This is a genomic window from Streptomyces sp. NPDC045701, from assembly GCF_056432045.1.
On record NZ_JBWKJV010000006.1, the window covers coordinates 224,573 to 273,259 of the forward strand.

The 48,687-nt window shown below is 73.9% G+C and carries 37 protein-coding genes and 1 pseudogene (1 of these 38 running past the window's edge); 17 read left to right on the top strand and 21 right to left on the bottom strand.

The window, feature by feature from the left end:
* Positions 1-1,384, top strand: partial view of a hypothetical protein gene (locus AC07DW_RS10435; RefSeq protein WP_478857228.1) — the 3' portion only. It extends 1,076 nt beyond the left edge of the window; the window shows 1,384 of its 2,460 coding nt (coding positions 1,077-2,460); the start codon falls outside the window, past its left edge; the stop codon is at positions 1,382-1,384.
* Here AC07DW_RS10435 and AC07DW_RS10440 read toward each other — a convergent pair.
* The 5 genes from AC07DW_RS10440 to AC07DW_RS10460 all read right to left on the bottom strand — a co-directional run bounded on the left by AC07DW_RS10440 (position 1,354) and on the right by AC07DW_RS10460 (position 7,738).
* Positions 1,354-3,810 (bottom strand): right-handed parallel beta-helix repeat-containing protein, encoded by a 2,457-nt coding sequence (locus AC07DW_RS10440; RefSeq protein ID WP_478857229.1) that lies wholly within the window; start codon positions 3,808-3,810, stop codon positions 1,354-1,356. The two genes, AC07DW_RS10435 and AC07DW_RS10440, sit on opposite strands and share 31 nt — an antisense overlap.
* 114 nt (positions 3,811-3,924) lie before the next feature.
* Positions 3,925-4,536 (bottom strand): Rv1733c family protein, encoded by a 612-nt coding sequence (locus AC07DW_RS10445; RefSeq protein ID WP_478857230.1) that lies wholly within the window; start codon positions 4,534-4,536, stop codon positions 3,925-3,927.
* Between the two features lie 117 nt (positions 4,537-4,653).
* On the bottom strand, positions 4,654-5,478 hold the full coding sequence (locus AC07DW_RS10450; RefSeq protein ID WP_478857231.1) for an MOSC domain-containing protein: 825 nt from the start codon (positions 5,476-5,478) through the stop codon (positions 4,654-4,656).
* Between the two features lie 83 nt (positions 5,479-5,561).
* Positions 5,562-6,041 carry a DUF6643 family protein gene (locus tag AC07DW_RS10455; RefSeq protein ID WP_478857232.1) on the bottom strand — a complete coding sequence of 160 codons (480 nt, stop codon included), beginning with the start codon at positions 6,039-6,041 and terminating at the stop codon, positions 5,562-5,564.
* Positions 6,042-6,427: 386 nt separating this feature from the next.
* Positions 6,428-7,738 (bottom strand): glycosyltransferase, encoded by a 1,311-nt coding sequence (locus AC07DW_RS10460; protein ID WP_478857233.1) that lies wholly within the window; start codon positions 7,736-7,738, stop codon positions 6,428-6,430.
* Between the two features lie 57 nt (positions 7,739-7,795).
* On the opposite strand from AC07DW_RS10460, the gene AC07DW_RS10465 reads away from it, so the two are divergent.
* The 6 genes and pseudogenes from AC07DW_RS10465 (at position 7,796) to AC07DW_RS10490 (ending at position 14,493) form a co-directional block, all read left to right on the top strand.
* Positions 7,796-8,581, top strand: a complete 786-nt coding sequence (locus tag AC07DW_RS10465) for a glutamate racemase (protein ID WP_478857234.1) — start codon at positions 7,796-7,798, stop codon at positions 8,579-8,581.
* Between the two features lie 73 nt (positions 8,582-8,654).
* Positions 8,655-9,203 (top strand): annotated as a pseudogene (locus AC07DW_RS10470) (hypothetical protein); the annotation flags it as partial.
* Between the two features lie 348 nt (positions 9,204-9,551).
* Entirely contained in the window at positions 9,552-11,150 is a 1,599-nt protein-coding gene (lnt, locus tag AC07DW_RS10475) for an apolipoprotein N-acyltransferase (RefSeq protein WP_478857235.1), read from the top strand.
* 54 nt (positions 11,151-11,204) lie between these two features.
* On the top strand, positions 11,205-11,681 hold the full coding sequence (locus tag AC07DW_RS10480) for an NUDIX hydrolase (protein ID WP_478857236.1): 477 nt from the start codon (positions 11,205-11,207) through the stop codon (positions 11,679-11,681).
* A 60-nt stretch (positions 11,682-11,741) separates the two neighbouring features.
* Positions 11,742-12,527, top strand: a complete 786-nt coding sequence (locus tag AC07DW_RS10485; protein ID WP_478857237.1) for a 3-hydroxybutyrate dehydrogenase — start codon at positions 11,742-11,744, stop codon at positions 12,525-12,527.
* 61 nt (positions 12,528-12,588) lie between these two features.
* Positions 12,589-14,493: a helix-turn-helix domain-containing protein gene (locus AC07DW_RS10490; protein WP_478857238.1), complete on the top strand. Its 1,905-nt coding sequence runs from the start codon at positions 12,589-12,591 to the stop codon at positions 14,491-14,493.
* A 53-nt stretch (positions 14,494-14,546) separates the two neighbouring features.
* On the opposite strand, the gene AC07DW_RS10495 is transcribed toward AC07DW_RS10490, so the two are convergent.
* The 3 genes from AC07DW_RS10495 to AC07DW_RS10505 all read right to left on the bottom strand — a co-directional run bounded on the left by AC07DW_RS10495 (position 14,547) and on the right by AC07DW_RS10505 (position 19,238).
* Entirely contained in the window at positions 14,547-15,902 is a 1,356-nt protein-coding gene (locus AC07DW_RS10495) for an MFS transporter (protein ID WP_478857239.1), read from the bottom strand.
* Positions 15,903-16,222: 320 nt separating this feature from the next.
* Entirely contained in the window at positions 16,223-17,665 is a 1,443-nt protein-coding gene (locus tag AC07DW_RS10500; RefSeq protein ID WP_478857240.1) for an MFS transporter, read from the bottom strand.
* Positions 17,666-18,407: 742 nt separating this feature from the next.
* A complete protein-coding gene (locus AC07DW_RS10505; RefSeq protein ID WP_478857241.1) occupies positions 18,408-19,238 on the bottom strand; it encodes a GntR family transcriptional regulator in 831 nt (276 codons plus the stop codon).
* Between the two features lie 242 nt (positions 19,239-19,480).
* On the opposite strand from AC07DW_RS10505, the gene AC07DW_RS10510 reads away from it, so the two are divergent.
* From AC07DW_RS10510 to AC07DW_RS10535, 6 genes are all read left to right on the top strand, one after another.
* Positions 19,481-20,737 (top strand): extracellular solute-binding protein, encoded by a 1,257-nt coding sequence (locus AC07DW_RS10510; protein WP_478857242.1) that lies wholly within the window; start codon positions 19,481-19,483, stop codon positions 20,735-20,737.
* 167 nt (positions 20,738-20,904) lie between these two features.
* Positions 20,905-21,780, top strand: a complete 876-nt coding sequence (locus tag AC07DW_RS10515) for a carbohydrate ABC transporter permease (RefSeq protein ID WP_478857268.1) — start codon at positions 20,905-20,907, stop codon at positions 21,778-21,780.
* On the top strand, positions 21,777-22,673 hold the full coding sequence (locus tag AC07DW_RS10520; RefSeq protein WP_478857243.1) for a carbohydrate ABC transporter permease: 897 nt from the start codon (positions 21,777-21,779) through the stop codon (positions 22,671-22,673). Before AC07DW_RS10515 ends, AC07DW_RS10520 begins: the two co-directional genes overlap by 4 nt.
* 9 nt (positions 22,674-22,682) lie before the next feature.
* Positions 22,683-24,209, top strand: coding sequence for a beta-N-acetylhexosaminidase (locus AC07DW_RS10525; protein ID WP_478857244.1), 1,527 nt, complete (start codon positions 22,683-22,685; stop codon positions 24,207-24,209).
* Positions 24,210-24,274: 65 nt separating this feature from the next.
* On the top strand, positions 24,275-25,654 hold the full coding sequence (locus AC07DW_RS10530; RefSeq protein ID WP_478857269.1) for a cellulose binding domain-containing protein: 1,380 nt from the start codon (positions 24,275-24,277) through the stop codon (positions 25,652-25,654).
* A gap of 184 nt (positions 25,655-25,838) precedes the next feature.
* Positions 25,839-26,405 (top strand): GNAT family N-acetyltransferase, encoded by a 567-nt coding sequence (locus AC07DW_RS10535; protein WP_478857245.1) that lies wholly within the window; start codon positions 25,839-25,841, stop codon positions 26,403-26,405.
* On the opposite strand, the gene AC07DW_RS10540 is transcribed toward AC07DW_RS10535, so the two are convergent.
* From AC07DW_RS10540 to AC07DW_RS10555, 4 genes are read right to left on the bottom strand one after another with little or no spacing between them, the layout of a single operon-like run.
* Complete coding sequence (locus AC07DW_RS10540) at positions 26,381-27,136, bottom strand: nucleoside 2-deoxyribosyltransferase domain-containing protein (RefSeq protein ID WP_478857246.1); 756 nt, start codon at positions 27,134-27,136, stop codon at positions 26,381-26,383. The two genes, AC07DW_RS10535 and AC07DW_RS10540, sit on opposite strands and share 25 nt — an antisense overlap.
* Positions 27,126-27,917, bottom strand: coding sequence for an alpha/beta fold hydrolase (locus tag AC07DW_RS10545; RefSeq protein WP_478857247.1), 792 nt, complete (start codon positions 27,915-27,917; stop codon positions 27,126-27,128). The genes AC07DW_RS10540 and AC07DW_RS10545 overlap by 11 nt, the downstream gene beginning before the upstream one ends.
* Entirely contained in the window at positions 27,914-28,909 is a 996-nt protein-coding gene (locus AC07DW_RS10550) for a macrolide 2'-phosphotransferase (RefSeq protein ID WP_478857248.1), read from the bottom strand. The genes AC07DW_RS10545 and AC07DW_RS10550 overlap by 4 nt, the downstream gene beginning before the upstream one ends.
* On the bottom strand, positions 28,906-30,396 hold the full coding sequence (locus tag AC07DW_RS10555; RefSeq protein WP_478857249.1) for an amino acid adenylation domain-containing protein: 1,491 nt from the start codon (positions 30,394-30,396) through the stop codon (positions 28,906-28,908). The genes AC07DW_RS10550 and AC07DW_RS10555 overlap by 4 nt, the downstream gene beginning before the upstream one ends.
* A 73-nt stretch (positions 30,397-30,469) precedes the next feature.
* On the opposite strand from AC07DW_RS10555, the gene AC07DW_RS10560 reads away from it, so the two are divergent.
* The gene (locus AC07DW_RS10560; RefSeq protein ID WP_478857250.1) at positions 30,470-32,149 is read left to right on the top strand and encodes a CocE/NonD family hydrolase; all 1,680 of its coding nucleotides are present in this window, start codon (positions 30,470-30,472) and stop codon (positions 32,147-32,149) included.
* Here the strand turns inward: AC07DW_RS10560 and AC07DW_RS10565 are convergent.
* The 9 genes from AC07DW_RS10565 to AC07DW_RS10605 form a co-directional block, all read right to left on the bottom strand.
* Positions 32,114-33,283, bottom strand: coding sequence for a glycosyltransferase family 2 protein (locus AC07DW_RS10565; RefSeq protein ID WP_478857251.1), 1,170 nt, complete (start codon positions 33,281-33,283; stop codon positions 32,114-32,116). The two genes, AC07DW_RS10560 and AC07DW_RS10565, sit on opposite strands and share 36 nt — an antisense overlap.
* Positions 33,280-34,512 (bottom strand): ATP-grasp domain-containing protein, encoded by a 1,233-nt coding sequence (locus AC07DW_RS10570; protein WP_478857252.1) that lies wholly within the window; start codon positions 34,510-34,512, stop codon positions 33,280-33,282. Before AC07DW_RS10570 ends, AC07DW_RS10565 begins: the two co-directional genes overlap by 4 nt.
* A complete protein-coding gene (locus AC07DW_RS10575; protein ID WP_478857253.1) occupies positions 34,505-35,239 on the bottom strand; it encodes a PIG-L deacetylase family protein in 735 nt (244 codons plus the stop codon). The genes AC07DW_RS10570 and AC07DW_RS10575 overlap by 8 nt, the downstream gene beginning before the upstream one ends.
* Positions 35,236-37,260: an NAD-dependent epimerase/dehydratase family protein gene (locus tag AC07DW_RS10580; protein WP_478857254.1), complete on the bottom strand. Its 2,025-nt coding sequence runs from the start codon at positions 37,258-37,260 to the stop codon at positions 35,236-35,238. The genes AC07DW_RS10575 and AC07DW_RS10580 overlap by 4 nt, the downstream gene beginning before the upstream one ends.
* 117 nt (positions 37,261-37,377) lie before the next feature.
* On the bottom strand, positions 37,378-38,121 hold the full coding sequence (locus AC07DW_RS10585) for a hypothetical protein (protein WP_478857255.1): 744 nt from the start codon (positions 38,119-38,121) through the stop codon (positions 37,378-37,380).
* A 9-nt stretch (positions 38,122-38,130) separates the two neighbouring features.
* On the bottom strand, positions 38,131-39,165 hold the full coding sequence (vioC, locus tag AC07DW_RS10590) for an arginine beta-hydroxylase, Fe(II)/alpha-ketoglutarate-dependent (RefSeq protein WP_478857256.1): 1,035 nt from the start codon (positions 39,163-39,165) through the stop codon (positions 38,131-38,133).
* Positions 39,166-39,412: 247 nt separating this feature from the next.
* Positions 39,413-41,290 (bottom strand): amino acid adenylation domain-containing protein, encoded by a 1,878-nt coding sequence (locus AC07DW_RS10595; RefSeq protein WP_478857257.1) that lies wholly within the window; start codon positions 41,288-41,290, stop codon positions 39,413-39,415.
* Between the two features lie 5 nt (positions 41,291-41,295).
* A complete protein-coding gene (vioD, locus tag AC07DW_RS10600; protein WP_478857258.1) occupies positions 41,296-42,456 on the bottom strand; it encodes a capreomycidine synthase in 1,161 nt (386 codons plus the stop codon).
* A gap of 19 nt (positions 42,457-42,475) precedes the next feature.
* A complete protein-coding gene (locus AC07DW_RS10605; protein WP_478857259.1) occupies positions 42,476-43,897 on the bottom strand; it encodes a KamA family radical SAM protein in 1,422 nt (473 codons plus the stop codon).
* Positions 43,898-44,373: 476 nt separating this feature from the next.
* Here AC07DW_RS10605 and AC07DW_RS10610 point away from each other — a divergent pair, with 476 nt between their 5' ends.
* From AC07DW_RS10610 to AC07DW_RS10620, 3 genes are all read left to right on the top strand, one after another.
* Complete coding sequence (locus tag AC07DW_RS10610) at positions 44,374-45,078, top strand: XRE family transcriptional regulator (protein ID WP_478857260.1); 705 nt, start codon at positions 44,374-44,376, stop codon at positions 45,076-45,078.
* Positions 45,079-45,147: 69 nt separating this feature from the next.
* Positions 45,148-46,881, top strand: a complete 1,734-nt coding sequence (locus tag AC07DW_RS10615; protein WP_478857261.1) for a carbamoyltransferase family protein — start codon at positions 45,148-45,150, stop codon at positions 46,879-46,881.
* The gene (locus tag AC07DW_RS10620) at positions 46,878-48,596 is read left to right on the top strand and encodes a condensation domain-containing protein (RefSeq protein ID WP_478857262.1); all 1,719 of its coding nucleotides are present in this window, start codon (positions 46,878-46,880) and stop codon (positions 48,594-48,596) included. The genes AC07DW_RS10615 and AC07DW_RS10620 overlap by 4 nt, the downstream gene beginning before the upstream one ends.
* The last annotated feature ends 91 nt before the right edge of the window (positions 48,597-48,687 follow it).

Sequence of the window (48,687 nt, forward strand, 5' to 3'; positions counted from 1 at the left end):
CCAGGGGGCCCTCGTGCTGTCCCTCGCCGCCGTGTCGCTGCGGCTGTACCGGCGCGCCCCGCACACCCGTACCGTCCTGTACGGACTCGGCGGCCCCGCCGTCGCGATGCTGGCCTGCGCGCTGGGCGGCGTCATGAGCGGGGGTGTCGCGCAGCGCGTCGCCGACTGGCTCGACGGCCCGGCCACACCCGGCACCGGCGACGACCCCATCGGGCCGCCCGTGCTGCTCAGCTGGCAGGCCTCCGTCATCCCCGTCCTGCTGGCCCTGCTGCTCGCCCCGGCCGCCGTGCTCGCCGTCCGTACCGCGGTCACCGCCCGCCGCCTCGCGCCCGTCGTGGAGGCCGAGTACGAGGGCGAGCGGCCCGACGTCGTCCGTACGCGCCGCATCGCCGGCACACGCGCGCGTGCCGCCCTGACCGACGCGGCGCCCGTCGTCGTGGGCATCGTCTCCGGCGCCACGCTCCTGCTCGGTGCCGGAGCCCTCGTCGGGGCGTGGCTGAGCGGGACGGTGCCCGGCAGGGCCTTCACCGGCGGCCACCCGTTCGTGGAGAGCGCGGCCGAGGCGGCGCAGGCACTCGGGTCCTGGCTGATCGGCTTCGGTTTCATACTGTTCGTCACCTGCGGCCGCCGCGCGTACAAGGACGCCTCCGCCCGCCGCACCATCGGCATCCTCTGGGACGTCGGCACGTTCTGGCCGCGCGCCGCCCACCCCTTCGCCCCGCCCTGCTACGCCGAGCGGGCCGTGCCGGACCTCGCCTGGCGCATGGCGTCGTGGACCGGCCGTACGGGCGGGCGCCTGGTCATCTCCGGCCACTCGCAGGGCAGCGTGCTGGCCGCCGCCGCGGTCTGGCAGCTCCCGGCCGGCACCCGCCGCCGGGTCGCGCTGCTCACGTACGGCTCGCCCCTGGAGCGGCTGTACGGGCGCTGGTTCCCGGCCTACTTCGGGCCCGGGCCCCTGGGCGCCCTCCACCGGGAGCTGCACTGCTGGCGCAACCTGTGGCGCCGTACCGACCCGATAGGCGGTCCGGTGAACCTGCCGGCCGAGGGGGGCAAGCCGGAGGTCGACCACAGGGCGCTGCGCGACCCGGTGGTCTACGGCCGTACCCACGACCACCCGCTGCCCGAACCGATCCTGGGCCACGGCGACTACCAGGCCGACCCGATGTTCGCCAAGGAACGCGCCGTGCTGCTCGACCGGCTACCCCCCGCCCTGCCGCTGCCGGACCCCGCCCGGGCCGCCCCGCCGCTCCCCGGACAGCGCGACGGCTCCCCGCACGGCGACACCGGATCGCGGGACGGCGACGACGAGTCCGGGCACGGCGACGAGGGGTCCCCGGACGGCACCGAGGGGGCTCAGGGCAGTTCCGGCAGGTCCTCCGGGTAGAGCAGGGTGAGGTCGTCGGTGCTCATCTCGGTGAGTCCGGCGACCCGGCCGGCGTGCCGCTCCACCATCGACTCGAACGTCCGGCGGGCCGTCCGGCCGTTGCCGAACGCGGGGCCCTTGGGCAGCTCCGTGAAGTACTTCAGCAGTGCCTCGGCCGTCCCCTCGGCGAGCCGGTACTCGTGCTCCTCCGCCTGCTGCTCCACGATCCGCAGCAGCTCGGCGGGCACGTAGTCGCTGAAGGTGATGGTCCGTGAGAAGCGCGACGCCACACCCGGGTTGACGGTGAGGAACCGCTCCATCTCGGCCGTGTACCCGGCGACGATCACCACGACCGCGTCACGGTGGTCCTCCATCAGCTTGACCAGGGTGTCGATCGCCTCACGCCCGAAGTCCCGCCCCGAGTCCTCCGGGGACAGCGCGTACGCCTCGTCGATGAACAGCACCCCGCCGCGCGCCCGGTCGAACGCCTCCTGGGTGCGGATCGCGGTGGAGCCGATGTGCTCGCCCACCAGGTCCACGCGCGACACCTCCACGAGGTGGCCGCGCTCCAGCACGCCCAGGGACGCCAGGATCTCGCCGTAGAGGCGGGCCACGGTCGTCTTGCCGGTGCCGGGGGAGCCGGTGAAGACCAGGTGCCGCCGGACGGACGCCGCCTTGAGACCGGCCTCCTGGCGCCTCCTGCCGACCTCGATCATGTTGGTGAGGGTGCGGACCTCGCGCTTGACGCTCTCCAGGCCGACCAGGGCGTCGAGTTCGCCCAGGACGTCCTCGGGACCCCGTACCGGCGGCTCGGCGGGCGGCTCGGCCGGGGCAGCGGCCTGCGCCGGCACCGCGGCGGTGGCCCGGGCCGGGACGCCCGCCGGGACGACGGCCGGGGCGTGCGGGGCCACCGCGCCGAGCAGCCCGCCGACCGACGGGGCGGCGGCGGGAACCGGGCTCGCGGCCCCGGGGGCCAGGACGCCGCTCTCGTCACCGGTGCAGTCCTCGACGACGGGCCGCTCCTCACCGAACTCGTACCCGCCCCGCGCGCACCGCTCGGTCCGGCACCGCCTCAGCGTCGTACGGCAGCCGTCCATCACGTGGAAGCCGTATCCGCCGCTGCCGGTCACCCGGCAGCCGTGGAACGTGCCGCGGCCCTCCGCCGACACGTAGAACCCGGCCTCGGCGGGAGAGGTGACCGTGCACCGCTCGATCACCGGATCGGCGCCCTTGGTGACGATGACACCGGTCTGCACGGAGTCGATGGCGCACCCGTTGAGGGTGCCGCCGCTGCCGTGGTCCCGGAACCAGGCTCCCGTGGACGCCTCCCGGATCCGGCAGTCGTCCAGCTGCGCGGTGGCGCCGTCGCTGACCGACACGGCCGTGTTCCGCACCTGGGACAGGTCGCTGTCCACCACGTCGGCGCGCGAACCGCGGTCGAGCACGAACAGGGCGTCCGGCACGTCGTGGACGCGGCACGCGTCGAGGACGGCCGTGGCGCCGTCGCTGACCCAGACCGCCGGGTAGTCCCCCGTACTGTCGTGGATCTCGCACTGGTTGGCGTCCACGCGCGTGCCGGGGTCCCACACGGACAGGCCGTTGCGCCCGAACCGCCGTACCGTCGACCGCGTCAGCGTCAGCACGGACCGGGACCGCAGGTCGACGGCGTTCTCCGGGACGTCGTGGATGTCGCAGTCGGACAGCGTCAGCACGGCGTCCGTGTCGAGGGTGATCCCGTCGGCCGTCGTGCGGTGCACGGACGAGTCGGTGAGGTGCGCCGCGGCCCGGGAGGTGATCCGGACGCCGCTGCCCTTGATCTCGTACACCTCGCAGCCGATCGCCTCCACGCCGCTGCCCTCGCCCGTCACGGACAGGCCCGCGCCCGAGGCGTGGTGGATCCGGCACCGCTCCAGGCGGGGGTGCGCGCCACCGCGTACCGAGATGCCCGACTGCCCCGCCGCGACCACCTCGCACTCCTCGAACACCCCGCCCGCGCCGTCCAGGACGCCGATCCCGACGCCTGCGGGGTTGTCGACGGTGCAGCGCCGTACGGTGGGCCGCGCGGCGCCGCGCACCTCGATACCGGCCGCCGACCGGGTCACGATCCGCAGGTCCAGCAGCTCCGGGGTGCCGTCCTCGATCAGCAGCGCGGGCGCCGAGGTGTCCTGGCCCTCGACGTGCAGGTCCTGGACGGTCGCCGACGCGCGTACGGTGAGCGGCACCCCGTCGGCGGGGGCGATCCGCACGGGACCGACCGCGCCGTCCGAGCCGCGCAGGGTGACGGCGCGCCGGAGGACGAGGTTCTCCCGGTACGTGCCGGGGGAGATGGTCAGGACGTCGCCGTCACCGGCGGCCTCAAGGGCGGCGGCGAGGGAGGCGTACTCGCCCGTGCGGCGCCGCCACCGCGACGAGCCGGTGTGGGTCACCTGGACCGTGCCCTGTGCCATGGTGCTGCTCTGCCCCCGCCTCGTGCGCCGCGCGTCTTTCCGGACGATCGCACCACCGTAGCGCGCGCGGGGGGAGCGGGTTGACCGGTCGGCCGGTGCGGTGACGGCGACCGGTCAACTGCCCGCTCCCGTCCTGCCCCAGTCCGGCCCGGCCTGCGCCCACGCCCGGTCCAGCTCCGCGTACCGCCGGCGCACCATCCGCCATACGACGATCCGCCGGACCCCCTCGACGAGTCCGGCCGCCAGGATGGCGGTGCCGATGCCCGCGAGCACGGCGTGGTCCCGGGCGTCCCGCTCCGTCATGGGCGGGTCGACCGGCCGGCCGCGGCCGTCGGTCCAGACGCGGAAGGTGTCACCCGGGGCGATGTCGTGCCGGGCGGTGGTCAGGGAACCGGTGCGGGGTACGCCGTCGGGCCCCTTCCAGCGGGCGGGCACCGGCCTGCGCAGGCGGTGTTCGGCGGTCGCCTCCGCGTCGCGCGCCGCCCCCGGGCGCGTGCCGCCGTCGTGGTCGAGCACCCGGGCGGTGACGGAGTGGCGCTGCTCCTGCTGGAGCCGCGCGGACTGCTGGAGCGAGCCGTGGGTGAGTGTGCCGACGGCCAGGCCGGTGGCCGGGGCGGCGACGCACATCAGGAGCAGGGCGACGAGTGCCACCCATGCCTCGGCGAGATCGGTGGCCCGGCGCAGCGGATTGTGCCGCCAGCGCCGGAGTCCGACGACCGCACGCACAGGTCCGCACCCCCTTCCGTGTCCGTCGACGCGTCATCGTTGCGTCCGGGTGCCCGTGACGGCACGCCCTATGCGGCCTGTGCGGCGGGGTACGGGGGCGGGTGGCGGGAAGGCGTCCTAGCCGAGGATCTCGACGCGGTCGCCGACCCGCAGGGTGCCGGTCCGCTCGGGGATCAGGTTCTGGCCGAAGAGCATCTTCCGGTCGACGAGGCGGTGCCGGGCCAGGGTGCGCAGGGGTTCCTTGCCCCGGTGGCCGGTCCGCTGGTCGGTGGTGGTCACGACGCAGCGGGCGCACGGCTTGGCGACGCGGAAGGTGACCTCGCCGATGGCGATGCGGGTCCAGCCGTCCTCGTCCCACGGGGCGGTGCCGTCGACGACCACGGTGGGCCGGAAACGGTCCATGGGCAGCGGACCCTCGTCGGGGTGGTCGCCCTGGGCGATGAGGGAGTTGAGGGCGTCCAGCGAGGAGAGGGTCGTGGCGAGGACCGGGTAGCCGTCGGCGAAGTTGACGGTCTCTCCGGGCAGCGCGAACTCCGGGTCGATGGGACGGCGGCGGGCGGGGTCGTCGAGGTGCACCAGGCGGACGTCGTCGCCCAGGTAGGTCCCGAACCATTCGTCGGCGGCGGTCCCGGCCGGCACCGCCTCGACCCGCTTCCGGAAGATCTCCGTCGTGACGGTGGCCGACGGCTCAGGTGCGGCGACGGTCAGCGGCTCCATGCCCGGTGCGGACAACCGCACACCGCCGTCCGGCGCGGGCTCCGCGAAGGCCGACGCCAGCCGTGCCCGCTGGCGCTGGGTGACCACCGTCGCCTCGGCGTCGATCAGCATCCAGCGGCGGTCCCCGGCGAGTCCCCATGGCTCGACCGCCGCTTCGACGGGTGACGCCCCGCCGAGTGACTTGACCGGACGTACGTGCAGCGAGTGCAGGGCAGGAGTCGGCATGACCTCATCCTGCCAGCACGCATGACATCCCTCGGGCCGGGCCGGTGTTCGGTCCGCCCCGGCTCCCGGCCCTCTCGGGCCGGTCAGTACCCCCCGCCCTGGTAGGGGCGGTTGTACGGGTCGTCGTACGGCGAGGGCGCGGGCGTCGGCACGGGCCGCGGCGCCGCCGGGCGCATCGCCTCGTACCCGGCCGGAACGGGCCTGGCCTGCTGCTGGTGCTGCGGCCCCGGGTAGCCGTAGCCGCCGCGCGGGGCGGTCGGCTGCTGCGGGATGTACGGCGCCGGCATGTGCTGCAGCGGCGCGGGCTGCGGCGCCGCCTGCTGGGGGTAGCCGTACGAGCCGCCGCCGTAGGAGGGCATGGGCTGGGAGGGAGCCGCCGGGAGGGCGGGCAGAGCCGCGGGGAGGGACGGCAGGTAGGAGTTGCCGGTGTCGTACGCGGCGGGCACTCGGATCGGTGCGATCTGAGGCGTGCCCCGTTCCGCGACGAGAGAGTCGTAGATCGGGGTGTCCGGGAACGACGGCGCGTTGTAGTAAGCGCCGCCGTAGGAACGGGGGGAGGTCATGGCACATAAGTTAAGCCCACGATGTGCTGATTGGGGAGGCCGATAAGCAGGTTGTTTTACGCGGCGTGAGTGGCGGTGGATCGCCAATACGAGCGAACCTGGGAAAATCGGTCACCGTCCGTGTAAAGACCAGGCTGATGGGGGGTTACCGGCAGGTCGGTCGAGCCCGTCGCGGCCGTCGGCCAGGTGGCCCATACATAAATCCGCGCGGCGATCGGCGGCGCCGGAGTCTCTGCATGTCCATGCTTAAATTGGATCAATGTTCCGCCGCGACGCGAAGTCTTCACATCTCCGCGTCGCCGAATTGGGCGGACGTCACTCCGCGTGCCGGCAAAAGTGCGCTGCGGCGCCGACTTCGCCTTTCCCGTACCGTGCCTGACGATCCGTCACCTGTCCGCCGTCATCTCGGGACGGGGGTAGGTGCGGCCCTTCCAGGCGGCCCCTCGGCCCCGGTGGTGCCGTACGGCCGAGTCGACCGTCATGCACAGGTACAGGCACGCCGTGAACGGCAGCAGGAACGCCTGCCACAGCGACTGCCGGTAGTAGCGCAGCACCGGGACGTACGTCCCCGCCATGACCGCCCACGCCGCCGCGCCCAGCGAACCCGCCGCCGCGTCCCCCGCGAACAGCCCCGCGCCCAGCGCGGCGGGCGGCGCCACGTACACCAACGCCAGCCCCGCCACCGTGCCGACGAGCACGAACGGGTTGTGCCACAGCTGGGCGTAGGCGTTGCGGGCCACCATCCGCCACAGGTCCACCAGCCGGGGACAGGGGCGGACGCTGTCCACCCGGTCGGCGAGCCCCAGCCAGATCCGCCCGTCCGCCCGCTGGACCGCCCGCGCCAGCGTCACGTCGTCGATGACGGCCTGGCGGATCGCCTCCGGAACGCGCGCACGGACGGCCGCGTCCGTGCGCAGCAGTACGCACCCGCCCGCGGCGGCGGCCGTCCGGGCCCCCGCCCGGTTCACCCGCCTGAACGGGTACAGCTTCGCGAAGAAGTAGACGAACGCGGGCACGATGAGCCGCTCCCAGGCGGTCACCGTCCGCAGGCGGGCCATCTGCGACACCAGGTCGAGCCCGTTCGAGGTGGCCGCGCACACCAGCTCCCGCAGGCTGTCCGGCTCGTGCGCGATGTCCGCGTCCGTCAGCAGCAGGTACTCCGGACCGCCAGCTCCGGCCGCGTCCGGCCCGGCGTCCTCTTCCCCCACCGTGCCCGCGCCCCGTCCGGCACAGGCGTCCGGGCCGGCGTCCATTTTCCCTCCCGTGCCCGCCGCCCCACCCGCCTCCGCGAGAGCTTCCGCTCCACGCGCGCGTGCCCGCTCGATGCCGTGCCGCAGCGCCCACAGCTTCCCGGTCCAGCCGGGCTGCGGCGCCCCGGGCGACACCACCGTCAGCGGCGGCCCTCCGTGCCGCACGGCCAGGGCGCGCGCCACGTCCCCCGTACCGTCCCCGCTGCCGTCGTCGACCAGGAAGATCTCCAGCGGCCCCGGATAGTCCTGCGCCAGGAGGGAAGGCAGGGTCAGCGGCAGCACCTCCGCCTCGTCCCTGGCCGGCACCACCACGGCGACCGACGGCCACCGGGCCGGCGCCGACCGGCGCGGCAGGCGCTGATCCGTGCGCCAGAAGAACCCCTGCCCCAGCAGCAGCCACACCCAGGCGGCCAGCGATGCCAGGGCGATCCACGCAATGGTGCTCATTCGCCGCAGTCTGCCCCACAACGGCAGGAGTGCAAGGGCGTCGGCTAGGGTGACCGGGTGAAGATCGCGCTCATGGACTCCGGAATCGGCCTCCTGGCGGCGGCCACCGCGGTGCGCCGTCTGCGGCCGGACGCGGCTCTCGTCCTCTCCTCCGACCCCGACGGCATGCCCTGGGGACCCCGGACGCCCGACGACCTCACCACACGCGCGCTCGCCGTCGCCCGGGTCGCCGCGGCGCACCGGCCGGACGCGCTCATCGTCGCCTGCAACACCGCCTCCGTGCACACGCTCCCCGCCCTCCGCGCCGAGCTCGAACCGGAGATCCCGGTCATCGGGACCGTCCCCGCGATCAAACCGGCCGCGGCCGGCGGCGGGCCCGTCGCCATCTGGGCCACCCCCGCCACCACCGGCAGCCCGTACCAGCGCGGGCTCATCCGCGACTTCGCCGGATCGGTCGACGTCACCGAGGTCCCCTGCCCCGGCCTCGCCGACGCCGTCCAGCACGCCGACGAGGAGGCCGTCGACCGCGCCATCGCCGCCGCCGCCGCGCTCACGCCCCCCGACGTCAGGTCCGTCGTCCTGGGCTGCACCCACTACGAACTGGTCGCCGAGCGCATCCGGGAGGCCGTGCGGCCCGCCGGCCGGCCGCCCGTCCTGCTGCACGGCTCAGCCGACGCCGTCGCCGCCCAGGCGCTGCGCCGCACCGGCACCCTCGCCGACCCCACCGCGCCCCCGAGCACCGACCTCACGGTGCTGCTCAGCGGGCGTGAGGCGGACCTCCCAGCGGCGGCCCTGCGGTACGCCGAGGGCCGCCTGCTCGCCGCGACCGCGCCCACGAGCTGAGGCCGCCGGAACGTTCCTCCGCGCGGTCGCGGCCGGGAGGCCGCGGTCGCGTACCGTGAGTACGCTGCTACACATGGACCACCCCCGGGACCAGCGACCTTCCCCGGACCCGGTGCCGGACGTGTGGACCGGGCGGGCCACCAACCGCGTCCAGTGGGCGCCGGCCGCCGCCGGGGCGGCCTGCGTGGCCCTCGGCATCGAACTGGCCGTCGAGCTGTCGTGGACCTCCGGCACCGCCGCCCTGCTGATGGCGGTCATCGGCTGCGTCACGGCGGGACTGCTGGTGCTCTTCGGGACGCTGGCCTTCCTGCACGTCGAGCTCACGGTGGACCCGCACGCCCTCGAAGTGCGCTGCGGCCACATGGGCGTGCCACGCCGGCGCATCCCGCTCGACTCCGTCGTGGCCGCCGACTTCGCCCCGTCCGTCACACCGCGCCAGTGGGGCGGCTGGGGCTACCGCTGGCTGCCGGAGAAGGGCACCGCGGTCGTGGTGCGCCGGGGCGAGGCCGTGGTCCTCACCCTGGGCGACGGGCGGAGCTTCACCATCACCGTCGACGACGCGGAGACCGCAGTGCGCGTCATCCGCCACCGCCTGCGACTCCGCGGCCCGCGGCGCGCCGCGGCCCCGGGCGCGTGGGTGGGCCCCCCGGACCGGGCGGCACCCGGGGCTCCGAAACCCGGGGACCTCGGCAAGGAGGACCTCGGCCCCGGGGACCCCGGCCCGGAGGGAGCCCCCGTGCCCGGCCGCCCGGGCGGCACCGGCCCCCGCTCCTGACACTGCCCCGTCCCTCCCCGGTGTTGACCGCCTCATCCGCCTCATCCGTCTCGTACGCCTCTCCGGCCTCCCGCGCCAAACGGTTGCCGGAGCCGTCCACGAGCCGTGTCCCGGGGCCCGTCCCGGCGCCGTCGCAGTGGTCCGGCGGCCCGCCCGCGCTGGGGTTCGCACAGGTGGTCGCCGTACACTCCGCACGTGAGCGCCACCATGACCACCGCCGACGTCCCTCCGCCCGCCCCCGAAGAGCGGCGGCGGAGCCGGTTGCCGCGGTGGACGGCGCGGCCGGCCGCGGCGGTGCTGTCCGGTGTCCTCCTGTTCCTGAGCTTCCCGCCCCGCCCCCTGTGGTGGCTCGCCGTGCCGGGCTTCGCCCTCCTCGGCCGGGCGCTCCGCGGCCGGCGGCTCAGGGCCGGCTTCGGTCTCGGCTACCTCACCGGTCTCGGTTTCCTGCTGCCTCTCCTGGTGTGGACCGGCGAGGAGGTCGGAGCGGGGCCCTGGCTGGCGCTGGTCGCCGCCGAGTCGCTGTTCGTCGCGGCCGCCTGCCTCCTCGTCGCCGCCGTGTCCCGGCTCCCCGCCTGGCCGGTGTTCGCCGCCGCCGCGTGGATCGCGGGCGAGGCGGCGCGCGCCCGGGTGCCCTTCGGCGGCTTCCCCTGGGGCAAGATCGCGTTCGGGCAGGCCGACGGCCTGTTCCTGCCGCTCGCCGCCGTGGGGGGCACGCCCCTGCTCGGCTTCGCGGTCGCCCTGTGCGGCTTCGGCCTGTACGAGGCGGCACGCGTCGCCCGTACGTACAAGGCGGCCGGCGCGCTGCCGCGCGGGCCCCTCGCCGCCGCCGCGCTGTCACTCTGCGTACCGGTCACCGCCGCGGCGGCCGCTCAGCCGCTGGTCTCCGACGCCGCCGAGGACGGCACCGCGACCGTGGCCGCGATCCAGGGCAATGTGCCCCGGCTGGGCCTGGACTTCAACGACCAGCGCCGCGCGGTGCTGGACAACCACGCCCGCCGCACCGAGCAGCTCGCCGCCGACGTGGCGGCCGGCAGGGCACCGAGGCCGGACTTCGTACTGTGGCCGGAGAACTCCTCCGACCTGGACCCCTACCGCAACGACGACGCCCGGGCGGTCATCGACCAGGCGGTCAGGGCCATCGGCGTGCCCACCGTCGTGGGGGCCGTGATCACCCCGGAGACCGGCAAGCTCCGCAACACCCTGATCCAGTGGGACCCGCAGGCCGGGCCGGTCGCGACGTACGACAAGCGGCACGTCCAGCCGTTCGGCGAGTACATTCCGATGCGGTCCTTCGTGCGGATCTTCAACAAGAACGTGGACCGGGTCAGCCGGGACTTCGGCCCCGGCACGGCCGTCGGCGTGTTCGACCTCGCCGGCACCAAGGTGGGTCTCGCCACCTGCTACGAGGCGGCCTTCGACTGGGCGGTACGGGACACCGTGACGCACGGCGCCCGCCTCATCTCCGTACCCAGCAACAACGCCACCTTCGGGCGCAGCGAGATGACGTACCAGCAGCTCGCCATGTCGAGGGTCCGGGCCGTCGAGCACAGCCGCTCCGTGGTCGTGCCCGTCACCAGTGGGGTCAGCGCGATCATCCGGCCGGACGGCACCATCGTGCGGGAGTCGCGGATGTTCACCCCGGACGCCCTGGTGGCCGAGGTGCCGCTGCGTTCCTCCCGCACGCCCGCGACCCGTATGGGCACGCTTCCCGAGGCCGCCCTGGTCGCGCTCGCCGCCGTGGGGCTCGGCTGGGCGGCGTCCCGAACCGTACGCCGCCGGAAGTCCGTGGCCTAGGGGGTGTCTTGCCGATCAGGTCGGATCGGCAAGGCACCCCCTAGGGTCGGAGGCATGGCAACTCCTGACTTCATCCGGGCCGTCCGGGCCACCGCCGGGCACCAACTGCTGTTCCTGCCGGGGGTCACCGCCGTCGTCCTCGACGACGAGGGGCGGGTCCTCCTGGCCCGACGCGTCGACAACGGCCGGTGGTCGCTGATCGGCGGCATCCCGGAGCCGGGGGAGCAGCCGGCCGTGAGCGTGGTGCGCGAGGTCCTGGAGGAGACGGCGGTCGAGTGCGTCGTCGAGCGCGTGGTGCTCGTGGAGACGACGCCGCCGGTCACGTACCCCAACGGCGACCAGTGCCAGTACATGGACACCTGCTTCCGCTGCCGGGCGGTGGGCGGGGACGCGCGCGTGAACGACGACGAGTCGCTGGAGGTGGGGTGGTTCCCGCTGGACGCGCTGCCGTCGCTGCGCCCCGGAGAGCTGTTCCGGATCAAGCAGGCCCTTACCGACGGCCCCACATGGTTCTCCACCACGGCCGACTAGGCCGAAGTGTGGGCGCGGGCCACATCGGTCGAGCCCGGCCCGCTTCATAAGGTGCCAGGCATGACCGCACCCCACACCGTCACCACCCCCGACCTCGGCGGCCGCACCGCGCTCGTCACCGGCGCGGCGAGCGGCATCGGCCGCGCCTGCGCGCTGCGCCTCGCGGCCGCCGGAGCCAAGGTCAGGGCCGTCGACCGGGACGCCCCCGGCCTGGAGGCCCTGGCCGCGGCGGCGCCCGCCACGGCCGGGGCGGTCGAACCCCACGTACTGGACCTGACCGACCTCGACGCGGCGGAGGACCTGGCGGCGGGCACCGACATCCTGGTCAACAACGCCGGACTGCAACTGGTCCGCCCCATCGAGGACTTCCCCCCGGACGTCTTCCACACCGTCCTCACCGTGATGCTGGAGGCGCCCTTCCGGCTGATCCGGGGCGCGCTGCCGCACATGTACGCCCAGGGCTGGGGCCGCATCGTCAACGTCTCCTCCGTGCACGGGCTGCGCGCCTCCGCCTACAAGTCCGCCTATGTGGCCGCCAAACACGGCCTGGAGGGGCTGTCCAAGACCGCCGCCCTCGAAGGCGCCCCGCACGGCGTCACCTCCAACTGCGTCAACCCCGGCTATGTCCGCACCCCCCTGGTGGAGGCGCAGATCGCGGACCAGGCGGAGGCGCACGGCATCCCGCCCGAGCGGGTCGTGACCGACGTCCTGCTGAAGGACTCGGCGGTCAAGCGGCTCGTCGAGCCCGAGGAGGTCGCCGAGGCCGTCGCCTACCTCTGCGCGCCGCCCGCCTCGTTCATCACCGGTACCTCCCTCGTCCTCGACGGCGGCTGGACCGCGCACTGACCCGCCGCCGGTCTTCCACAGGGCTGGTGCGACCACCCGTACGGCAGGTATCCCTGTGACCATGTCCGAAGAACAGCTCCGCGACCCGGAGCCCAGCGCCGATCCGGCCGCCTACCTGGGGCTTCTCGCGCGCGGGGCGCCCGCCGACGCGTACGACCGGCCCGTGCTGCTCGCCCGCGCGAGCGGCGCGGGACCCGCCGCGCTCGCCGAGCTCGAACACGCCAAGCAGCTCGCGCTGCGCGTCCGCGCCGAGCTGGAGGGGCGCCGGCGCCGCGAGGCGGAGCTGTCCGCGCTCTTCGAGACCGCCCACGACCTCGCCGGGCTGCGCGACCTCGACGCGGTGCTGCGCGCCATCGTGCAGCGCGCGCGTTCCCTGCTGGGCACCGAGGTCGCCTACCTCAGCCTCAACGACCCGGCCGCCGGCGACACCTACATGCGGGTCACCGAGGGCTCCGTGTCGGCGCGCTTCCAGCAGCTCCGCCTGGGCATGGGGGAGGGCCTCGGCGGCCTGGTCGCCCAGACCGCCCGGCCGTACGTGACGGAGAGCTACTTCGACGACGAGCGGTTCCGGCACACCCGGACCATCGACTCCGGCGTCCGCGACGAGGGCCTGGTGGCGATCCTCGGCGTGCCGCTCACGCTCGGCAGTCAGGTGATCGGCGTGCTCTTCGCCGCCGACCGGCGCGCCCGTGTCTTCGAACGCGGGCAGGTCGCGCTGCTCGGCTCGCTGGCCGCGCACGCCGCCGTCGCCATCGACACCGCCAACCTGCTGGCCGAGACCAGGTCCGCGCTGGCCGAGCTGGAGCGGGCCAACGGCATCATCCGCGCCCACAGCGGTGTCATCGAGCGGGCGTCGGAGGTGCACGACCGGCTGACCGAGCTGGTCCTGCGGGGCGGCGGTGTGCACGACGTGGCGTCGGCCCTCTCGGAGGTCCTGGACGGTTCGGTGGAGTTCACCGAGGGGCCGCTGCCCGCCGAGTGCGCCGACGGCCACGCGACACGGCGCGGCGGCGAGTGGGTCGCGGCCGTGTCGGCCGGCGGGGAGGCCCTCGGCGCCCTGGTGCTGCGTGGCCAGCCGGACCTGGACCCGGTCGACCAGCGGACCCTGGAGCGGGCCGCGATGGTCACCTCCCTGCTGCTCCTGGCCCGGCGCTCCGCGGGGGAGGCGGAGCAGCGGGTACGGGGAGAGCTGCTGGACGACCTCCTCGACGCGCCCGAGCGCGACCGGCGGCTGCTCAGGGAGCGGGCCGCCCGCCTGCGTACCGACTTCGACGCCCCGCACGTGGTGCTGGCGGCCCGCGTCGACCGCCCGGATCCGCCCGTCGGCGACCGGGACGGCGCCGACCGGCAGCGCCTCTGGTCGGCCGCCTCGCACCTGGCGGCCACCCGCCACGGCCTCGCCTCCGCCCGCGACGGCGGCACCGTGCTGCTGCTGCCGCTGGAGCCGGGCGACACCGCGGCCGAGCTCGCCCGGCAGACCGCCAAGCACCTCGGCGGCGCCCTGCGGGAACCGGTCACCGTCGGAGCCTCCTCGCCGGTCGACGCGCCCGCCACCCGCCCGGGCGACATAGCCCCCGCCTACGGCGAGGCCCGCCGCTGTCTCGACGCCCTGCGCCTGCTCGGCCGCTCCGGCGAGGGCGCCGCCGCCCCGGACCTCGGTTTCCTGGGCCTGCTGCTCGCCGACGCCCGGGACATCGCCGGCTTCGTGGACCGCACCATCGGCGAGGTCGTCGCCTACGACCGCGGCCGCGGCACGGAACTGGTGCGCACGCTCGACGCGTACTTCGCGAGCGGGATGAGCCCGGTGCGGACGAAGGACGAACTCCACGTGCACGTCAACACGGTGGCGCAGCGCCTGGAACGCGTCGGCCGGCTGCTCGGCCCGGACTGGCAGTCCCCGCCCCGGGCGCTGGAGATCCAGCTCGCGCTGCGGTTGCACGCGATGTCCGCGGCGGTCGCGCGCTGAACGGCCGGCCGCCCCACCGGGGCGGCCGGCCGTTCGCGCGGGGCCGGCGGGTCTCAGCGCCCCGCCATGACCCGCTCGTCCTCCACGTCGTCGGCCAGGTCCCGGTTGCGGGTCTCCTTGGCGCACCCGATGGCGACCACGGTGATCAGCGCCGCGGCGATGACGTACAGGGCGATCGGCGTCGAGCTGCCGTGCTCGGCGAGCAGCGCGGTCGCGATCAGCGGCGCGGGGGCGCCGGCCGCCACGGACGAGAACTGCGCGCCGATGGAGGCGCCCGAGTAGCGCATCCGGGTCGCGAACATCTCGGAGAAGAACGCCGCCTGCGGCGCGTACATCGCCCCGTGCAGCACGAGTCCGACGGTCACGGCGAGCAGCAGGCTGCCGAAGCTCCTGGTGTCGATGAGGGCGAAGAACGGGAACATCCAGGCTCCGACACCGACCGCTCCGATCAGATAGACCGGCCGGCGGCCGATGCGGTCCGACAGCGCCCCCCAGGCCGGGATCACCGCGAAGTGCACGGCCGAGGCGAGCAGCACCGCGTTGAGCGCGGTCTGCTTGCTGAGCCCGGTCGACGTCGTGGCGTACACCAGGATGAACGCGGTGATCACGTAGTAGCTGATGTTCTCGGCCATCCGCGCGCCCATCGCGATGAGCACGTCGCGCCAGTGATGCCGCAACACGGCGACCAGCGGCATCCTCTCCACCTGCGCGCTCTCCGCCTTCCGCGCCTCGGCCCGGGCCAGCGCGGCCTTGAAGACGGGCGACTCGTCGACGGAGAGGCGGATCCACAGCCCGACGACCACCAGCACGCCCGACAGCAGGAACGGGACGCGCCACCCCCACGAGGTGAACGCCGCGTCCGACAGCAGCGCGGTGAGCGCGGACAGCACCCCGGTCGCCAGCAACTGCCCCGCGGGCGCCCCGGTCTGCGGCCACGAGGCCCAGAAGCCCCGCCGGCCCGCGTCCCCGTGCTCCGACACCAGCAGCACGGCCCCGCCCCACTCGCCGCCCAGCGCGAATCCCTGCACCAGCCGCAACACCGTGAGCAGGACGGGCGCCGCCGTCCCGATGGTCGCGTGGGTGGGCAGCAGCCCGATGGCGAAGGTCGCCCCACCCATCAGCAGCAGGCTCAGCACCAGCAGCTTCTTGCGACCCAGCCGGTCCCCGAAGTGCCCGAACACCAGCGCCCCGAGCGGCCTGGCCGCGAAGCCGACGGCGTACGTCAGGAAGGACAGCAGGGTGCCGACGAGCGGATCCGAGCCGGGGAAGAACAGCTTGTTGAAGACCAGCGCGGCGGCCGACCCGTACAGGAAGAAGTCGTACCACTCGATGGTCGTGCCGATGAGGCTCGCGGCGACGATGCGCTTGAGACTGGACGGGGCTGGTGGAGCGGTCGCGGGGGAGGACATCGGCACCACTTCCTGGCGGTTGACGGGGACGTGTTCGTGTCGCCATACCGTAGGAACGCGCAGGTCAGAGGCGTATGTGGTGGGACACCATAGTTCCGGGCCAGGGAGTGCGCGCGCCCACCATGGGGGCGATGACGGGGCCTCGTGGCCGGGCTCAATGAGGCTGCGACGGAGGCTGTCCGAGTCGCACTGGTCTCGTGGTCGACGCTCCCGCGGGCGGCGTCTCCGGGACCGCAGCCGAATGCCGAAGGGCCATCCGGCACCCATCGGTACGGGATGGCCCAGCGGTCCTCTGACGCTGCCGAGCGACAGCCCATGCGTCAGGAACCCACGGCGGTGCTCCGCTTGGCTGCCGACTCCTCGGCGGGTTCCGGGGCTCCTGGCTTCGTGCCTCGCATGAGCGCAGCGGTGAGCGCTCCGCCGGTGGCGGCGATTGCCGCGGCGCCCAGGAAAGCGGCGCTGAAGCCGTCGGTCAGCGCGGGCAGGTCGCCGAGCCGGTCGGCGCCCTGGGAGGTGGCGAGGGCGGTGAGGGCGGCCAGGCCGAGGGCGGAGCCGACCTGGTACGTGGTGTTGACGATGCCGGAGGCGAGGCCGGCCTGCTCCTGCGGAACGCCGGAGATGGCCGACATCATGGCCGGGATGTACGCGAGGGACATGCCCGTCGCCGCGACCAGCGATGCGGGCAGTACGTCGATGAGGAAGGTGCCGGTCGGCTCGACGGCCGCCAGCCACAGCAGGCCGGCGGCGAGGACCAGCAGGCCGCTCACGATCAGCGGCTTGGCGCCGAAGCGGCCCAGCAGCCGGGCGGTGATGAGCGTCATGAAGACCATCAGGAGCCCGGTCATGGGCAGCAGCGCCGCGCCGCTGGCGAAGGCCCCGTAACCGAGGACCTGCTGGAGGTAGAGGTTGAGGAAGTACCACATGGGGATCCACGCGGCTCCGAGCAGCGTCATCGCGAGGTTCGAGATGCCGAGGCCCGGGGTGCGCCAGACGCCCAGCGGCATGAGCGGGGCCTTGGCCGAGCGCTGCACCAGGAAGAACACGATCAGCAGGGCCGCCGCACCGACGAGTTCGAGCACGGTCTCGCCCGAGCCCCATCCGACCTCGGGCGCGCGGACGATCGCGAAGACGGCGAGCGCCAGGCCGGCGGTCACGGACACAGCGCCGAGGATGTCCACAGAGCCGCGTCGTCCGGCGACCGCGGGGAGCAGGCCGGTGGCCAGGAGCGTGGCGATGCCGATCGGGATGTAGATGATGAAGACCCAGGGCCAGCTCATCCACTCGGTGAACACCCCGCCCAGGAACACGCCGGCCGTGCCGCCGGCCGGAGCCGCCGCTCCGTAGAGGGCGAGGGCCTTGCCGAGTTCCTTCGGGTCGTGGCCGAAGAGCATCATCAACAGGGTCATCGACGCCGGTGCGATCAGGGCGCCACCGGCGCCCTGTACGGCGCGGCCCATGATCTCCACCCAGGCGGTGCTCGCAGCCGCTGCGACGACAGAGCCCGCGATCATGGTGACCCAGCCGGCGACGAACACCTTGCGAGCCCCGATCAGGTCGGACAGCCGGCCGCCGAGCAGCAGCAGACCGCCGAAGGCGATCACGTAGGCGTTGAACACCCACTGCAGGTCGCCGGGGGAGAAGCCCAGGTCGCGCTGCATCTCGGGAAGCGCCACGCCGATGATCGAGGTGTCCATGATGACCATGAACTGGGCGGCGGCGAGCACGAGAAGTGCCCACCAGCGCCGTGGGTTGACGGTTGACATCGTTCTGCCCTTTCGTTGCGGAGATACCCCCCGGGGGTTTCCCTGATCGCCGAGAGCATATACCCCCCCGGGGTAATGCGGGAAGACAGTGGGCTCGGGGAGTGAAAAGGGGGAGAGCGGTGCGGCTGTGGGGTTGCCGCGCGCCCTGGACCGTCGCTACGCCTTCCCCGGGTCCGTGGGCGTCGTCAGCACCCCAGTGCTGCGCCCTGGTGATCGGTCGTGCCGTGAGCACCGTCGGTCCCGGCTGCCCTGGTGCGCGGCTCCTGGGTGTGAGGACGCTTCTCTCGACCGGCATTCCGGCTGGTCCGGAGTCTCGTGTCTCGGATGCGCCCACGGCAGGCGCTTTCCAAGTGTTCGGCGTCGTCGCCAGGAGGTGCGACAGTGCCGCTTGCCGCCTGCTGACGGAGGACACCGTCCCTCGACGTGCGGTCGGTCGCATGCCGCCGTGCGAAGCCTGCCTGGACGACCGACGATCCCCGGTCGGCCGAACCGGGGATCGCCCGCATCCTGACGTGGTCCGGAGAGCCGTGCTTGTCGGCGGGGTTTACGGACGGGCGTTCCCACCGGCTCCGGAGCCCTGTGTGACCATCCTCGGCTTCCGCGTCGCACGCCGCCCCCGGCCCCTGGGGTGTGTCTCACCACGCGTCCGGACGGGGCGGCTCAGCACAGGTGCGCCCACCATGGACAGGTCGCCCATGGTGGGCGTCGCCACCCCGTCATGGCCCGCCGGCGCCCAGGGTGGTCAGTGCGCGTCCCCCGTCGTCGACGACGTGATGATGTCCCCGTGGGCGAAGTCCCCCGGAGGGATGCCCGGGTGGTGGTGTCCCTCGCCGTGCGGACGCGGAGGGGAGGCACCCAGGGCGAGCCGGGAGACGATGCGGTAGCGGTCGCCCCGGTAGACGGAGTGGACGTACTCGACCGGTCGGCCCCGCGTGTCGGTCGTGAGCCGCTCGATGAGCAGCGCGGGGGAGAGGACCGGGACCTCCAGCACGCCGGCCTCGGCCTCGTTGACGACGGTCGGCTCGATGGACTGCACCGCCTGGTCCACGTGGACCTGGTGGTGCTCGCGCAGATGGTCGTACAGATCGCCCGCCTCCAGCTCCTCCGGTGTGAGGGTGGGGACCAGCTCGGCCGGGATGTGCAGGTGCTCGATGGCCATGGGCGTCCCGTCGACCAGCCGCAGCCGGGCGATGTACACCACCTCGGCGGCGGGGGAGACGCGCAACTTGCGGCCGATCCGGGCGCCGGCGCGCAGCGTGTCGAGCCGCAACAGCCGGCTCGACCAGGCGCCCCCGGCCCGGGGGACGGCGAAGGCGGAGTCGTCGGAGACCAGTTCCTGAGTGATCTTCGCCGGCGCGACGAACATGCCGCGGCCGTGCTCGCGCACGAGTTGACCGGTGGCGACCAGCTCGTCGACGGCGGCGCGCAAGGTGGGCCGGGAGACGCCCAGTTCGACGCTGAGGGTGCGCTCGGAGGGAATGGCGTCGCCCGGCCGGCGCGCCTCGATCAGCCCGAGAAGGAACTCCCGGACGCGCTCCCGCTTCAGTACGGCACCTGAGGAGCTGTTCTCCATGACTCCGGCCTCTCCGACTCGTCATCCTCGACCGGTCCAGTGACGCACTGGTCCATTCGTCCCCGGTGGCCGCCCCATCGACTGGTCCACTGGTAAACACCAGCTTAGGTTCTGCTGCAACCGTGATCCACCGAACTACCGCTGTTTTCCCAGGGGTTGACGGTCCTATTGGTCTATGCCACCTTCTAGCCACATCGTTGTCCAGTTGACCAACTGGTCAACTCTCTGTCGAGGTGGACCCCGTGAAGATGCGCTTTGCCCCCGTCGCCGCGGCCCTCGCGGCCGGTTGTGCGCTCACCGCCTGCAGTGCCTCCTCGTCCGGCTCCGACCAGGCGGCCGGCCCCGGGACGCTCACCGTATGGATCATGAGGGACAGCGTCTCCGACGCCTACCTCCAGCGCTTCGAGAAGGACTTCGAGCGTCAGCACCGGGACACCCTCCTGGACATCCAGATACAGGAGTGGGACGGAATCGGCGAGAAGATCACCGCCGCGCTGGCGAGCAAGGACGCCCCCGACGTGATCGAGGTGGGCAACACCCAGGTCGCCCAGTACGCGCAGAGCGGGGGACTCCGCGACCTGACCGACAAGGTGGCCGAGCTGCGGGGCGACGACTGGCTGCCCGGGCTCGCCGAGCCCGGGAGGATCGACGGCAGACAGTACGGAATCCCGTGGTACGCGGCCAGTCGCGTCGTGATCTACCACAAGGACCTCTTCGCCAAGGCCGGCATCACCTCCCCGCCCAGGACCCGTGACGAGTGGCTCACCGTCACCGCGCGGCTCGACCGGGGCGACACCCAGGGCATCTACCTCCCCGGCCAGAACTGGTACACCCTCGCCGGCTTCGTCTGGGAGGAGGGGGGAGAACTGGCCGAGAAACGCGGCGACGGATGGCGGGGGGCCCTCGACAGCCCCGAGGCGCTGAGGGGCATGGACTTCTACCGGCGCCTCCAGGCGCTGGGCAGGGGACCCAAGGACTCCGACGAGGCCAAGCCGCCGCAGGCGGACGTGTTCGCCAAGGGGGACGTCGCCCAGATCATCGCGGTGCCCGGCGGAGCGAGGATCATCGAGCAGGCCAACCCCGCCCTCGCCGGCAAGCTCGGCTTCTTCCCCGTCCCGGGGAAGACCGCCGGGAAGCCAGGAGCGACCTTCACCGGCGGCTCCGACCTCATCATCCCGGCGGCCTCCGCCCACCAGGACACGGCGTACGAGGTGGTCAAGGCGCTCGCGGGGGAGAAGTGGCAGACGGACCTCGCCAAGACCATGAGCTACGTCCCCAACCGGACCTCCCTGGCCAAGGTGTCGGTGAGCGACGAGGGCGCCTCTGCCATGGCGGCGGCCGCCGCGCGGGGCCGCGCCACCCCCAACTCGCCCCGCTGGGCCGCGGTCGAGGCCACCAACCCGATCAAGCAGTACATGACCGCCGTACTGACCGGGAGCGACCCGCGCAAGGCGGCGAAGGACGCCTCGGACACGATCAGCAGGACCCTCAACCCGTGAGGAGCGGCGCCGCCCGCCGACGTGCCGGCCCGCGCACCGATCCGGCCGCCGTCCCCCGTACCGGAGCCCCGGCCGGTCCGCCCGCGGGCGCGTCCGCCGGTCCACCCGCCCGGCGGGCCGACCGCCCCGCCGCCCCACCCGCCGTCCGAAGCGCCGTCCCCGGAGCCCTGTGGCCCTACCTGCTCATCGCCCCCACCATCCTCGGCTTCGTCCTCCTGCTGGCCTACCCTCTCGGCCGCAACCTCCTGATGTCCTTCCAGCACTACGGGCTGGCCGAACTGATCCGGGGCGACGCCGACTTCGTTGGCCCGGAGAACTACCGGGAGATCCTGAGCGACAACGAGTTCTGGCAGGTGGTGCGCCGCACCCTGGGGTGGACCGCGGTCAACGTCGCACTGATCATGGTGATCGGCACGGCGGTGGCGCTGATGCTCCAGCGGCTGGGCCGCCGGATGCGGACCCTCGTACTCGGCGGGCTGGTGCTCGCTTGGGCCAGCCCCGTCATCGCGACGACCACCGTCTTCCAGTGGCTCTTCGCCTCCCGTCTGGGAGTGGTCAACTGGCTGCTGGTGCGGCTCGGGTTCGAGTCCTTCCGGGACTACTCCTGGCTGGCGCACGGTCGGGCCGCCTTCACCGTCCTGGTGCTGCTCGTCGTGTGGCAGTCCGTGCCCTTCGTCGCCATCACCCTCCACTCCGCGCTGACCACCGTCCCCGCCGAGCTCTTCGAGTCGGCCCGCATCGACGGCGCCGGCGGCTGGCGGATTTTCCGCTCCGTCACCCTGCCGCTCCTGAAACCCGTCTTCGGACTCGTCCTGAGCCTCGAAGTCATCTGGGTCTTCCGGTGCTTCGCGCAGATCTGGGCCGTCACCAAGGGCGGACCCGGCGGCGCGACCACCACCCTGCCGGTCTACGCCTACCAAGTGGCGCGCTCCCTGCACCGCTACGACCTCGGAGCGGCGGCCGCGACGCTCACCGTACTGATCCTGGTGGCCGTGCTTCTCCTGTACCTCCGTCAGATGTTCCGGCAGGAGGCCGAGCTGTGACACCCGTTCCCCTCCCCGCGCCCGACCCCGCCCCCACCCCTTCTTCCTCCGCCCCCGCCCCCGCCTCCGCGCTGCTGCGGCGACTTCCCCTGAACGCCGGCGCGCTGCTCGTCCTCGTCCTCTGCGTCTTCCCCGTCTACTGGATGGTCCTGACCGCCTTCAAGCCCACGGCGGACATCCACGCCGAGACACCGGTGTTCCTGCCCACCTCGGTCACACTGGAGCACTTCTCCGCGGCGGTGCGCACCGACGGCTTCTGGTCGTTCTGGCGCAACAGCCTCCTCATCACGGCCGGCTCCGTGCTCCTGGCCCTCGCCGTGGCCCTCGGAGCGGCCTTCGCCGTGGCACGACTGCGCTGGACCGGGCGCCGCGGCTTCGTCCTGATGGTCTTCGTCGCACAGGTCGCGCCCTGGGAAGCACTGCTGATCCCGATGTACGTCATCGCCCGCGACACGGAGATGCTCGACAGCCTCGCGACCCTCACGCTGGTCTACTTCATGATCACCCTGCCGTTCACCATCGTCACACTGCGCGGCTTCCTCACCGCCGTCCCTCGCGAGCTGGAGGAGGCCGCACAGGTCGACGGGTGCACCCGCGCCGCCGCCTTCCGCCGGGTCACGTTCCCCCTGCTGGCACCCGGGCTGCTCGCCACCTCCCTGTTCGGCTTCATCACCGCGTGGAACGAGTTCGCCTTCGCCAACACGCTGATCATCAAGAACCAGGACGACCGCACGCTCCCCGTCTGGCTCTCCTCGTTCTCCAACGTCTTCGGCACCGACTGGGGAGCCACCATGGCCGCCTCGACGCTCTTCGCCCTGCCCGTCCTCCTCCTCTTCCTGGTGCTCCAGCGCCGCGTCACCGCCGGGCTGACCGGCGGAGCGGTCAAGGGATAGGGGGACGCCGTGAAGCCACCGGACACGGGCCTCGGCCTGGTGCCCCGCCCCCTCGGGCTCGACCCCCGGCCCGGCCGTGCCGCCGACGCGTTCACCCTCGACGCGAGGACGGCGATCCGCGCCACCCCCGGCGCGGAGCCCGCGGCCGCGCTGCTCCGGACCCTGCTGGCCCCCGCGACCGGCCTGCCGCTGCCCCTCGCCCCCGACGGCCGGATCGCCCTCGTCCTCGATCCCTGCCTCGCCGGCCTCGGCGCGGAAGGGTACGACCTCAGCGTCGGCGGCGACGCGGTCCGGCTGCGCGCGGCACACGTCGCGGGGCTGCGCCACGGTGTCCAGACCGTCCGGCAGCTCCTGCCGGTCGCCGCGCTGGGAACCCGTCCCGTACGCGGGGTGCCGTGGACCCTGCCGGGCGTCGAGATCACGGACGTACCGCGGTTCGCCTGGCGGGGCGCCATGCTCGACGTGGCCCGCCACTTCCGGCCAGTCTCGTTCCTGCGGCGCTTCACCGACCTCCTCGCGCTGCACAAGCTCAACGTGCTCCACCTGCACCTGACCGACGACCAGGGCTGGCGGATGCCGGTGAGCGCCTACCCGAGGCTCACCGAGGTCGGGGGAGTGCCCCACGGCGGCGCGTACACCCGCGAGGAGCTCGGCGACCTCGTCGCCCACGCGGCCGAACGCGGGGTGACGGTCGTCCCGGAGATCGAGATGCCCGGCCACGCGCGGGCGGCCCTGGCCGCCTACCCCCATCTCGGCAACTTCCCCGACCGCCGGCTCCAGGTGTGGAAACAGTGGGGCGTGTGCGACACCGTCCTCGGTGTGACCGACGAGGTCCTCGACTTCTGCCGCACCGTCCTGGCCGAGGTCATGGACACCTTCCCCTCGCCGTACATCCACGTCGGCGGCGACGAGTGCCCGACCACCGAATGGCACCGGGCGCCCGCGGCCCTGCGGCGCGTCACCCGGGAAGGGCTGGCCGGCCCGGCGGGACTCCACGGCTGGTTCATGGAGCGGATCGGGACGTTCCTCACCGCACACGGCAGACGCCCCCTCGGGTGGACCGCGACGGGCCACGACCTGCCGGCCTCCTTCACCGTACTGGCCTGGCGCGAGGAGGAGCACGGGCTGGCGGCCGCCCGCCGCGGCCACCCGGTGGTCATGGCTCCGCACCGGTCCACCTACCTCGACTACCCGCAGTCCGACGACCCGGGAGAACCTCCCGGCCAGCCCGGTGCGACCGTCGACCTGCCGACCGTCCACGCGACCAGGCCCGCGCCGGACACCTGGGAACCGGAGGCCGCCGCCCGTGTGCTCGGCACCCAGGCGCAGTTGTGGACCGAATACGTACCCACCGCGGCGCACGCCGAGTACCTCGCCTTCCCCCGGCTGAGCGCCCTGGCCGACACCGCCTGGTCCGGCGGCCACGACTGGCCCGGGTTCCAGGCCCGGCTGCGCCACCACCGATCCCGGCTCGACGCCCTCGAGGTGCCGAACCGCCCCCCACCCACCCCCCGTCCCGAGAGGAACACCAGGTGACGACCACCGACCCCCGGACCAGAACGCGTACGTCCCGCGACCGCACCTCCCGGATACGCGCCGCCATGGCCGCCGCCGTCGTGGCCGGCCTCGCCGGCGCCACCCTGTCGGCCGCGCCCGCCGCCACCGCGGCCGGCGAGGCGCTCACGATCCAGTACCGGCAGAGCGCCACCGGCTCGGACCAGGTCGAGCCGTGGTTCAAGGCCGTCAACACCGGCGGCACCGCCGTCCCCCTCAGCCAGGTCAAGATCCGCTACTACTTCAGGGCCGACGCCGGCGCCTCGTACACGTACGCCTGTTCCTGGGCCGTCAGGGGGTGCGCCAACATCACCGGGACGTTCGGCACCCTGGCCCGGCCGACCGCGACCGCCGACCGCTACCTGGAGATCGGCTTCACCACCGGAGCCGGCACGCTCGCCCCCGGCGCGGACTCCGGTGACCTCCAACTGCGCTTCCACCGCTCCAACTGGCAGCCGCTGAACCAGAACGACGACTACTCCTTCGGCGCCACGCAGACGGCGTACGGCAACTGGACCAAGGTCACCGCGAGTGTGGCCGGAGCCCAGGTGTGGGGCACGGCGCCCGAAGGCAACACCCCGGGCCCCGGTCCCGGCCCGACCGACCCGCCGCCCGGCGGCCCCGCGCTCTTCGACGACTTCGACTACACCTCGCACACCGACCCGGCCATCGGGGCACACGGCTGGAGCGTCCGCTCCAACGCGGGAGGCCCCGGAGTGCCCGGTGCCACGTGGGCCCCGCAGAACGTCACCTTCGCCAAGGAGGGGACCAACTCGATCATGAACCTGGAGACCTCCACCGCCGGCACCGCCGGCTCCACCGAGCAGACCGAAATCCTCACGCGGGCCACCAAGTTCAAGAACGGAACCTACGCGGCCCGGGTGCGGTTCTCCGACGCGCCGAAGTCGGGTCCCGACGGCGACCGCCTCGTCCAGACGTTCTTCACCATCAACGACCTCAAGGCCCCGATGGCGGACGACTACGCCGAGTACGACTTCGAGTACCTGCCCAACGGCGGCTGGGGCGAGCCGGCCAACATCCTCTACACCACGTCGTGGGAGACCTATCGTCCCGACCCCTGGGAGGCGGTCAACCAGCACTCCGAGGTCCGCGCCAGTTACGCCGGCTGGCACGACCTCGTCCTCACCATCGACAACAGCACCCTCACGTACTACGTCGACGGGCAGGAGTTCGGTCGCCACGACTCCCGCTATCTTCCCGAGCGCCCCATGTCCATCAACTTCAACCAGTGGCTCATCGACCTGGCGGGCCAGACCAGCACCACGCCGCGCGCCTACGACCAGAAGGTCGACTACGTGCTGCACGTCAAGGACCAGGTGCTGACCCCCGCCCAGGTCGCGACGAAGGTCGCCGCGTACCGGGCCGCGGGCACCACCTTCGAGGACACGGTGCCCAGCGCCGGGTGACCCCGCTCCGGCGGGCGGGGTGACCCCGCTCCGGCCGCCGGGGCGACCCCGCTCCGGCGGGCGGGCGCCCGGGGCGGGGTTTCGGCCGGCCCCGGGCGCCCGCTTCACGTGTCAGGGTTCCCCGCGCCGGTGGGAGCGGCCGAAACCCGTCCTGCCCTGGTGGCAGTGGTCATAGCGTCATGCCATGACCACTGTTGACAACACGGTGTACCGGTACCGCACCGCCGTTCCCGGGGACATCGAGGCCATCGAGGCCCTGGACGGCTCCTTCACCACCGACACCGTCTTCCGGGTGACCACCACCGAGGACGGGTTCACGCTGCGGGAGGAGCCGGTGAACCCGCCGCTGACCAAGGTGTTCCCCGAGGACGAGACGGACGGCGACGACGGGGACGACGGCGAGGACCCCGACTCCCGCACCTTCGTCGCCCACGGCGCCGCCGGGGACCTCGCCGGGTTCGTCGCCGTCTCGTACTCCGGCTGGAACCGCCGGCTGACCGTCGAGGACATCGAGATCGCCCCGGAGCACCGGGGCCGGGGGGTCGGCCGCGCGCTGATGGGGCTCGCGGTGGAGTTCGCCCGGGAACGGGGCGCCGGACACGTCTGGCTGGAGGTCACCAACGTCAACGCGCCGGCGATCCGGGCGTACCGGCGGATGGGCTTCGCCTTCTGCGGACTGGACACCGCCCTCTACGACGGCACGCCCTCGGAGGGCGAGCAGGCGCTCTACATGAGCATGCCCTGCCCCTGAGCCGACAGCAGCCGGTACACCGAGACGGCCGACCCGTCGCCCGGCGCGACCGTGACACTCAGCAGCCAGGCCGGGGTTCCGTCGGGGGCCCCGGCCCGCTCGTACCACTCCACGCGCGCGTCCAGCAGCCGCCGGCCCTCCGCCCGCAGGGCGGCGTACCAGGACCGGAAGGGCCGCGACCGCCAGACCGTGAGAGGGACCGCCCGCTCGCCGCCGCCGCGGAGGGAGCCGTCGCCCACGAGGCGCAGCGCCGCCGCCACGGCCCCCGGGACGGTGCGTTCCACCGGTACGGCGAAGGCCTCGGCGAAGTGCAGGAGGTACGCCATGCGTTCGGCCTCCGGCGGCGCTCCGAGCACCGCCCGGCCCGAGTCGTACCAGACCCCCCACTTGATGTTCGACACCAGCCCGGGCAGCCGGTGCATGTCCCGGGGGATCCAGAACAGGACGGCGTCCGAGCGGCGCATCGCCTCCTCCTCCCAGGAGACCTGGTCCGCGTACGCCGGGTAGGACCCGCCCGCCGCGGGCTCCGGCAGGAAGACCGCCAACCGCCCCGGACCGGCCCAGGCGGTGCGCAGGGCCGCGACGGCGGCCGGGCGCCAGGAGGGTTCCGCCGGATCGGTGGGAGTGGGCCCGCACAGGTACACGGACGCGGCCCAGGACTCGGGCGGCTCCTGGCCGACGTGCACCACCTCGACGGAGCCGGCGGTCTCGGTGCGGGGATCAGAGGACACGGGAAGCTCCGGAATCGGTCGTGGGGAGGGTGGCGAGGAAGTCCAGCAGGACGGCGTTGAAGGCGTCGGGGCGTTCCAGGAAGCCGAGGTGGCCGGCGTCCGCCAGCTGCGCGTAGCGGGCGCCGGGGACCGCCGCCGCCACCTCGCGGCCCAGGTGGACGGGGGCCAGCACGTCGTCCGCGAAGCCCACCACCAGTACGGGCGTCCTGATCCGGGTGTACGCGGCCGACCGGTCGGCGACGGTCGGGCACGGGCGGTGCCCGGCGGAGGTCCCCCCGAGCGCGGCGATCTCGAACAGGTCCATCCACCGCGTGACCGCGTCCTCGTCCGCGAGGGTCCTGGGGGAGAGGTTCTGCACCAGCCGTACGAACGCCTCGTACTCCGGCGGCAGTCGGCAGCCCGCCTCGGCGTACGCGTCCTCGGCGCGGGCCAGCGCGTCGCCGACCGCGTCGGGCCGGCCCCGCGTCGCGACCAGCACCGCGCCGCTCGCCAGGTGCGGATCGGTGACGAGCAGCTCCTGCACCGCATGGGCCCCCAGCGAGTGGCCGACCAGCGGACAGGGCGGCAGGCCGAGGGCGACGAGCAGTTCCCGCACCTCACCGGCGAGTTCGCCGGCGGAGGAGACCCCACTGCCGTGGTCGAAGGTGACCACCCGGTGGCCCGCCGCCGCGAGCGCGGGCACCTGGTGGTGCTCCCAGATCCGGCCGGTGCCCCCGGCGCCGGCGACCAGCACCACCGGCCGCCCCGAACCGTGGACCGCGTACGCCGGTACGGCGCTCACCGGGCCAGCCTCCGCAACGCGGTGTCCACCCACGCCCGGTTGCCGGTGTCCAGGCCCCGCAGCGCCACGTGGACCCAGAGGAAGGACGCCCGTGCCACGATGTGCGTCCGCATGCCGCCGGGTACCGTGCCGCCCGCCGCCCGGTAGGCGTCCAGGAGCCGGTCGAGGACGTCCGCGCCGCCCGCGTACAGCATGTCGACGAAGTCGGCCGCCGGATCGCCCACGCCCGCGTTGGCCCAGTCCAGCAGACCCGTGAGCACCGGCGGACCGGACGGGAGGCGCTCCACCAGGGTGTGACCCGGGTGCACGTCCCCGTGGACCAGCACCAGGCGGTCCGGCCACAGGCGGTCGTCGTCCAGCCAGTCCTGCCAGCGCCGCACCCGGTCGGCGGGCAGCTCCAGTTCGGTCCGGGCGCGGGCCAGCTTGCCCGCGACCAGGGAACGCACGGCCTCGGGGCCCGCCGGGCGCGGACCGGGAAGGCGCCAGGTGCCGTCCAGGGGTGTGGCGTGCACCGCGACCAGGCAGCGGGCGAGCGGGTCCAGGTAGCGCTCCGGGTGAGCCAGCGGGTCCATGGACCAGCCGTACGCGAGGGTCACCGGGTCCTCGCTGCCCGCCGCCTCGCCGGGGAGGCGGGGGTAGGCGACCAGGTCCGGGGTGTCCAGCCGCCAGTCGGGCACCGGTACGGGGACCCGGTCGCGCACGGCGCCCAGCACGGCGCTCTCCACTGCCAGCCGGGCGGACGCCTCGGGGCGCCGGGGGCACCGCAGGATCCAGTGCGTGCCGTCGGTGGCGCGGATGTGGGTGACGCGGAAGTCCCAGCCGCTGTCGTCGCTCCGCGCGGACTCGGGTACGAGCTCCACGCCGAGCCTCCGCGAGGCGTACGCGGCCAGCTCCGCGACCTCCGCGGCCCCCGCGCCATCCGGGTCGGGACCGCCCGTGTTCGCGGCTTCCGCATCCGGGGCCGTGTCCGGGGTCGTGGCGGCGGCGCTCATCGGGTGGCCTCCACGGAGCCCAGGTGGCGGTCCCTCGTCGCGTCGCGGTCCACCTTGCCGGTGTGGGTCCGCTCCAGCGCGTCGACCGGCACGATCAGGCTGGGCACCAGGTGCGGCGGCGCCGTGCGCCGCAGTCGGTCGCGGACGCCGGCGAGGACCGCGTCCGGCTCGGCGTCCGGCACGGGGACGAGGAACGCGGCCAGCGCCGAGTGCCCGGCCCGGTCCACCCGGGCGGCGGCGACCGACGACACGCCCTCGCACCGCCCGATCAGCGCCTCGACGTCGAGCAGGTCCACCCGGAAGCCCCGGATCTTGACCTGGTGGTCCGAGCGCCCCCGGAACACCAGGACTCCGCCCGCCGCCTCGCCCACCAGGTCGCCCGTGCGGTACCAACGGGTGCCGGCCCGCTCCCTGAACCGGCCGGCCGTCGCCTCCGGGTCGCCGTGGTAGCCGAGGGCCAGGCCGGGCCCCGACACGTACAATTCACCCGCCTCGTCCACCCGTTGGCCGACGTGCGGCAGCGGGAACCCGATGGGCAGGTCCCCGCCGGTCTCCGGCAGTCCGGGGGCTCCCGGCCCGTCGAGCTGCACCGCGTGTGTGACCAGCGCGGTCTCCGTGGAGCCGTAGGTGTTGAGCAGCCGGACGTGCTCGGCGCCGGCCAGCCGGCGCCAGCGCTCCAGCATGTCGGCGCGCACCGCCTCCCCGCCGATCACCACGGTGCGCAGGGACGCCGGGAGTGCGGCGCCCCGGTGCAGCAGGTCGCCCGTCATCCCGTCCCAGAAGCCGGTGGGCAGCACCGCGACCGAGACCTGCTGCTCCGCCGCCACCCGCGCGAAGTCCTCCCGCGCCGCGTCGTCGATGACGAGGGTGGCGCCGCCCGTCAGCGCCGGGAGGATCTCCTCCAGGCTCGTGTCGCCGCCCGCGCCGTGGAAGTGCAGCACGGACTCGCCCTCCCCGATGCCGTACAGGGCGCGCAGCGGCGGCACCACCGCCGCCGGCGCCCGGTGCGGGACCACCACCCCCTTCGGCTCGCCGGTGGAGCCCGAGGTGAACAGCACGTACGCCGGGTCCTCGGGCCGCCCGCCGGGCAGTGGCGCGGCGGAGGCGGCGGGGGCGTGGGCCCAGCGCGGCCGGATCACCCTCCCGACGGGCGGCTGCCAGCCGGTCTCGGCGGTCGCCACCGCCTCCCGGCAGCCGACTCGCGCCAGGACGGCCGCCAGCCGCGCCTCCGGGTGGTGCGCCTCCAGCGGCACGTACGCCCGTCCGGCCGCCAGGACGCCCAGGATCGCCGCCACGTCACGGGCCGAGTGGTGCACCACGATCCCCACGGGTGGCCCGGGTTCCGCCGTGCGCGGCGCCAGGGCGCCCGCCACCTCGCGCACCCAGGCGGCGAAGGTGCCGTAGGTGAGGACGAGCCCGTTGTCGACCACGGCCGGCCGGCCCGGATCGTCGCGGGCCGTCGCGAAGAAGGGTTCCAGAAAAGGCACTGCGGAGGACTCCATTGTGAATTCCCGTGTTCTGTTGGAATATTGGCGGGTGCGTATTGTTGTGGATCACGACGTGGAAATACCCATGCGGGACGGCGTGTTATTGCGCGCCGACCTCTACCGCCCGGACACCGCCGGGGCCGTCCCGGTGCTCATCCGGCGGACGCCCTACGGGAGATCGGGGAGCCCCGGCGGGGCATCCGTCGACGGACTGCGGCTGGTCCGCTCCGGGTACGCCCTGCTGGTGCAGGACGTCCGCGGCCGGTTCGCCTCCGGCGGCACCTTCGAGCCGTACTGGCACGAGGCCGAGGACGGCGCGGACACCGTCGCCTGGGCGGTCGGACAGCCCTGGTGCGACGGCTCGGCGGGCCTGTTCGGCCGGTCCTACGAAGGTATGGCCGCCCTGCTCGCGGCGGGTGAGCGGCCGCCCGGCCTGGGCGCCGTCGCCCCGCACGCGGCCGGTTCCGGGTTCGACGAGGGGTGGACCCGCCAGGGCGGCGCCTTCCAGCTCGGCTTCGTCCTCTACTGGGTGCTGTACGACCTGCTGCTCAGCGGGGCGGGCCTGGCGGGGCCGGACCTGGCCGAGGTGGCCCGCGCGGTCGACCGGATCGACGAGCTGTACGCGGACCCGGACGCCGCCGCCGGGCTCCTCGACCGACTCGCGCCCTATTACCGGGAATGGCGGCGGAATCCCAGCGGTCATCCCTACTGGAAGCAGGCCGCGCCGCGCGACTCCTATCCGGCGATAAAGGTCCCCGTGCTCAACCTGACGGGCTGGTACGACATATTCCTCGCCGGTGCCCTGGAGAATTACCGGGGAATTCGCCGACAGGGCGTGGAAACACGGCTGGTGGTCGGCCCGTGGTCCCATTGCGTCACCGGCGGCATCTTTCCCCAGCGCCGTTACGGGCTCGCCGCCGACGAGCGGGAGCTGGACGTCACCGGTCTGCACCTCGACCACTTCGACCGCCATCTGCGCGGCCGGCCGGCCGGTGCGGCGCCCGCCGGCCCCGTACGGCTCTTCCTCACCGGGGCCGACGAGTGGCGCGACTTCCCCGACTGGCCCGTGCCCGGCACCGAGGAGTACGCGCTCCACCTCGACGGCCGGCGGCTCACCCCCGGTCCCGCGGCGCCCCGCGCCCCCGGCAGCGACGTGATCCGCCACGACCCGGCCGACCCGGTGCCGACCACCGGCGGCGCCACCGCGCTGCCCGGCCAGTTCACCGGCGGCGACTGCGGCCCGCTGGACCAGCGAGAGGTGGAGCGCCGCGACGACGTCCTGTGCTTCACCGGCGCGCCGCTCACCGCCCCGCTCACGGTGATCGGCGACACCGTCCTGACGGTGTACGTCACCCCCGACGCGGCGGGCGCCGACGTGACCGGCAAGCTCGTCGACGTCTGGCCGGACGGCCGGGCGGAGCTGCTGTGCGACGGGATCCACCGAATGGAACCGGCACCCGCACCGGGAGCCGTGCCGTCCCCCGAGCCCGCACCCGCCCCGGAACCCGTGCCGGGGGCGACGACGGCGCCGGAGGCGGGCCGCGCGCCCACCCCCGGCCGTCCCGTCGCCGTCACCGTCCGCCTCGGCGCGATCGGCCATGTGTTCCGCACCGGTCACCGCGTCCGCCTCGAAGTGGCGGCCGGCAACGCACCGCGCTTCGACGTCCACCCCCGGGTGGTCGCGCACCACACGGTGCACCACGGCGGCGACCACCCCTCACGCCTGCTGCTGCCGCGCCTCGCCGGCGGCTGACGCGGCGTCCGGGCCGGCGGCGTCCGAGCGGAAGACCGACAGGTCGGTCACCCGCTCGATCCGCCGGCCCGCCTCCCAGTGCGCCCGCCGCAGCCGCCGCAGCTGCGCCTTGGTCAGGCGGGTGCTGTGCTGCGGGATCGACCGCACCATCCGGGCCCGCTTGGCCGAGGCGGGGTAGCGGTCCCGCACCCGGTAGGGGTCGTTGAGCAGGTGGTGGGCGGTGCCGACGTGGAAGGCGGCCTTCAGCAGCGCGTAGTACGCCGCCGCCCCCGCCCCCTTGGCACGCGCGCAGTGGACCAGCGTCCTCGTCGCCTCGAACAGCCGCCACATCACCGGCACGGCCGGTGTGGTGAACACGCCCGTCTCCTGCGCGATGCCCTCGCCGACGCCGTAGCGGAAGTAGCTGCGCATGTTCCCGAAGCCGTGCTGGGCGTCGTGGAATATCCGGGCCTCCGGCAGGTACACCACCGGGATGCCGGCCAGCTGGAGCCGGAAGTCGAACTCCCGGTCCTCGCACCAGTGGATGAGCTCGTCGAAGTGGTACCCGCCGATGTGGTCGACGATCGCCCGGTTGTAGATGAGCGGCGGGGACAGCGCGCTGACGTAGTCGCCCTCGTCGAACTCCCGTACCCGGGCGGTCAACCTGCTCAGCAGCCCGTCCGACTCCCCGTACACCACCTGCCCCTTCACCACCGGGTCGGTCAGGACCGCGCGGACCATGGCCCGCACCACGCCCGGCGCGAAGGTGCAGTCGGAGTCCATGAGCAGCAGGTACTGCCGGTCGGTGGCGGCGGCCCCCGCGTTGTACGCGGCGCCCAGGTTGCCGACGTCGGCGATCTCGGTGACGGTCAGCGGCCGCGGATGATCGGCGATCAGCTTCAGCACGGCGTCGCTGGGGCCGTTGAGCGCCAGGACGATCTCGACGTCCTCGTCGATCGACGCGATGCAGTCGGCGATCCGCAGGTCGTCGCGCAGGGCGATGACCACGGCGGTGCGGGCGATCCCCTCGTCGACTGCGGCCTCGTCCACCGGGTCGGTGGTCATCCCGTTCTCCCTCGTTCCGGTTCCGTTCGTGTACGTGCGGGTGCGCGCGCCCAGCGGTCCGCGCGCGGTCGTCGCCGGTGTCGTGGTCATCGCGCCGGCTCCTTGAACCGCAGGGGCAGGGCGCGCAGCGCGCGTTCGGCGATCGCCTCTGCCTCGGCCCGGACGTCGGCGTACGCGATCACCCCCGCCAGGACGTCCGCTCCGCCGCGGTAGGGCGGCACCACGGTGCCGGGCGCCAGGACGATGCCCCAGAAGACGTCGTGCACCCCCACCCGGCGGGCGACGTCCCGGGGATTGCCGACCCACTCCACCACCCCGCCGTCCGCGGGCAGGAACCGCTGGACCGCCGCCCCGCAGCGGGTCGGGCGCAGCTCGGAGAGCTCCAGCGGCCGGCCCAGTGCCAGGCGCACCACGTTGGGCAGCGGGTCCACCCCGGTGGCCAGCCGCATCACCTCGGTGGCGATCCGGGCGCCGGTGAGCCGGCAGGTGATCTCCAGGAGCACCACCCGGCCGTCACGGGTGCGCAGGATGTCGGTGTTGATCACCGCCGGGTCCAGGCGCAGGGCGCGTGCCCCGCGCCGTACGGTGTCGGTGACCTCCTCGATCTGCTCCTCGGTGAGCCGGCTGGGGAGGGTGTCGCCGCCCTCGAAGAAGTACGGGGCGAACTCCTCCTTGCGCCCGTACTCCCGGTCGGCGAAGCCGAACCGGTGCAGCTCGCCGTCGACCATGAAGGCGGCCAGCGTGTGCTCGGTGCCCTCCAGGAACTCCTCGACGACGATCCGGCCGACGGGGCTCAGCCGCAGCGCCTCGGCCGCCCGCTCCCGTACCGCCCCCCGCGTGTCCACCTTGATCACGCCGAGCGAACCGGTCTGGTCGCTGGGTTTGATCACGGCCGGCAGGCCGACCTCGGCGACCGCCCGCAGCGCCTCCTCCACGCTCTCGGCGGTCGCGAACCGGGGCAGGTCCAGCCCCGCCTCGCGCAGGATCGCCAGCCGCCGGTCCTTGAGCGTGCAGTCGAGCGCCGTCTCCAGGGGCAGCCCGGGGCAGCCGAACCGCTCGGCCAGCACGCTGATCACCGGCGGGTTGTCGGCGCCCAGCGAGAACACCCCGTCCAGCCGGTCGATGCCGGCCGCCGAGAGTTCAGCGAGGACCGCGGTGCCGTCGTTCGGGTCGCAGACCAGCAGGACGTCCGCCGCCGCCCGCGCCCGGTCGGTGGGCGTGTCCGTGACCACCACCAGCTCCCGCCGGGGCGAGCGCAGACCGGCCAGTGAGTGGTCCATCCCCGAGCCCAGCCCGCAGACCAGGAGCCGCTCAGTCACGGCCGCCCCCCGGCCCGTCGCCGCGCGGCCCGCCACCGGCCGGTCCGCCGGCCGGGGACGGGGTGCCCAGACCCAGCACCTGGAACACCTCCGCGTGGCCCGAACCCGCGGACACCGCGCCCCGGTAGCGGGCCAGCCCCCGGATGCCCTCGTCCCAGGCGGCGTGGCGCAGCTGCGAGACGTACGCGCGCATCGCCTCGACCTTGGTCTCGATCTGGCCGTCGATGTCCTCCGCGTACTGGAAGCGGGCCATCGGCGCCCACACCTCGTACCCGAGCACCAGCCGGGGCGCCGGCATCGGCCGCTCGCCCGCCTCCTGGAAGAACTCCGACTGGGCCATCCACAGCGCCTCGGTGGTCAGCTGGTGCACCATGCGGTGCTCCACGTCGTCGTCGTTGTCGTGGGGCAGGTAGACCACCTGCGGCCGCACTTCCCGCAGCACCCGCACCAGGTCCAGGTGCACACGGCGGGAGAGCGTGAAGTCCCGTGACGGCTCGTCGAAGCGGACGCAGCGGTGGACGCCCAGCGTCTTGGCGGCGGTCTCCGTCTCGGCGGCGAACGCGGCGTCCGTGACCGCGTCGTCGAGGGCGCTGCGCTCGCGCCCGATGACGATGACCACCGTCACCCGGGCACCGTCCTGGACGTGTTTGACGATGGACCCGCCACAGCCGATGACGTCGTCGTCGGGGTGCGGCGCGACCACCAGCACATCGGTGACCCCCGTCACGAGCGCGCCTCCGGCACCAGCCGGGCCCAGCCCGCCCACTGCCCGGTCAGCTCGACGCCCTCGGCGAAGGAGGTGCGCGCGGTGAAACCGAGCAGGCGCTCGGCCTTGTCGTACCGGGCCCGCGCCGTCGAGCGGTACAGCTCCAGCTCCCAGTCCGGCACCGGGTCCCCGGTGGCCTGCGCCGCCGGCTCGCCCAGGCCGCGCAGGGAGCGCACCGCGTCGAAGAAGCGGCCCCAGTGGAGCGGTTCGCCGCTGCCGATCAGGAAGCGCTGACCGGCGGCCGCCTCCTTCGCGACGGCCGGCAGCACCGCGTCCACCAGGTCGTCGACGTACACGGCGTTGCACACGCCGGTGTCCTCACCCGTCGGCAGGGCGGCGAAGTCGCTCTCGGCGCGCCGCAGCTGGGCGGTGGTCCACTGGCCGCCCCAAGGGCCGTAGACCACGCCGGGCTGGAGCACGACGGTCTCCAGGTCGGGGCCGTGCGCGTCGAGGACCAGCCGCTCCGCGGCGAGCTTCTGCTGCTCGTACTCGCGGTCGGCGGGGTCGGCCGGACGGGCCGGCGACTCCTCGGTCAGCGCACCGGTGACGGCCGGGTCGTAGACGTCCACGGTGCTCAGGTGCACCACTCGCCGTACCCCGGCGGCGCGGGCGGCGGCCAGGACGTTGGCGGTGCCGTCGACGGAGGCCGCCCAGCGGTCCGCCTCGTCACCGGCGCTGCCGAAGGCGCAGTGCACCACGGTGTCGCAGCCCTCGAAGGCGGCCCTCAGCCCGTCGGCGTCCAGCAGGTCGGCCTGCCGGAACTCCAGCCGCTCCTGCGGCAGTACGGACAGCCGCGCGGCCCGGCCGAAGCCCCGCACCACGGGACGGACGCGGGCCTGCCCGCCCAGCACCAGCCGCTCCACGACGCGACCGCCGATGAATCCGCTCGCGCCGGTGACCGCCACGGTGCGGCCGGCGAGCTCGGGATCGCCGTCCGCCGGGGCGCCGCGAGTGGTCCAGGGCCGGGCGGCCTCCTCGCGGGCGTCGCCGTAGCACTCCTCGATCAGCTCGACGACGCGCCGGCCGTCCTCGGGGCCGGAGTGCGCGGTGGCGGTGCCGCGCACGGCGGCGGCGAAGTTGGCGAGCTGCTCGGTGAACAGCAGCTCCCACTCACCCTGGGCGGGCGCCACCGCCGCCACGTCGCCGCGGTGCAGCTCGACGCCGTCCGAGGTGACCAGGGTGCACTCGCCGGCCGGGAAGTCGGTGCCGATGGTGACGGTCGCCTTGGTGCCCGTCACCGTGCAGGAGATGCCGAGGTCCCGCAGCCGGCTGAACGCACAGTGCACGTCGACCGTGCCGAAGCGCAGGTGGGCGGTGGCGTCGGTCTCCACCCCGCCCAGCGAGTCGTCCTCGTAGCGGACGACCTCGACGTCGGGGCCGAGCCACCACAGCAGCGTGTCGAAGACGTGCGAGCCGGTGTCGGTGAGCACCCCGCCGCCCGCGAGCCGCCGGTCGAACATCGACCAGGTGACCGGCTCCCAGGCGTACGGGTGGCCCTCCGCCCAGTCGACGCGCACCACGTCGCCCAGGTCTCCGCCCTCGATGAGCCGCTTGACCCAGGCGTACGCGGGGAAGAGCCGCCGCGGATGGGCCATCGCGAGCAGCGGCGCGGAGGTGTCGTCGGAGAGGGCGGCCAGGCGCCGGGCGTCCTCGACCGAGGTGGTCATCGGCTTCTCCAGCAGCACGTGCTTGCCGCCCGCCAGCAGCGCTTCCACGGTCCGCGCGTGCACGGTGTGCGGTACGACGACCACGGCGGCGTCGAAGGCGTCGGCGGCCTCGGCCGGGTCGGTGGCGATCACCACCTCGTCGGAGCCGGTGCCGCCGAGTTCGCGGTACAGGTCCAGCGCGGCCCGCGCCTGGCGCGGGTCCCGGTCGATGAGCGCGGTCAGTTGCACGTCGCCCTTCAGCGGCGGCAGGGCGGGTACGTGGCAGCCGCGCGCGGCGGCACCGCACCCGACGATGGCGAGGCGTACGGGAGGCATGAGTTCTCCAAGGTGTAGGGAGGAAGGGGACGGCTCGGGAGGGAGCGGGCACACCGCCGTGCGGGAGCGTGCGTGGCGCGGGTCATGGCGTCCGGCCGGGTGGTGCACCGGAGTGGGTCATGACGGCCCGGCCGGGTGGTGCACCCAGACGTTGGGCTCGGCGTACGTCCCATGACCGTCGTCGGCCACTCGCAGCGGCACCAGGCCACCGGGCAGCGGGTGGTCACCGGGCCCCGGCAGGGCGTGCCCGAGGAACTCCTCCCAGCGCGCCACCGGCTGACGGATCACGAGCGACCGGTGGGCGACGCCCAGCTGCCGGGCGCCGAGCTCCAGGTGCGTGCGCAGCCACGGGTCGAAGCAGCGGCCGTCGGGCCGCCGCCAGGCGGCGTACTCCTCGATCGGGATGAGCGGGTAGCGCGGCTTGCGGGTGGGCCGGACGGGGATGATCACCCCGCGCGGGCACCGGTCCGCGGCCCTGGCGCGGACCTCGGACAGCAGCCGCTCGGCGTGGCCGGCGGCCCGGTGCGCGGGGTCGACGGACACCGACAGCATGCAGACGGCGTCCGGGTTCTCCGGGGGGCCGTGGTCGACGGCGTCCACCAGGACCTCGTCACTGCCGGCGGGCAGCGACGAGGCGGTGCCGTCCCAGCTCACCGGCAGCCCGTTGGCCGCCGCGACCAGGTGGCCGTCACCGTCCACCAGGCACAGCTGGTGGGCGGGGTGGAGTTCGTACATCTCGTGCCAGCGCCAGTTGCCGGGGGACTCCCAGCTCATGAACGCGGGCATGTTCGCGCCGATCAGGGCGTCCACCTCGGGTAGCAGCCAGGGGGCGCGGGACAGGTCCGTGAGGGTGGGTTCCACGGGGTGCGCTCAGCCCAGCAGCCGGGTCTCGGCCGTGGCCCGCATCGGGCGGGAGCGCCGCAGGTCGGCGGTGACGCAGACCCGCTTGAGCCAGCGGTCGGTGCCGTCGTAACGCGCCTGGAACGGCAGACGGCCGTGCACGGCCCGGTGGTTGTCGATGAACAGCACGTCTCCCTGGTCCGCGACCACCTCCCGCATACCGGCGTCGACCACCTTGAACAGCGCGTCGTAGGCACGCCGTGCGTCGGCGTCGTCCTCCGGCACGGAGGTGAAGTACGGGTCCAGACGCATGTACGGGTCCCGCCGTGAGCCGTACAGCAGCGGCCCGAGCGGACGCTCGTCGATCATCCGCTGGATGGTGGCGAAACGGGCGGCCTCCTCGTCGGAGGTGATGGTGTTGTTCTTCGGCAGATGCGACTCGTCCGGGGCGATGTGGAAGCGCGGCTCGAAGAGGATGTCGACGTCCTCGTCGGACAGCGAGGACAGGTCCAGCTCGCCGACCGTGGTGGGCACCCGGTCGGGGTTGCGCAGCGCGCCCAGGATCAGGTAGTCGCTGCGGTAGGGGTGGAAGGCGTCCTCGGTGTGCCAGGTCAGCAGCTCCTTGCTGCCCATGCCCAGCTGGTCGTTCTCGTGCCGGCGGATCGGGAAGATGTCGTGCACGAGGTGGCCGTCCTGCTGCGTGGCCCAGCCGAACGGCTCGCCCAGCAGCGCCGAGTACAGCATCAGCAGCAGCTCCTCGGGGAACTCCGGTCCGGGCCGGCGACGGCCTCGCCAGTGCTCGGGGGTGGGTCCGATGCGACGCTGGTCGAACTCGTGCCCGCGGACCACCACATGGCCGTGGCGGTCGCCCAGTTTGAAGTCGCGCAGGAAGTGCTGCACGCCCAGCGGCAGCCGCGCCGCCAGCCGCGGCAGGTCGCGCAGGAGGCCGGGGTCGCCGAAGGACGGGTAGAGGGCGGCCAGTTCGACGGTGAGCTCCGCGGTGGCGGCGGCCTCGTCGGGGGAGAGGGTGTAGCTGCGTGTGGACTGGTCGGTGAGGTTCGACATTGCCAACTCTCGCTGAGTGGTCGGTGATGGTTACTGCCCGCGGGGGTGACCGGAGCCGGGCCCGCGGGCCCTCGGGTGGTGCGGGTGACGCGATGGACGTGCCGCGCGGAGGAGGCGCGCGCCGGAGGAGGTACGCGGGAGAAAGGAGCGGGCGCGCCCGGTCCTGGCGGGGGAGACCCTGGTGGGCGCCGTGCCCGCCGGCGAGGTGCGCGGGCGGGGCGCGGGCCGGTCCGTGCGGCCCGGTCGCTCAGGGCCGGGTGACCTCCCGGGGACGGCCGGTCCCGCCGGTTCCGCCGGCTTCGAGCGCCCCGGCCAGGAGCCGGGGGGTCGGACAGCGCAGCAGGCCGCTCGCGCGCAGTCCGGCCGCCCGGGGGAAGGACTCGCGCAGCCGGGCGAGCAGGCGCATCGCCAGCAGGGACTGCCCGCCGTGCTCGAAGAAGTCGTCGTCGGGACCGAACTCCGGTGCTCCCAGGACCTCACGGAACAGGTCCACGACGGTGGACAGCGGTTCGTCCCGGGGCCCCGGCACGCTGACCGGGCCCGCCCCGCCCGCCGGCCCAGCCGACGTCGCGCCGGCGGAACCGGTCGCGGTCGCCCAGGCAGCCAGCCGGCGCTTGTCGATCTTGCCGTGCGGGTTCTTCGGCAGGCCGGAGACCCGGTACAGCAGCCTGGGCACCGCCCAGTCGGGCAGCGCCGCCTCCAGCGGGGCCAGCAGCGCGTCCCTCTCGGCGCCGGTCAGGCGGACCGCCTCGCCGGGCAGCGGGGCGTGCCGGGGGTCGGCCGGGACGGTGAAGCCCCACAGCACGGTTCCGGTGTCCGGGTCGGGGAACACCACGGCCTGGTCCACGGCCGGGTCCTCGCACAGCGCGCGCTCCACCCGCGCCGGCTCCAGCCGGTGGCCGCGGATCTTCACCTGGTCGTCGAGCCGCCCCAGGAAGACGAGGTTCCCCTCGGTGTCGATCCGGCCCAGGTCGCCCGTCACGTACACACGCGCACCGGGAACGGCGGCCGACGGGTCGGGTACGAACCGGCGGGCGGTGGCGGCCTCGTCGCCGAGGAAACCCCTGGCCAGCAGCGGTCCGCCGATGTGGATCTCCCCGGACTCGCCCTGCGGCACCGGCCGCCCGTCGCGGCGGACGCTGATCTCGACGTCCCGCAGCGGCGTGCCGAGCGGGACCTCCTCGGCCTCGGCCGGAAGCAGCCCGGTGTAGAAGGTGGAGCTGACGGTGCACTCGGTCAGGCCGTAGACGTGCGCCAGCCGGGCCCGCCGGCGCGCCTGCCACTCCCGGTAGGGCCGTGGGTCCATGCGCTCGCCCCCGACCACCACCAGGCGCAGGTCCGCCGGCGTGGTCAGATCGCGCGCGTCGAGCCAGCGGGCGTACTCCAGCCAGTACTGGGTGGACAGCTCCACCACGGTGGTACCGGTACGGGCGATCGTCGCGTGCAGCTCATCCGCGTCCAGCGCGTGGGTGTCGGTCCTGCACACGACCGCCGCGCCCGCCACGAGCGCGGGGAACACCTCCTCGATCAGGACGTCGAAGCCCAGGGAGGCCACCTGGAGCCAGCGGTCCCCGGTGGTGAGCTCCAGTCGTTCGGCGACCGCGACGGCGAACCTGCGCAGCGCGTCCCGCTCGATGACCGTGCCCTTGGGCTGCCCGGTGGATCCGGAGGTGAACAGGACGTAGGCCACGTCACCGGGGGCGGCCGTGCGGGCGGGCCGCCGGATCGCGGAGGCGGTGTCCGTCGCCTCGGTCCCGGTGGGTCCGGCCGGGAGGTAAGCCGCCTCGGGGGCGTGCGCGCCGTCGCCGAGCCACACCGCCGCCTCCGTGCGCCGCACCAGGGCGGCTCGCGCGGCCGCGGGCAGCCGGTCGTCCAGGACGGTGAACCCCGCGCCGGCCTTCAGCGCCGCGAGCATGCCGAGCACCGTGCGGCCGGGATCGGTGAACGCGAGGCCCACCAGCCGTCCGGGGCCCGCGCCGCGCTCGGCCAGGGAAGCGGCCCAGGCGTCGGTCAGCAGGTCCACCGACCGGTAGGTGAACACCCGATGTGGCGTCACCAGAGCCGGACGGTCGGCGCCTTCGTGTACGCGGAGGTCCCACAGCTCCAGGATGTCGGTGCGGTCCACGGCGGTCACCGGGTGCCCGCGCGGCTGTGCAGGAACTCCGACAGCCCCGCGAGTCCGGCCCGGAAGCCCTCCTCCGGGCCGCCGAAGCCGAGCCGGGCGCCGTACGGAGCGCCGAAGGCCGTACCCGGCACCAGGAGCGTGCGGTGGCGGGACAGCAGCTCCAGGCAGAACCGTTCCACCGCGGCCGGCCCGGCGGCGGCCTCCTCCAGCTCGCGGAAGACGGGCAGCGCGCACACCCCGCCCTCGGGCGGCGTCCAGCGCACCACGTCCCGGTGCCCCTCCATCCACTCGGTGAGGTACGCGAGGTTGCGCCGTGCCTCGGCGGCCCGCGTGCCGATCAGCGCGTCGGCGTGACGCATCGCCCGCTCGGCGATCAGCTCGACCAGCGGGGACAGGAAGAGCGTGGTCCGGTCGCGCAGCGGGAAGACGGCCGTGATCAGCTCCGGTGGCGCGATCGCCCAGCCGACCCGGAGCCCGGGCAGACCGAAGGTTTTGGAGAAGGTGCCGTAGGAGATCGTGTCGCCACCGTCGGCGGCGGGGTCCGGGAGGACGTCCCACCGGTGCGCGATCTCGGCGGTGGCGGCGTCCCACACCAGGGTCGCGCCGGCGGCGGCGGTCCGTTCGGTCAGCGCCTTGAGGCCCTGCGGGGACAGCGTGACCCCCGAGGGGTTGTGCGGGAAGTTGACGACGACGGCCGTGGTGCCCGGCGTGACCAGGCTCCCGAGCACGTCCTCGTCGATCTCGCCGTCGCGTACGGCCGCGGCCGGCAGCTCGGCGAGCTCGCAGCCCGCCGCCCTCGGGTAGTGCCCCAGCGAGTGGTAGATGCCCTGCTGAACGACCACGCGGTCGCCGGCCCGCAGCAGCGTGCCGAGGGTGAGCGCGATGGCCTCGCTGGAGCCGTGGGTGACCAGGACCCGGTCGGCGTCGCCGCCCGCGTACCGGTCGGCGATCGCCTGCCGGATGCCCGCGCCGCCCTGGGAGACGCTGTCGTCCATGACGACGGCGTCCAGCTCCCCGGCCGTGAGGCCGCACCGTTCGCGTATCTCGGCGAAGGTGTACGGGTGGACGCCGCTGGAGCTGATGTCGTGGATGCCGGACCCAAGGTGCCGGCGGTACCACTCCTCCAGCACCGGGGGGTCCTCACGCGGTGGACGCAGACTGCTCATGGTGGTGCGGATGTCCCTTCTACCCTTCACGGGTGGCCTCGTGGGTGCTGCCCCGGTGGGTGTCCCGCCACCACTGCTGTCCGGCGAGCGGAAGCGTGTCGATGGGGTCGTAGTAGTGGTACGAGCCGCCGCGGGCCTCCGGGTCCGCCGCCTCCAGCGGCGTGAGGTAGCTCTTGCTCCAGTGCGATATACCGAGTTCGCGGTCGTAGGAGTCGCTCTGGTCCACCCAGCGCTTGCCGGCCATCGGCACGTCGCAGACGATGCGGGGGGTGGCGAAGCCGGGCAGGTACCCCATGATCTGACGTTGCATCAACTGGGCCCGGTGCAGCGGCACGCGCCAGTGCTCGGCGTGGGGGATCATGTCGCACATGTAGAAGTAGTACGGCGTGATGCCCGCGTGGTCGGTGAGCGCGAAGCACAGGTCGAGCAGGTCGTGCGCGCTGTCGTTGACCCCGCGCATCAGCACGCCCTGGTTGCGTACGTCGTGCAGCCCGGCGCCGAGCAGCGCCCAGGACGCCTCGGCCACCGCGGGGGTGATCTGCTGGGCGGCGTTGGCGTGGGTGTGCAGCGCGATCCGCACGCCTCGCGACCGTGCGCGCGCCGCGACCCGCGCGACGCCCTCCAGTACCGGGCCGGACCGCCAGTGTTGGGGCAGGCCGACCAACCCCTTGCTCGCCAGCCGGATGTCCCGGATCGACTCGATGTCCAGCAGGCCGTTGATGAAGCGCTCCAGCCGCGGCCAGGGCATGTTGGCCAGGTCGCCGCCGGAGACCACCACGTCCCGGATGCCGGGGGAGGCGCGCAGGTGCTCCAGGATGCGGTCGGCCCGGTCGGTCGGCTTCAGCAGGAGCTTGTTCTTGGCCACCTGGGGTGTGGAGTTGCCCACGAGGTCCATCCGCGTGCAGTGCCCGCAGTACTGCGGGCAGGTCGACAGCAGTTCCGCCAGCACCTTGGTCGGGTAACGGTGCGTCAGTCCCTCCACGACCCACATGTCCTGCTCGTGCAGGGAATCGCGGCTGGCCATCGGGTGCGAGGGCCACCGCGGGTCACGGTCGGAGAAGACCGGCAGCATGTAGCGGCGTACCGGGTCGTCGTAGAACGCCTTGGTGAGTTCGCCCGGCCGGCCGCCGGCCGCCCCCGGGGCCATGGTGTTGACCATCTGGGGCGGCAGCAGCACCGACATGGTGGCGCGGTGCAGCCGGTCCTGTTCCCAGTCCTCGTAGAAACCCTCGTCCAGCAGGTCGCCCATGACCGCGCGCAGTCCCTTGGCGTCCTTCACGCAGTGGGCGCGCTGCCACTGCGGGTCGGCCCACTCGGCTGCCGTGACGTGGCGCCACCCGGGCAGGCGCCGCCAGTCCGGTTCCACGAGCGGACGGCTGCGGTACTCGTAGACGCCTTCCAGTGGTGCTGTTGATTCCGTCCGGCTGCGTGCTGTTTCCACCACCCGCCACCCAATCCCATCGGTTTCGGCCGTATCGCCTGACGTCGATCTTGCAGAGGGTGAGAGGTTGTACACGAGGGGAAGTTGTACGGGGTGCTGACCCGGAGTGCCCCTGTACAACTCGGGGCCGTCCGGCGGGAAGCGGAAGGGGCGGGCCTGGGTAGGACGGGGAGGAGCGGACAGGGCCGGCGGCCCGCGTGGACGGCCCGGCCGCTGGCCTGAATTATTGGTTGATGAGTTGATGTGTATGTCACTGGCATGTACCAATGTCCGCAGATCCGGTGCGTCGGCTTCCCTCCCGGGACGCCGACGTCCTCCGGCTGATCGTGCCGTCGGGACCGGGCGCCGCTGACCACGGTCGTCTGCCCCGCGGGGACCGCGCTTCTTCGACAACCGAGCACCAGGGGGGAAATGTGCCCAGGCCAGAGCGGTTACTGGACCCGACCGCAGGACCACTGGAGGCGTTCGCCCACGACTTGCGCACCTTACGGAAGCGGGCCGGGAACCCCTCGTACCGCACCATGGCCAAACGGGCGCACTACTCCGTGGCCACGCTCGCCGAGGCGGCGCGCGGACTGCACAAACCCTCGCTGAAGGTCACCCTCGCCTATGTGACCGCGTGCGGCGGGGACGTGGAGGTGTGGTCGCGCCGCTGGCACACCGTCAGCGGCGAACTGGAAGCGCGGGGCGCGCCTAGACCGGGCCGGCCGGGGGGTGCGGAGCGGGAACCCCCTCGCTCCGCCCGGCCCCGGCCGTTCCGCGGTGACCAGCAGCCCGCTCCGGGCCGCGACCGCGACCCCGGGCGGGGCCGCGCCCAGGGGCCGGACCGCGCACCGGGAACCGATCGCGCCCAGCGGCCCGACCGCGACCGGGTGCCGGACCACGTCCTGGGGTCGGACCGCGACCCGGGGTGGCACCGCGCCCAGGGAAGGGACCGTGACCCCGAAGGCGGCCCGGCCCACTCCGCCCGCCCGGCGTCCCCCGCCTCCGCGCACGGCCCCGGAACGGACCAGCTGACCGGTGAGGAACGGGCGGAACTGCGCAGGCTGCGCGGCGAGGTCGAGGAGCTGCGGCGCGCGAACGAGGTGCTGAAGGCGGCATCCGCGATCTTCGCCGCCGATCTCCGCACAACGTCGAAGGTCGTGTACAACCCGGCGGATCGACAAGATCGGTCGGCGTGACCGGTGCACCCCGCGCCCACGAGGCGCGGGGTGCGCCGGACGATCCCGACCGACCTTTGGGGACTGACCATGCGTGTGCTCGGAGTCAACGGCTGGCCCGGGGCCAGCCACGACGGTGCTGCCTGCCTCGTCGTGGACGGCGAAGTCATCGCCCTGGCCGAGGAGGAACGCTTCACCCGGAACAAGCACGCCTACGGGGAGGCGCCCCTCAGCGCCGCCGCCCACTGCCTCGCGGAGGGCGGCCTCACCCTGGACGACATCGACGTCGTCGCCCACGGCTGGGACATGCCCAAACTCTTCGCGGACCGGGGCCTGGACTGGTTCGCCGACGACGCCGAGACGCTGGAACACCTGCTGCCCAAGGCGCTGTTCCCGCGCACCCGCGACCCGCGGCTGACGTTCGTCAACCACCACATCGCCCACGCCGCCAGCGCCTACCACCTCTCCGGGCGGGACCGGGGGGCGATCCTCGTCCTGGACGGCCAGGGCGAGGACGTGAGCACCACGCTGGCCGTCGGCATCGACGGCGACATCAAGACCCTGCGCGGCTTCACGCCCGGCTGGTCGCTGGGCTACTTCTACGCCGCGGTGTGCGAGTACGCCGGCCTCGGCCCGGACGCGGCGGGCAAGATGATGGGCCTGGCGTCGTACGGCACTCCGCAGGACCTCACCTTCGGCGGCGCCCTCGACTTCACCGACGACGGCTTCGCCATCGGCGTCGTCCCGCCCGGCCTGCGCTCCACCGGCAGCACCGACGAGGAGACGGCCACCATACGGCTCTGGCTGGAGCACCTCGAAAAGGTCCTGCCGGACGCCCCCAACCGCTCCATCCGCCGCTTCGATCCCCGCACGGGGCGCTACACCAAGGTCACCGACCGGGACCCGTTCGAGTACCGCGACATCGCCGCCACGGCCCAGGCGGCCCTGGAGCGCGCCGTCATGGCCCTCGTACGCGGCCTGCTCAAGGAGACCGGCGAGACCACGCTGCTGGTCGCGGGCGGCGTCGGCTTCAACGCCACCCTCAACGGCAAGCTCATGCGCATGCCCGGGGTCCGGGACCTGTTCGTCCAGCCCCTCGCCGGCGACCAGGGCGTCTCCCTCGGCGCGGCGGTGTGGGTCGCGGCCCGGGAGGGGGACACCGTCCGGCCCATGACGGGCTCGGTCGCCTGGGGCCCGCAGTGGACCCCGGACGAGATCCGCCACGTCCTGGAGGCGTCCGGCACCGCCTACACGGAGCCCGCCGACATCGCCGCCGCGACCGCGGACGTCCTGGCCGGCGGCGGGGTCGCCGGATGGTTCCAGGGCCGGGCCGAGGGCGGCCCCCGTGCCCTCGGCCACCGCAGCATGGTGGCCGTGCCGAACCCCGAGCACACCCGCGACCGGGTCAACGTCCGCATCAAGGACCGCGAGGCGTGGCGGCCGTTCGCCCCGAGCATGCAGCAGGAGGCGGCCGAGGCGCTGATCGGTACGACCACCCCGCTCCCGTACATGATCGTCACCACGCCGGTCACCGAGGCGGGCGCCGCCGCCATGCCCGCCGTGGTCCACAGCGACCGCACCACCCGGCCGCAGACGGTCTCCGCCGACGTCGACCCCCTGTACCACCGGCTGATCGGCCGGGTCGGCGAGCACACCGGCACCCCCGTGGTCCTCAACACCTCCTTCAACGGCCGTGACGAACCGGTCGTCTGCAGCCCGCGCGACGCCCTCGCGACCTTCCACCGGCTGCCGATGGACGCCCTGGCCCTCGGGCCGTTCCTGGTCCGCCGTCCCGACGGCGCCCTGGGCGAGGCCGGCGCATGACCGCACCGCCCCGCGACCACTCCGCCTCCGCCCCGGCCGCCGGGCCGACCGGTGACGCCGGCCCGGCCGTCGAGGAGGTGCGTGCCCGGCTCGACGTCTGGCTCGCCGACACCGTGCTCGCACCGCGGGCCGACCTGTCGGCCCCGCTGCTCGACCTCGGCGTCGACTCACTCGACCTCATCCGCACCGCCCGCCGTATCGAGGCCGCCTTCGGCGTGCGCGTGCAACTGCGGGAGCTGGCCGTCCCCGAGATGACCACCGCCCGCCTCGCCGCGCTCGTCGCCGAGCGGGCCGCCCGGCGACGTACCGCCGACACCGCACCGGCCGGCTCCGGCCACGACCCGGTCCTGCTCACCCCTCCGCAGGAACAGGCGTGGGAGGAGCAGACCGGCGACCGGGCCCACTGGAACCAGGCGATGCTCTTCCTCACCCGGCCCGGGATCGACGCCGAGCTGTTCGCCGAGACCGTGCGCCGCCTCGTCGCCGGTCACGCCTCGCTGCGCCTGGCCGTCGAGACCCGCCCGGCCCGGCGGCCCAGGCAATCGGTGGCACCGATCTCCGTCGACGACCCGCCCGAGGCGGCACTCGGCCCGGTGCTCGACACGGTGGACATCTCCGAGCTGGCCGACGCCGAACTGGCGGCCGCGGTCAGCCTGCGCTGCGCGGTCGAACAGCGCGCCCTGGACCCGCGGACCGGACGCGTCGCCCGGTTCGTCCGCTTCGACGCGGGCCCGGCCCGACCGGGGCGACTGCTGATGGTCCTCCACCAAATCGCGTGCGACATGGTCTCGTGGTCCATCCTCCTGGAGGACCTGGAGGAGTTGTACACGGCGCTCGAAGCCGGCCGCCGGACCGTCCGGTGCGCCGAGGGCACCCCGTACCCCGAGTGGGCCCGGGCGCTCGCCGACCACGCCCGCACCCCCGAGGCCGAGGCGGAGGCCGAGTGGTGGACGGACGTGGTACGCACCCCCGCGACCGTCCCGCTGGACCACGCGGTCGCCGACCCCCGGGCCGTGAACACCGCCCGCACGGCCGCGACGTACCACGAGGAGTTCCCCCCGGAGCTCACCGCCCGCCTCGGTACGGCGGCCCGCGCCCACCGCGCCCACCCGGGCGACCTGGTCCTCCACGCCCTGGGCGAGGTACTGGCCGGGTGGCTCGACGAGCCGGCGGTACGGGTGGACGTCCTGCGGCACGGGCGCGAGGAGGCGGTCGGCGACTCCCATCTCGCCCGCACCACCGGCTGGTTCACCACCACCGCGCCCGTCCGCCTGGACCTGGGACCCGGCACCGCGGCCGAGCGACTCGCCCGGACCGTCGGGCACCTCGCGGCCCTGCCCGGCGGCGGAGTGGGGTTCGGCGCGCTCGGCCGCCACGGCCGGCCGCGCATCGCGGCCGCCCTGCGCGCCGCCCCGCCGAGCGACGTCTCCTTCGACTTCGAGGGCGGCGACGGGGACGCCCTGCCGCTGCGCACCCTGCTGCCGGACGTCGCACCGGAGCCCGTGGGCGACATCACCGCCCCGCACTGGACGCGGCCCCACCTCATCGAGGTGATCGCCACGACCGACGACGACGTGCTGCGCGTCGAGTGGTGGTACTCCACGGCGCTGCACGACGAGGAGACGGTGCGCGGCCTCGCCGCCCGCCACCGGGCCGCTCTCACCGCGCTCCTCGACGCCGCGGGGCCCGGCGCGGCCGGGGCACCGAGCAACTAGTGTCCTGCGCCGGGAATTCGATTAAGATATGAGGCCAGGCGTTCGAGGATCTCGTCGGCGCTCTTCGTCCATGTGAAGGGGCGGGGGTTCT

Coding starts and splice junctions, on each gene's coding strand:
- AC07DW_RS10440 (WP_478857229.1), bottom strand. CDS start 3,810: ATGGCACAGGGCACGGTCCAGGTGACCCACACCGGCTCGTCGCGGTGG.
- AC07DW_RS10450 (WP_478857231.1), bottom strand. CDS start 5,478: ATGCCGACTCCTGCCCTGCACTCGCTGCACGTACGTCCGGTCAAGTCA.
- AC07DW_RS10455 (WP_478857232.1), bottom strand. CDS start 6,041: ATGACCTCCCCCCGTTCCTACGGCGGCGCTTACTACAACGCGCCGTCG.
- AC07DW_RS10460 (WP_478857233.1), bottom strand. CDS start 7,738: ATGAGCACCATTGCGTGGATCGCCCTGGCATCGCTGGCCGCCTGGGTG.
- AC07DW_RS10480 (WP_478857236.1), top strand. CDS start 11,205: ATGGCAACTCCTGACTTCATCCGGGCCGTCCGGGCCACCGCCGGGCAC.
- AC07DW_RS10485 (WP_478857237.1), top strand. CDS start 11,742: ATGACCGCACCCCACACCGTCACCACCCCCGACCTCGGCGGCCGCACC.
- AC07DW_RS10490 (WP_478857238.1), top strand. CDS start 12,589: ATGTCCGAAGAACAGCTCCGCGACCCGGAGCCCAGCGCCGATCCGGCC.
- AC07DW_RS10495 (WP_478857239.1), bottom strand. CDS start 15,902: ATGTCCTCCCCCGCGACCGCTCCACCAGCCCCGTCCAGTCTCAAGCGC.
- AC07DW_RS10500 (WP_478857240.1), bottom strand. CDS start 17,665: ATGTCAACCGTCAACCCACGGCGCTGGTGGGCACTTCTCGTGCTCGCC.
- AC07DW_RS10505 (WP_478857241.1), bottom strand. CDS start 19,238: ATGGAGAACAGCTCCTCAGGTGCCGTACTGAAGCGGGAGCGCGTCCGG.
- AC07DW_RS10530 (WP_478857269.1), top strand. CDS start 24,275: ATGGCCGCCGCCGTCGTGGCCGGCCTCGCCGGCGCCACCCTGTCGGCC.
- AC07DW_RS10535 (WP_478857245.1), top strand. CDS start 25,839: ATGACCACTGTTGACAACACGGTGTACCGGTACCGCACCGCCGTTCCC.
- AC07DW_RS10550 (WP_478857248.1), bottom strand. CDS start 28,909: ATGAGCGCCGCCGCCACGACCCCGGACACGGCCCCGGATGCGGAAGCC.
- AC07DW_RS10565 (WP_478857251.1), bottom strand. CDS start 33,283: ATGACCACGACACCGGCGACGACCGCGCGCGGACCGCTGGGCGCGCGC.
- AC07DW_RS10580 (WP_478857254.1), bottom strand. CDS start 37,260: ATGCCTCCCGTACGCCTCGCCATCGTCGGGTGCGGTGCCGCCGCGCGC.
- vioC (WP_478857256.1), bottom strand. CDS start 39,165: ATGTCGAACCTCACCGACCAGTCCACACGCAGCTACACCCTCTCCCCC.
- vioD (WP_478857258.1), bottom strand. CDS start 42,456: ATGAGCAGTCTGCGTCCACCGCGTGAGGACCCCCCGGTGCTGGAGGAG.
- AC07DW_RS10615 (WP_478857261.1), top strand. CDS start 45,148: ATGCGTGTGCTCGGAGTCAACGGCTGGCCCGGGGCCAGCCACGACGGT.
- AC07DW_RS10620 (WP_478857262.1), top strand. CDS start 46,878: ATGACCGCACCGCCCCGCGACCACTCCGCCTCCGCCCCGGCCGCCGGG.